The organism is Pseudomonas sp. NFX183, from assembly GCF_047943075.1.
In the GTDB taxonomy this organism is placed as follows: Bacteria; Pseudomonadota; Gammaproteobacteria; order Pseudomonadales; family Pseudomonadaceae; genus Aquipseudomonas.
This window is the reverse complement of the sequence record NZ_CP181333.1, coordinates 1,015,274-1,072,944: the sequence shown is the minus strand read 5'-3', so window position 1 is coordinate 1,072,944 and position 57,671 is coordinate 1,015,274. Positions and strand designations below refer to the sequence as shown.

Annotated in this window: 45 protein-coding genes, 1 other RNA gene, 1 pseudogene and 1 riboswitch; of the genes and pseudogenes, 29 read left to right on the top strand and 18 right to left on the bottom strand. The window is 61.1% G+C overall.

Annotated features, from left to right (window positions below; all coding sequences use genetic code 11):
- Positions 1-22: 22 nt before the first annotated feature.
- From ACM530_RS05065 to ACM530_RS05055, 3 genes are all read right to left on the bottom strand, one after another.
- On the bottom strand, positions 23-607 hold the full coding sequence (locus tag ACM530_RS05065; RefSeq protein ID WP_016974259.1) for a TMEM165/GDT1 family protein: 585 nt from the start codon (positions 605-607) through the stop codon (positions 23-25).
- A gap of 89 nt (positions 608-696) precedes the next feature.
- Positions 697-816, bottom strand: a riboswitch (yybP-ykoY riboswitch).
- Positions 817-867: 51 nt separating this feature from the next.
- Positions 868-1,866, bottom strand: coding sequence for a methyltransferase (locus tag ACM530_RS05060; protein WP_416364381.1), 999 nt, complete (start codon positions 1,864-1,866; stop codon positions 868-870).
- A 30-nt stretch (positions 1,867-1,896) separates the two neighbouring features.
- The gene (locus ACM530_RS05055) at positions 1,897-2,862 is read right to left on the bottom strand and encodes a 2-hydroxyacid dehydrogenase (protein WP_416364380.1); all 966 of its coding nucleotides are present in this window, start codon (positions 2,860-2,862) and stop codon (positions 1,897-1,899) included.
- 84 nt (positions 2,863-2,946) lie between these two features.
- Between ACM530_RS05055 and ACM530_RS05050 the strand changes: the two genes are divergently transcribed.
- From ACM530_RS05050 to ACM530_RS05020, 7 genes are all read left to right on the top strand, one after another.
- Complete coding sequence (locus ACM530_RS05050) at positions 2,947-3,579, top strand: LysE family translocator (RefSeq protein WP_416364379.1); 633 nt, start codon at positions 2,947-2,949, stop codon at positions 3,577-3,579.
- A 1,180-nt stretch (positions 3,580-4,759) separates the two neighbouring features.
- Positions 4,760-6,442: a fatty acid--CoA ligase gene (locus tag ACM530_RS05045; RefSeq protein ID WP_145166207.1), complete on the top strand. Its 1,683-nt coding sequence runs from the start codon at positions 4,760-4,762 to the stop codon at positions 6,440-6,442.
- 333 nt (positions 6,443-6,775) lie between these two features.
- Positions 6,776-8,635 carry a DUF1302 domain-containing protein gene (locus ACM530_RS05040; RefSeq protein WP_106579576.1) on the top strand — a complete coding sequence of 620 codons (1,860 nt, stop codon included), beginning with the start codon at positions 6,776-6,778 and terminating at the stop codon, positions 8,633-8,635.
- Positions 8,636-8,678: 43 nt separating this feature from the next.
- Positions 8,679-10,043, top strand: a complete 1,365-nt coding sequence (locus tag ACM530_RS05035) for a DUF1329 domain-containing protein (RefSeq protein WP_242194667.1) — start codon at positions 8,679-8,681, stop codon at positions 10,041-10,043.
- 284 nt (positions 10,044-10,327) lie between these two features.
- Positions 10,328-13,057 carry a LuxR C-terminal-related transcriptional regulator gene (locus ACM530_RS05030; protein WP_416364378.1) on the top strand — a complete coding sequence of 910 codons (2,730 nt, stop codon included), beginning with the start codon at positions 10,328-10,330 and terminating at the stop codon, positions 13,055-13,057.
- Between the two features lie 55 nt (positions 13,058-13,112).
- Entirely contained in the window at positions 13,113-13,754 is a 642-nt protein-coding gene (locus ACM530_RS05025; protein ID WP_106579585.1) for an MBL fold metallo-hydrolase, read from the top strand.
- 222 nt (positions 13,755-13,976) lie between these two features.
- The gene (locus ACM530_RS05020) at positions 13,977-14,759 is read left to right on the top strand and encodes an OmpA family protein (protein WP_106579573.1); all 783 of its coding nucleotides are present in this window, start codon (positions 13,977-13,979) and stop codon (positions 14,757-14,759) included.
- A 68-nt stretch (positions 14,760-14,827) separates the two neighbouring features.
- Here the strand turns inward: ACM530_RS05020 and ACM530_RS05015 are convergent, their stop codons facing one another.
- From ACM530_RS05015 to ACM530_RS05000, 4 genes are all read right to left on the bottom strand, one after another.
- Positions 14,828-15,409 carry a BON domain-containing protein gene (locus ACM530_RS05015; protein ID WP_106579572.1) on the bottom strand — a complete coding sequence of 194 codons (582 nt, stop codon included), beginning with the start codon at positions 15,407-15,409 and terminating at the stop codon, positions 14,828-14,830.
- A complete protein-coding gene (locus ACM530_RS05010; RefSeq protein ID WP_003216190.1) occupies positions 15,406-15,999 on the bottom strand; it encodes a phosphoheptose isomerase in 594 nt (197 codons plus the stop codon). The genes ACM530_RS05015 and ACM530_RS05010 overlap by 4 nt, the downstream gene beginning before the upstream one ends.
- 92 nt (positions 16,000-16,091) lie before the next feature.
- Complete coding sequence (locus ACM530_RS05005) at positions 16,092-16,463, bottom strand: YraN family protein (protein ID WP_145166209.1); 372 nt, start codon at positions 16,461-16,463, stop codon at positions 16,092-16,094.
- Positions 16,463-18,274 carry a penicillin-binding protein activator gene (locus ACM530_RS05000; RefSeq protein WP_416364377.1) on the bottom strand — a complete coding sequence of 604 codons (1,812 nt, stop codon included), beginning with the start codon at positions 18,272-18,274 and terminating at the stop codon, positions 16,463-16,465. Before ACM530_RS05000 ends, ACM530_RS05005 begins: the two co-directional genes overlap by 1 nt.
- A 165-nt stretch (positions 18,275-18,439) precedes the next feature.
- Between ACM530_RS05000 and rsmI the strand changes: the two genes are divergently transcribed.
- The 19 genes from rsmI to ACM530_RS04905 all read left to right on the top strand — a co-directional run bounded on the left by rsmI (position 18,440) and on the right by ACM530_RS04905 (position 39,218).
- Positions 18,440-19,345: a 16S rRNA (cytidine(1402)-2'-O)-methyltransferase gene (rsmI, locus tag ACM530_RS04995; RefSeq protein WP_416364376.1), complete on the top strand. Its 906-nt coding sequence runs from the start codon at positions 18,440-18,442 to the stop codon at positions 19,343-19,345.
- Between the two features lie 96 nt (positions 19,346-19,441).
- An RNA gene (rnpB, locus tag ACM530_RS04990) (RNase P RNA component class A) lies at positions 19,442-19,795 on the top strand.
- Positions 19,796-20,150: 355 nt separating this feature from the next.
- Positions 20,151-20,606: a division/cell wall cluster transcriptional repressor MraZ gene (mraZ, locus tag ACM530_RS04985; protein ID WP_003171868.1), complete on the top strand. Its 456-nt coding sequence runs from the start codon at positions 20,151-20,153 to the stop codon at positions 20,604-20,606.
- Positions 20,603-21,550: a 16S rRNA (cytosine(1402)-N(4))-methyltransferase RsmH gene (gene rsmH / locus ACM530_RS04980; protein WP_416364375.1), complete on the top strand. Its 948-nt coding sequence runs from the start codon at positions 20,603-20,605 to the stop codon at positions 21,548-21,550. Before mraZ ends, rsmH begins: the two co-directional genes overlap by 4 nt.
- Positions 21,547-21,840 (top strand): cell division protein FtsL, encoded by a 294-nt coding sequence (ftsL, locus tag ACM530_RS04975; RefSeq protein WP_016974244.1) that lies wholly within the window; start codon positions 21,547-21,549, stop codon positions 21,838-21,840. Before rsmH ends, ftsL begins: the two co-directional genes overlap by 4 nt.
- Positions 21,840-23,582: a peptidoglycan D,D-transpeptidase FtsI family protein gene (locus ACM530_RS04970; protein WP_164487968.1), complete on the top strand. Its 1,743-nt coding sequence runs from the start codon at positions 21,840-21,842 to the stop codon at positions 23,580-23,582. Before ftsL ends, ACM530_RS04970 begins: the two co-directional genes overlap by 1 nt.
- Entirely contained in the window at positions 23,582-25,045 is a 1,464-nt protein-coding gene (locus ACM530_RS04965; protein ID WP_416364374.1) for a UDP-N-acetylmuramoyl-L-alanyl-D-glutamate--2,6-diaminopimelate ligase, read from the top strand. Before ACM530_RS04970 ends, ACM530_RS04965 begins: the two co-directional genes overlap by 1 nt.
- Positions 25,038-26,408: a UDP-N-acetylmuramoyl-tripeptide--D-alanyl-D-alanine ligase gene (locus ACM530_RS04960; RefSeq protein WP_145166177.1), complete on the top strand. Its 1,371-nt coding sequence runs from the start codon at positions 25,038-25,040 to the stop codon at positions 26,406-26,408. Before ACM530_RS04965 ends, ACM530_RS04960 begins: the two co-directional genes overlap by 8 nt.
- Positions 26,408-27,490 carry a phospho-N-acetylmuramoyl-pentapeptide-transferase gene (gene mraY, locus ACM530_RS04955; protein ID WP_003171875.1) on the top strand — a complete coding sequence of 361 codons (1,083 nt, stop codon included), beginning with the start codon at positions 26,408-26,410 and terminating at the stop codon, positions 27,488-27,490. The genes ACM530_RS04960 and mraY overlap by 1 nt, the downstream gene beginning before the upstream one ends.
- 6 nt (positions 27,491-27,496) lie before the next feature.
- Positions 27,497-28,843, top strand: coding sequence for a UDP-N-acetylmuramoyl-L-alanine--D-glutamate ligase (gene murD, locus ACM530_RS04950; RefSeq protein ID WP_416364373.1), 1,347 nt, complete (start codon positions 27,497-27,499; stop codon positions 28,841-28,843).
- Positions 28,840-30,057, top strand: coding sequence for a putative lipid II flippase FtsW (gene ftsW / locus ACM530_RS04945; RefSeq protein ID WP_106579565.1), 1,218 nt, complete (start codon positions 28,840-28,842; stop codon positions 30,055-30,057). The genes murD and ftsW overlap by 4 nt, the downstream gene beginning before the upstream one ends.
- A complete protein-coding gene (gene murG, locus ACM530_RS04940) occupies positions 30,047-31,117 on the top strand; it encodes an undecaprenyldiphospho-muramoylpentapeptide beta-N-acetylglucosaminyltransferase (RefSeq protein WP_145166179.1) in 1,071 nt (356 codons plus the stop codon). Before ftsW ends, murG begins: the two co-directional genes overlap by 11 nt.
- Positions 31,110-32,555: a UDP-N-acetylmuramate--L-alanine ligase gene (gene murC, locus ACM530_RS04935; protein WP_242194648.1), complete on the top strand. Its 1,446-nt coding sequence runs from the start codon at positions 31,110-31,112 to the stop codon at positions 32,553-32,555. The genes murG and murC overlap by 8 nt, the downstream gene beginning before the upstream one ends.
- Positions 32,552-33,508 (top strand): D-alanine--D-alanine ligase, encoded by a 957-nt coding sequence (locus tag ACM530_RS04930; protein WP_369303432.1) that lies wholly within the window; start codon positions 32,552-32,554, stop codon positions 33,506-33,508. The genes murC and ACM530_RS04930 overlap by 4 nt, the downstream gene beginning before the upstream one ends.
- A 4-nt stretch (positions 33,509-33,512) precedes the next feature.
- Positions 33,513-34,382, top strand: coding sequence for a cell division protein FtsQ/DivIB (locus tag ACM530_RS04925; RefSeq protein WP_106579561.1), 870 nt, complete (start codon positions 33,513-33,515; stop codon positions 34,380-34,382).
- A gap of 15 nt (positions 34,383-34,397) precedes the next feature.
- A complete protein-coding gene (gene ftsA, locus ACM530_RS04920; protein WP_017138181.1) occupies positions 34,398-35,663 on the top strand; it encodes a cell division protein FtsA in 1,266 nt (421 codons plus the stop codon).
- 66 nt (positions 35,664-35,729) lie between these two features.
- Complete coding sequence (gene ftsZ / locus ACM530_RS04915) at positions 35,730-36,935, top strand: cell division protein FtsZ (RefSeq protein ID WP_017138180.1); 1,206 nt, start codon at positions 35,730-35,732, stop codon at positions 36,933-36,935.
- A gap of 112 nt (positions 36,936-37,047) precedes the next feature.
- Positions 37,048-37,959 (top strand): UDP-3-O-acyl-N-acetylglucosamine deacetylase, encoded by a 912-nt coding sequence (gene lpxC, locus ACM530_RS04910; protein ID WP_003216227.1) that lies wholly within the window; start codon positions 37,048-37,050, stop codon positions 37,957-37,959.
- 260 nt (positions 37,960-38,219) lie between these two features.
- On the top strand, positions 38,220-39,218 hold the full coding sequence (locus ACM530_RS04905; RefSeq protein ID WP_416364372.1) for a hypothetical protein: 999 nt from the start codon (positions 38,220-38,222) through the stop codon (positions 39,216-39,218).
- A gap of 145 nt (positions 39,219-39,363) precedes the next feature.
- Here ACM530_RS04905 and ACM530_RS04900 read toward each other — a convergent pair whose 3' ends face one another.
- The 7 genes from ACM530_RS04900 to ACM530_RS04870 form a co-directional block, all read right to left on the bottom strand.
- Positions 39,364-40,857 carry a diguanylate cyclase gene (locus ACM530_RS04900; RefSeq protein ID WP_416364371.1) on the bottom strand — a complete coding sequence of 498 codons (1,494 nt, stop codon included), beginning with the start codon at positions 40,855-40,857 and terminating at the stop codon, positions 39,364-39,366.
- Between the two features lie 60 nt (positions 40,858-40,917).
- A complete protein-coding gene (locus tag ACM530_RS04895) occupies positions 40,918-42,411 on the bottom strand; it encodes a sensor domain-containing diguanylate cyclase (RefSeq protein ID WP_242194640.1) in 1,494 nt (497 codons plus the stop codon).
- A gap of 87 nt (positions 42,412-42,498) precedes the next feature.
- On the bottom strand, positions 42,499-43,821 hold the full coding sequence (locus tag ACM530_RS04890; protein WP_416364370.1) for an OprD family porin: 1,323 nt from the start codon (positions 43,819-43,821) through the stop codon (positions 42,499-42,501).
- A gap of 1,190 nt (positions 43,822-45,011) precedes the next feature.
- A complete protein-coding gene (locus ACM530_RS04885; protein ID WP_145166232.1) occupies positions 45,012-46,376 on the bottom strand; it encodes a heavy metal sensor histidine kinase in 1,365 nt (454 codons plus the stop codon).
- Positions 46,366-47,043 carry a heavy metal response regulator transcription factor gene (locus ACM530_RS04880; protein WP_053254480.1) on the bottom strand — a complete coding sequence of 226 codons (678 nt, stop codon included), beginning with the start codon at positions 47,041-47,043 and terminating at the stop codon, positions 46,366-46,368. The genes ACM530_RS04885 and ACM530_RS04880 overlap by 11 nt, the downstream gene beginning before the upstream one ends.
- 10 nt (positions 47,044-47,053) lie before the next feature.
- Positions 47,054-50,149: a multidrug efflux RND transporter permease subunit gene (locus ACM530_RS04875; protein WP_416364369.1), complete on the bottom strand. Its 3,096-nt coding sequence runs from the start codon at positions 50,147-50,149 to the stop codon at positions 47,054-47,056.
- A complete protein-coding gene (locus ACM530_RS04870; RefSeq protein ID WP_145166229.1) occupies positions 50,146-51,312 on the bottom strand; it encodes an efflux RND transporter periplasmic adaptor subunit in 1,167 nt (388 codons plus the stop codon). Before ACM530_RS04870 ends, ACM530_RS04875 begins: the two co-directional genes overlap by 4 nt.
- Positions 51,313-51,531: 219 nt before the next feature.
- On the opposite strand from ACM530_RS04870, the gene ACM530_RS04865 reads away from it, so the two are divergent.
- The 3 genes from ACM530_RS04865 to ACM530_RS04855 all read left to right on the top strand — a co-directional run bounded on the left by ACM530_RS04865 (position 51,532) and on the right by ACM530_RS04855 (position 54,414).
- The gene (locus ACM530_RS04865; RefSeq protein WP_416364368.1) at positions 51,532-51,765 is read left to right on the top strand and encodes a hypothetical protein; all 234 of its coding nucleotides are present in this window, start codon (positions 51,532-51,534) and stop codon (positions 51,763-51,765) included.
- 164 nt (positions 51,766-51,929) lie between these two features.
- Positions 51,930-52,721: a transporter substrate-binding domain-containing protein gene (locus ACM530_RS04860; RefSeq protein ID WP_145166228.1), complete on the top strand. Its 792-nt coding sequence runs from the start codon at positions 51,930-51,932 to the stop codon at positions 52,719-52,721.
- Positions 52,722-53,250: 529 nt separating this feature from the next.
- Positions 53,251-54,414, top strand: a complete 1,164-nt coding sequence (locus ACM530_RS04855; protein WP_416364367.1) for a transporter substrate-binding domain-containing protein — start codon at positions 53,251-53,253, stop codon at positions 54,412-54,414.
- Between the two features lie 90 nt (positions 54,415-54,504).
- On the opposite strand, the pseudogene ACM530_RS04850 reads toward ACM530_RS04855, so the two are convergent.
- The 4 genes and pseudogenes from ACM530_RS04850 to ACM530_RS04835 all read right to left on the bottom strand — a co-directional run.
- A pseudogene (locus ACM530_RS04850) lies at positions 54,505-54,606 on the bottom strand (YkgJ family cysteine cluster protein); the annotation flags it as partial.
- Positions 54,607-54,646: 40 nt separating this feature from the next.
- Positions 54,647-55,111, bottom strand: a complete 465-nt coding sequence (locus ACM530_RS04845) for a GNAT family N-acetyltransferase (RefSeq protein ID WP_277933550.1) — start codon at positions 55,109-55,111, stop codon at positions 54,647-54,649.
- A gap of 21 nt (positions 55,112-55,132) precedes the next feature.
- Complete coding sequence (locus ACM530_RS04840) at positions 55,133-56,035, bottom strand: chemotaxis protein CheV (RefSeq protein ID WP_145166225.1); 903 nt, start codon at positions 56,033-56,035, stop codon at positions 55,133-55,135.
- 131 nt (positions 56,036-56,166) lie between these two features.
- Positions 56,167-57,141 carry a 2-hydroxyacid dehydrogenase gene (locus ACM530_RS04835; protein ID WP_416364366.1) on the bottom strand — a complete coding sequence of 325 codons (975 nt, stop codon included), beginning with the start codon at positions 57,139-57,141 and terminating at the stop codon, positions 56,167-56,169.
- Between the last annotated feature and the right edge of the window lie 530 nt (positions 57,142-57,671).

Below are 57,671 nucleotides of genomic sequence, written 5' to 3'. Positions count from 1 at the left end.
CATTGGATTGGGGTTTACAGGCCTAGATCCAGCCGCTGCTTTGCATGGCCTTGTACACCGCCACCACCGCCAGAACGAAGAACGCCGTGGCCGCCAGTCGACGAATCAAGGTCAACGGCAGTTTCTCCGCCGCAAAATTCCCCGCCAGAACCACCGGCACGTTGGCAATCAGCATGCCCAGGGTGGTGCCGATAATCACTAGCCACAGCTCAGGGTATTGCGCGGCCAGCATCACCGTGGCGATCTGCGTCTTGTCACCGATCTCGGCGAGGAAGAACGCAATCAGCGTGGTCAGGAACGGCCCGAATTTGCGCGTGGTACTGGCTTCGTCGTCGTCAAGTTTGTCCGGCACCAGGGTCCACAGCGCCGTGGCGCAGAAGCTCGCCGCGAGGATCCAGTGCAGCACCGCATCCGAGAAGAAGCTGCCGAACCAGGCCCCCACGGCACCGGCGGCCGCATGGTTGGCCAGGGTCGCGGCGACGATGCCGGCGATGATGGGCCAGGGCTTGCGGAAGCGAGCAGCAAGGATGAGCGCGAGCAGTTGCGTCTTGTCGCCGATTTCGGCCAGGGCAACGATTGCGGTAGGAACGAGTAATGAATCCAGCATCAGGTAAGTTTCCAGGGGCGGGTCGACACGGCTATGACACGTACAGCCTTCCCGCCCCGGGTAAGGTGTGCGTGTCATAGGTCTTGTCAAACCCCGGTCCGTCTGTGCGGACTCCTGGGTCGCATACGCCATGGTCTGCTGACCAAGTATGTTGACGTATGCCGGACGAGCATGGCGCTCGTGGGAGACTACTCCCCTAGGACGGAGCGGATTCTGCCTAGGCAAAACCCATTCGGCAAGCCTTCTTTTTCAAAAAGCCATCAGCCGCGTTTGGCACGATAAATGCGAAAACCATTGCCTTCGGCCTTGATTGCACACACGCCCAAGTGCTCTTCGATCAGCGGTTGGTACTTGAGGAAACTGTTGGCCACCAAGCGCAGTTCGCCGCCTTTTGCCAGGTGTTTCGCCGCTTTTCGCAGCAAGTTTTCCGTGGCGAAATAGTCGGTGTGCACGCCGACATGGAACGGCGGGTTGCTCAAAATCGCGTTTAAGCCCATCGGCGCGGCGTCGATGCCGTCACCGGTCAACACCTCGGCTTCCAGGCCATTGGCCGCCAAGGTCAGGCGGCTGCTGGCGGCGGCGAACGCATCCACGTCAAGCATCGTCACCGTGTTGTGCGGGTAGCGACGCTTGACCGCAGCACCCAGCACGCCCGCGCCGCAGCCAAAGTCGAGCAAGTGCCCGCTGGGCAACTTGTCCAGGTGTGCAAGCAACAGCTCGGTGCCGCGATCCAGGCGACCGTGGCTGAACACGCCCGGCAGGCTCACAACCTTGAGCGGTCCTTCGGCCAGCGGCACGTCAAACACCTGCTCCAGGCTTTCCAGTTCGACCGCTTGCGGGGCATTGGTCACGGTGACCTGCCACAGCTGGCAGTGTCGCGCGTTGTCGAGCTTGCGGGGCTTGCCGAACGGAATCATCTGCTTGGCGGCGCTTTCGATACCGCCTTTTTTCTCGCCGACCAGAAACAGCTCGGCGCTGGGCAGGCGGGCGGCCACGGCGTTGAGCAGGTAGTCGGTGAGGTCCTTGGACTTGGGCAGGAAAATCACCGCCGCATCAAAATTGCGCTCGGGCGCGTTCACGCCGAAATGGCTGCGCTCGGGGAAGCGCGCATCGAGCGCCGCCTGGTCGCCGGCATGCCAGCTCCAGCCGTGGGCATTGGGCAGGCGGCCGAGCAAATCGTCGGCGGGCAAACCTACCAGCAGCAGGTTGCCTTGAAAAAGTTCGGCCTGACGAAGCAGTACTTCACTGCGCGGATCCATGGTCTGCTCCTTGAAAAGGGGCGCAGTTTATCAACTGACGACGCGCAGCGGGGTGCCGTTGAAAAAGCCGCGGGCGTTTTCCGCCAGTTGGCCAACGATGCGCTGCCGCGCTTCGCGACTGCCCCAGGCGTTGTGGGGTGTCACGATCAAGCGAGGAATATCGCCGGCCAGCAGCGGGTTGCCATTGACCGGTGGCTCCACGCTCAGCACATCGGTGGCCGCACCGCCCAGATGGCCGCTGCGCAACGCGTCTGCCAGGGCTTGTTCGTTGATCAAGCCACCGCGCGCGGTGTTGACGATAAACGCGCCGGGCTTGAGCAGTGCCAGTTCGCGGGCGCCGATAAAGTCGCGGGTGTGTTCATTGAGCGGGCAGTGCAGGGTCAGCGCGTCGACTTGCGCGAGCAGTTCATCCAGGGGCACGCGGTCAGCGCGGGCAGGGCGGCCCGGAATCGCGCCGAGCACCACGCGCATGCCGAAGGCTTCGGCCAGGCGCGCGACGGCGCTGCCCAGTTCGCCATGGCCGAGTAGGCCGAGGGTTTTGCCCTCCAGCTCGACAATCGGGTAGTCCAGCAGGCAGAACTGCTTGGCTTGTTGCCATTTGCCTGCGTCGACATCGCGTTGGTAGTCGTTCAGGCGCGTCGCCAGATTCAGCAACAGCATGATCGTGTGCTGCGCCACCGACGGCGTGCCGTAACCCTGGCAGTTGCTCACCGTAATGCCATGGGCGCGGGCGGCGGCGAGGTCGACGTTGTTGGTGCCGGTGGCCGAGACCAGGATCAGCTTGAGTTCGGGGCAGGCTTGCAGCGTTTCGGTATTCAGCGCGATCTTGTTGCTGATGACCACTTGGGCGCCTTGCAGGCGCTCGACCACATTCTGCGGCGTGGTGTGCGCGTAAAGTTGCAGGTCGCTGAAGCTGTTGCGCAATTCGCTGAGGTCCAGGTCCCCAAGGTCCAGGGACGGGTGATCAAGGAAGACGGCGCGGCGATTGTTCGTCATCAACTGTACCTTTTGCGACAGGGTTCGAAGGCGTAATCTGCCGAGCCTATCAGATGAAATAATCAGTTACTTAATGGAGTGAGTATGTACGCCGCCGAGTTTTTGACCGTAGCCTTGATTCACTTATTGGCGGTGGCCAGCCCCGGCCCGGATTTCGCTGTTGTGGTGCGCGAGAGTGTGACCCATGGCCGTCGCGCCGGCACCTGGACCGCGCTGGGGGTGGGCTCGGCGATTTTCCTGCACGTGGGCTACTCGCTGCTGGGGATTGGTTTGATCGTGTCGCAGTCCATCGTGCTGTTTAACGCGCTGAAGTGGGCGGCGGCGGCGTACTTGCTGTACATCGGTTTCAAAGCGTTGCGCGCGCAGCCGGCCAAGCCGGTTGCCGAGGGTGAGTTGCAGCTCGAAGTGGGCGAGCGCACCCCGCGTGCGGCGTTTACTGCGGGGTTTGTGACCAATGGTTTGAACCCCAAGGCCACGCTGTTTTTTCTGTCGCTGTTTACGGTGGTGATCAATCCGCACACGCCGCTGGCGATCCAGGCTGGATACGGTGTGTACCTGGCGGTGGCGACGGCGTTGTGGTTTTGCCTGGTGGCTATGTTGTTCAGTCAGCAGCGGGTGCGTGCAGGGTTTGCGCGGATGGGGCATTGGTTTGATCGGACCATGGGGGCGGTTTTGATTGCGATTGGTGTGAAGCTTGCGTTTACGAGTATGAAGTGAGGGGTGGGGTTTGGTTTGTGCTGTGGGAGGGGGGCATATATCCGTTGCTGCGGTAACGGCTTCGTATGGTTCCGCTCTTACAGCGGGTCACTTTTGGCAAACGCCCCAAAAGTAACCAAAAGGTCTCTGCCCCACCACTCGGCACCTCGCCCAGGCTCGGTGTGCCCTCACTCCGGCTTGAATCCGTGGGCCGCCGCGACGGGCCATCCATGGCCCAACGCGGCTAACCCGGCGTCCTGCCGGGTTACCCACGGATTCAAACCTGCGTTCGGCCAGCGTGGTTGACGGGGCCTGTCAGATCAAAAGCAAGATCAAGAGCAGAGCACGGCGGCCTGAAAGCCGACCTGAGTGGTAGAAGCAAAAGCAGGGCAACAGCACAGCAACACACCTCTATCTGATGCACTGAGCTCCAAATGTGGGAGCGGGCTTGCCCGCGAATGCGGTGGATCAGTCAGCTCATGTGTCACTGGCACACCGCCTTCGCGAGCAAGCCCGCTCCACAATTTGACCGAGTTCAGCCTCCACCACCGCACCGCACTGCTTTGCTTTTCTGTGGGAGCTGGCTTGCCTGCGATGCAGACACCTCGGTGTGTCAGGCATAACCAGTTGATGCCATCGCAGGCAAGCCAGCTCCCACATTTGATTGAGTTCAGGTTCCAGAATCAGGTCGGCTGTCAGGCCGCCTCGCTTTTGCTTTTGATCTAACCACTCAGGTCGGCTACTAGGCCGCCGTGCTCTGCTTTTGATCTTGATCTGCTTTTGATTTTGATCTTAGGCGCCCCGTTAAACCACGCTGGCCTCATGCAGGTTTTGGAGCGTGGGTAAACCGGCAGGACGCCGGTTTAGCCGTGTTGGGCCATGGATGGCCCATCGCGGCGGCCCACGCTCCAAAGCCTGCGTGAGGGCACACCGAGCCTAAGCGAGGTGCCGAGTGGTGGGGCAAGAGCCTTTTGGTTACTTTTGGGCTCTTTTCAAAAGTGACCCGCCGTAAGGGCGGAACCCCAAGCGGCCATCACCCAAATAACGGATATGCCCCCAGCCCGGTAGCACCTGGATGATGGCTCAAAGCTAGCATTCATCGGCCTCTGCAAATCATTCCTTTGGCTGATTTAGCTGACACATAAGCTCTCTAAAGTGCAGGTCTTCAAGCCAAGACCGTGCAGTCAGATAAGGGATTCGTATGTTGCAGACCCGTGTTATCCCACCCGCCGAAGGCGCTTACCAATACCCACTGTTGATCAAACGCCTGCTGATGTCCGGGACCCGCTACGAAAAAACCCGGGAAATCATCTACCGCGACAAACTGCGTTACACCTACCCCACCCTCATCGAGCGCGTCGCGCGCCTGGCCAACGTGCTGACCGAGGCCGGCGTCAAGGCCGGTGACACCGTCGCCGTGATGGACTGGGACAGCCACCGTTACCTGGAATGCATGTTCGCCATCCCGATGATCGGCGCGGTAATCCACACCATCAACGTGCGCCTGTCGCCCGAACAGATTCTCTACACCATGAACCACGCCGAGGACCGCTTCGTGCTGGTCAACAGCGAGTTCGTGGGGCTTTACCAGGCCATCGCCGGCCACCTGACCACGGTCGACAAAACGCTGCTGCTCACCGACGGCGACGAAAAGACCGCCGAGCTGCCCAACCTGGTCGGCGAGTACGAAACCCTGCTGGCGGCCGCCAGCTCCACGTACGACTTCCAGGACTTCGACGAAAACTCCGTCGCCACCACCTTCTACACCACCGGTACCACCGGCAACCCCAAAGGCGTGTACTTCACCCACCGCCAACTGGTGCTGCACACCATGGGCGTTGCGACGATCATGGGCAGCGTCGACAGCGTGCGCCTGCTGGGCACCAACGACGTGTACATGCCGATCACGCCGATGTTCCACGTGCACGCCTGGGGCCTGCCGTACGTGGCAACCATGCTCGGTTTGAAGCAGGTCTATCCGGGCCGCTACGACCCGGAATACCTGGTGGAGTTGTGGCGCAAGGAAAAGGTCACCTTCTCCCACTGCGTGCCGACCATCCTGCAAATGGTGCTCAACGCCAAGGCGGCGCAAGGCGTGGATTTTGGCGGCTGGAAAATCGTCATCGGCGGCAGCGCGCTTAATCGCACGCTGTATGAAGCCGCCAAGGCGCGCGGTATTCAACTGACTGCCGCGTACGGCATGTCCGAGACCGGGCCGCTGGTGTCGTGTGCCCACCTCAACGAAGAACTGATGGCCGGCACCGAGGACGAGCGCACCACCTACCGCATCAAGGCCGGCGTGCCCGGGCCGTTGGTGGAAGCGGCGATTGTCGACAGCGAAGGCAACTTCCTGCCCGCTGACGGCGAGTCCCAGGGTGAGCTGGTGCTGCGCGCACCGTGGCTGACCGAGGGCTATTACAACGAGCCGCAAAAGGGCGCCGAGCTGTGGGAGGGCGGTTGGATGCACACCGGCGATGTGGCCACGCTGGACGCATTTGGCGTGATCGACATTCGCGACCGCATCAAGGATGTGATCAAGACCGGCGGCGAGTGGATCTCCTCCCTGGCCCTCGAAGACCTGGTCAGCCGTCACCCGGCGGTACGCGAAGTAGCGGTGGTGGGCATCGCCGACCCGCAGTGGGGCGAGCGCCCGTTTGCGTTGCTGGTGGTCCGTGATGGCCATGTGATAGGTGCTCGCGAGCTCAAGGAACACCTCAAGCCTTTTGTCGAACTGGGCCATTTGAGCAAGTGGGCGATTCCAAGCCAGATTGCCGTTGTTACGGAAATTCCCAAGACCAGTGTCGGCAAGCTCGACAAAAAACGTATCCGTATCGACATCATTGAATGGCAGGCCAATAACAGCACGTTCCTGTCCACCCTCTGATGCCCCTCGCCGCGCCCGATCGGGCGCGGCAATGCTCTATCTCAAGCCTTCACTTGTGATTTGCCAATTTTCAGCCATCCTTGCCGCGCCGGCCTTCGTCGGCGTGGCGAAAGGACTGTGGCAGACGGGTTGGTGATGCAAATCACACTTTAGAGGGATCAAGCGGTACCCCCTGCTGGCTATAGTCCATCTCAGAGTTTTTCAAGGATGTTGCGCTTCGGGCCATGGGGGCTCGGTTGCCGTTCGGCATTGGAATCGTTGTATTCCGGCCGTTACACGCATCCAGAAGAAAGAACTCACTGCCATAACAATAATGCACATGGAGTAGCGTCGATGACCTCAGTAAACCAGTTCTGGCGCCGGGCAAGACTGCCCCTGGCCGTCAGTCTCGCTTCTACGCTCGCCGGGCCCGCATTCGGCGTCAGTTTCAACATCGGTGAAATCGAAGGCAGCTTTGACTCATCCCTGTCGGTGGGGGCGAGCTGGTCGACTGCGGGTCGCAATAAAGACCTGATTGGTGTCAACAACGGCGGCAAGGGGCTTTCACAGACCTCCGATGACGGCCACCTGAACTTCAACAAGGGTGATTCCTTCTCGAAGATCTTCAAGGGTATCCATGACCTTGAATTGAAATACGGCGACACCGGCATCTTTGTACGTGGCAAGTACTGGTACGACTTCGCGCTGCAAAACGAAGACCTGGACTTCAAGAACGTCAGCAACAACAACCGCAAAGAGGGCGCCAAGTCCTCGGGCGGGCAGATTCTCGATGCGTTCATTTATCACAACTACACCGTTGCCGATGAGCCAGGCAGCGTGCGCTTCGGCAAGCAGGTAGTGAGCTGGGGCGAAAGTACGTTCATTGGTGGCGGTATCAACTCGATCAACCCGATCGACGTGTCTGCATTCCGTCGTCCGGGCGCCGAGATCAAGGAAGGCTTGATTCCGGTCAATATGTTTTACGTGTCCCAGACCCTCACCGACAACCTCTCCGCAGAGGCGTTCTACCAGTTGGAGTGGGACCAGACCGTGGTGGATAACTGCGGCACGTTTTTCTCCCAGCCAGACGTGATTGCCGACGGTTGCAGCAATAACCTGCGGGTCTTGAACAAGCGCTCCACCATCCCTGGCGCGGCCTTGCCGACATTGAATGCTCTGGGTGTGGACGTTAACAATGAGGGCGTGCTGGTAAAACGTGGCGGTGACCGTGATGCACGGGACAGCGGCCAGTTCGGCGTGGCCATGCACTACAACTTCGAACCGCTGGACACCGAATTCGGCGCGTACTTCATGAACTACCACAGCCGTGCGCCGATCTTCAGCGCGACAGGTGCGCCTAACTCGGCCTACACCCGTCCGCTGGGGCAACTGGCGGCTTTGCGTCCGTTGATCGTGGCCGGCAGTTCCCAGTACTTTGTCGAGTACCCGGAAGATATCCGCCTCTACGGCCTGAGCTTCTCCACCACGCTGCCTACCGGCACCGCCTGGAGTGGTGAATTGAGCTACCGGCCAAACGCGCCGGTACAACTGAGCACCACCGATATTCTGTATGCGGGCGTTACGCCGATTCGGGGCTATGAAAATGCATCGGTGCTCAAGGGCACACCGGGCCAGGACCTGCACGGCTACAACCGCAAGGAAGTGACCCAGTTCCAGACCACCTTCACGCACTTCTTCGACCAGGTGATGGGCGCGACCCGCCTGACCACCGTGGGCGAAATCGGCGTAACCCATGTGGGCGGCTTGGAAAGCAAAAACACTGCGCGTTATGGCCGTGATCCAGTGTTCGGCCCTGGCACGCTGCCGGGTGGTTTCTGCAACGCGCTGAACAATTCGACCGCCCAAGGTGCGGGCCTGCCGAATGCATCCGGCTTGAACACCAACTGCAACAACGACGGCTACACCACCGCGACGTCCTGGGGTTATCGCGCCCGGGCGATCTGGGAATACCCGGATGTGTTTGCCGGTGTGAACCTCAAGCCCAACGTGGCCTGGTCTCATGACGTCAAAGGGTATTCGCCAGGCCCTGGCGGCAACTTTGAAGAGGGTCGCAAGGCCGTCAGCCTGGGCGTCGATGCCGAGTACCAGAACACCTACACCGTCGGCCTGAACTACACCAACTTCTTTGGTGGGCGGTTCACCACGGTGGACGATCGCGACTTTATCGCCTTGAGCGCCGGCGTGAACTTCTAAGACTTTCTTTTTCAGATGCATGCATTTCAGGAAGAGCCAGAACATGAAAATAACTAAAAGTCTGTTGCACGTGGGTGTGCTTGGGCTGTCGATCATGGCGGGTAGCGTCATGGCGGCAGTCTCGGCCGATGAAGCCGCCAAGCTGGGCACGACCCTGACCCCGATGGGCGCCGAAATGGCGGGCAACGCGGCCGGCACCATCCCCAAATGGTCGCCGCTGCCCACCAATGCCGGCGCCGTGGATGCCCGTGGCTTCCTCGCCAACCCGTATGCCAGCGAGCAGCCGCAATTCACGATCACTGCGCAGAACGTCGAGCAGTACAAAGACAAGCTGGCGCCGGGGCAGTACGCGATGTTCAAGCGTTACCCGGACACCTTCAAGATGCCGGTTTACCCGACCCATCGCGGCGCCACCGTGCCGGCTGATGTGTTCGCGGCCATCAAGAAGAACGCCACCAACACCAACCTCGTGTCTGGCGGCAACGGCCTGGAAAATTTCGAAACCGCGGTGCCGTTTCCGATCCCGAAAAGCGGCGTGGAAGTGATCTGGAACCACATCACCCGCTATCGCGGCGGCAGCGTGACGCGTCTGGTCACTCAGGCCACGCCGCAAACCAACGGCTCGTTCAGCCTGGTGTACTTTCGCGATCAGTTTGTGTTCCGCGACAAGATGAAGGACTACGACCCGAAAAACCCGGGCAACGTGCTGTTCTACTTCAAGCAGCAAGTGACCGCGCCGGCACGTCTGGCCGGTGGTGTGCTGCTGGTGCACGAAACTCTCGACCAGGTGAAGGAGCCGCGTTCGGCGTGGGTCTACAACGCCGGCCAACGCCGTGTTCGCCGGGCGCCGCAAGTGTCCTATGACGGGCCGGGCACCGCTGCCGATGGTCTGCGTACCTCCGACAACCTCGACATGTACAACGGCGCACCGGACCGCTACGACTGGAAGCTGGAAGGCAAAAAAGAAATGTACATTGCCTCCAACAGCTACAAGATCGACGATCCGAAGCTCAAGTACGTCGACATCATCAAGGCCGGCCACATCAACCAGGACCTGGCACGTTATGAGCTGCGCCGCGTCTGGCACGTGGTCGCAACCTTGAAGGAAGGCCAGCGCCACATCTACGCCAAGCGTGACTTCTTCATCGACGAAGACACCTGGCAAGCCGCGGTGATCGACCACTACGACGGCCGTGGCCAACTGTGGCGCGTGGCTGAAGCTCACGCCGAGAACTACTACGACAAACAAGTGCCGTGGTATGCCCTCGAAACCCTCTACGACCTGCAGTCCGGCCGCTACCTGGCCCTGGGCATGAAGAACGAAGAGAAGCAGGCGTATGACTTCGGCTTCACCGCCACCACCAGCGACTTCACCCCGGCGGCCCTGCGCCAGGATGGCGTGCGCTAAGCAACACTCACTCGACGATGTGGGAGCTGGCTTGTGTAAAGCTGGCTTGTGTGGGAGTCGGGCTCGCCCGCGATGCAGGCGCCTCGGTGTATCAGTTACACCAAGTTGATGCTATCGCAGGCAAGCCACTCCCACACAAGCCAGCCTTGCACTAGGCAGCTCCCACATTTTTTGTCGTAGTTCTTTTTCAGGTAAATGTTGCAAAGATCTACAAACCCGCCGCTTTTACCGCTAGTCTGCGGACATCTGCAATGCCGACAACAGCCTTCTACAAGAGCCCGGCGATGACTGATCTGTCCCGAATCCAAGGGCCTCCAAGCGCAGTAATTCCGACGCTGGAAGCGCGCTTCTACAGGCCACCTTTGCCTGACGGCTATGTGCTGCGCCCGCGCCTGTGCGAGCGGCTGAGTGCTGGTCTGGAGGGGCGACTGCTACTGGTCAGCGCTCCGGCGGGGTTCGGCAAGAGTTCGCTGGCGGTGGAGTTCTGCCAGGGGTTGCCGGCGCATTGGCAAAGCCTGTGGCTGGGCCTGAGCCCACGCGATAACGACCCGGGCCGTTTCCTCGAGCGCCTGCTCGACGGTTTGCAACAGTACTTCCCGCAACTCGGCGCCCAATCCCTGGGCCTGCTGAAAATGCGCCAGCGTCACCAACCCTTTGCCTTTGAAGAATGGCTCGACGGCCTGCTCGATGAGCTGACGTTACACTTGTCCACGCGCGCGCCCTTGTTGCTGGTATTGGATGACTACCATCTGGCCCAGGGCCCGGTGCTGGATCGTTGCCTGCAGTTTTTCCTGAATCATTTACCTGATGGGCTGGTGGTCATGGTCACCAGCCGCCAACGTCCCGACTGGCACCTGGCGCGCCTGCGGCTGTCCCGGCACCTGCTGGAGCTGCATGAACAAGACCTGCGCCTGACCCACGACGAGTCGCTGGCCGTGCTGGATCGGCACAGCAGCTCGTTGCGCGGCGAGGCGCTGGACAACTTGATCCGGCGCAGTGAAGGGTGGGTCGCCGGCCTGCGTTTCTGGCTGTTGGCCATCGCCGAAGCGGGCAATGAAAGCGCGTTGCCGCACAGCTTGCACGGTGGCGAAGGGCTGATTCGCGATTACCTGCTCGAAGAGGTCATCGACTGCCTGCCGGTTGAAGTGCAGGCGTTCCTGTACGACACCGCGCCTCAGGATCGTTTCTGCAGCGAGCTGTGCGACGCCGTGCGCGAGGCCCATGACAGCGCGGAAATCCTGCGCTATCTGCAGGCCCATCAGGTGTTTCTGGTGCCGCTGGACGAACAGGGCCACTGGTACCGTTACCACCATTTGTTTTCCGATTTGCTGCGCACGCGCCGCGCGAGCAATGCCACCTTGCCGATTGCCAGCCTGCACTTGCGGGCCTGTCGTTGGTTCAACGCCCAGGGTTTTATCGACGAAGCCGTGGAGCAGGCGTTGCGCGCCGGGCACCTCGATGTGGCGGCAAACCTGGTGCAGAACCTGTCAGAGGAGCAACTGCTGGCCGAGCAGAATGTGGGCATGCTGCTGCGCTGGAAGATGGACTTGCCCGACAGCCTGCTGATCAGCACGCCGCGCTTGATCGTGCTCTACAGTTGGGCGCTGGGGTTGGCGTGCCAGTTGGATGCGGCGGAAGAATTGTCAGGCTACCTCAGTCGCTTCCTGCCGGCGCCGTCGGCCACTGCGCAAAAGTCGATGCTGGCCCAATGGTTGGCGCTGAGCGGGATCATCGCCCGTGGGCGAGGTGATCGTGAGTTGACCCAGCGTTACTGCAGCGAGGCGTTGGAAAGCCTGCCGCACAAACGCTATGGCCAGCGCCTGATGTGCCTGTCGACCCTGTCCAACTTGGCTATTGTGGATGCCGACCTGTGGCGCGCGCGTGGCCTGAATCGCGAATCCCTGGAGCTGGCGCAGCGCGTTGGCAACCCGCTGTTCGAGGCCCTGGCCCATTACGACCGCGCGCGCGTGTTGCAGGCGCGCGGCGAAATTCTGCGTTCTCTGGACGAAGTGCGCCAGGGGTTGCAACGCCTGCAGGGCCTTGCGCCCCAACGGCTGTACGCCGTACGTGCGCGGTTATCGCTCTACGAAGGTTATTTGCTGCTGGTGCGTTATCAGTCTGACGCTGGCCTTGCCCGTTTGCGTGCCGGCCTGAGCGAAGCCCGTGCCTGCCGCGATATCAGCGTACTCATCGGGCATTGTGTGATTGCCAATTTCGAAGGGCGGCGCGGTGATTTCGCCAAGGCCTTCGCCGAACTCGCCGAAGCCGAGCGCCTGATGCATATCTGGGACGTGCCGCCGATCTATTACCTGGCGATGATCACCCTGATCAAATGCGAATTATGGCTGGCCCAAGGCCGCACCGACCTTGCCGACGCCTGGCTGACCCGCCTGGGGCAGACCTATAACGGTGAGCACGCCGCCGCCGCACCGGAGTTTCATCCACACCTGGCGCAACACATCGGGCTGCAGCAGGCCGCACTCGATGCGATCCGCCATCAACCGGCTGCGGCCTTGCAGCGCCTCGAAGAGCTGGCACAGCAGGCGCAAAGCAGCGGGCGCCAGATGATTGCCCTGATGGCCCTGACCCAGCAGGCGCATGTATTGCTGGAGTGCGGCCAGGAAGCCAAGGCGCGGCCAATCGTGGCCCAGGCGCTTGAGACGGGCGCTGGTGGCGCACTGCAACCGTTCCAGCGGCTGCTGGAGCGTTACCCTGACTGGATGCGCGAACAACTCGGCAAGACCCCGCATGCGTTATTGAACCAAAACCTGTTGGCGCTGCTGCCGGTGGTTGCCGCCGCCGAGGCCTTGCCCACCCACGAAACCCTCAGCACCCGCGAACTGGCAGTGCTGCAACTGATCGCCCAAGGCTGCTCAAACCAGGAGATCAGCAACCAGTTGTTTATCTCCCTGCACACGGTGAAAACCCACGCCAGCCATATCAACAGCAAGCTGGGCGTGGAGCGCCGAACCCAGGCGGTAGCGCGGGCGCAGGAGATGGGGTTGTTGGGGTAGGGAGCAACGCATTTGTGCCAAAATCGCTGACTTACAAATGATCGAGTTCGCTCTGATGTCTCAGCTACCAGCCCTGATTCGCGAAACCTTCCCCGTCGGCCCGTTGCAGTGCAACTGCACCATCATCGGTGACCCGATCACCAAAAAAGCCATTGTGGTCGACCCCGGCGGCAATCATGAGCTGATCCTGGCTCGCCTGGAGGCGTTGGGCCTCAAAGTGGTGAGCATCATCCATACCCATGCGCACCTCGATCACTTCCTGGCCTCCGGCCAATTGAAAGAGAAAACGGGCGCCACCTTGCATCTGCACAAGGACGATAAATTCCTGTGGGATAACCTGGAAATGCAATGCCAGATGTTTCGCGTGCCTTATACGCCGGTGCCGTCGCCGGATCGCTGGCTGGAAGATGATGAGGCGTTGGCCTGCGGTTGCGGCGTGGCCTTGCACACGCCAGGGCATACACCGGGTTCGATGAGCTTCTGGTTTGCCGATGCCAAGTTGTTGATTGCCGGCGACACGTTGTTCAAGCGCGGCGTGGGGCGGACCGACCTGTGGGGCGGGGACCAGGCGACCATCGTGCGTTCGATCAAGCAGCGTTTGTACACCCTGGATGAGGGCGCGACGGTGGTTACCGGGCACGGGCCGGACACCCGGTTGGGCGATGAGATGCGTGAGAATCCCTTTGTGCGGGCGTAGGGAATAACCACGGGGCTGGGGCTGTTCTATACAAGGAATCGTCGTCGCAGCTTGCGTTCAGCCTGGGTCTGCTACGGTTTGCTTAGCGGTGAAACTGGCCCGCCTTTGTCACAGCAGGGACGAAGGCCACGGAATTTTTACCGTTTGTCGCGTTCAAAACCCGGCACAGGTCCATTGCCAATGTCCTTTGCACCACAGAATGCAAAAGTAGGAGCTCCCTTCATGTTTACTCCGCGTCGTCTTCTTGTTGTTGCCACCGCCGTAGCCCTGTTGTCCGGTTGCGCCTCGCCTAATCCTTACGACGGCAGCCAGGGGCAGGCAAATGATGGTTCGCAAGGCGGTATCAGCAAAACCGCCAAGTACGGCGGCCTGGGCGCGCTGGCTGGCGCATTGGCCGGTGCTGCCATCGACCATAACAACCGTGGCAAGGGTGCACTGATCGGTGGTGCTATCGCCGGTATCGGCGCCGCCGGTTACGGTTATTACGCCGACCAGCAGGAAAAGAAACTGCGTGAAAGCATGGCCAACACCGGTGTTGAAGTGCAGCGCCAGGGCGACCAGATCAAGCTGATCATGCCGGGTAACATTACCTTTGCCACCAACTCGGACGCGATCGCCAGCAGCTTCTATACGCCGCTGAACAACCTGGCGAACTCGCTGAAGCAGTTCAACCAGAACACCATCCAGATTGTTGGCTACACCGACAGTACCGGCAGCCGCCAGTTGAACATGGACCTGTCTCAGCGTCGTGCGCAGAGCGTAGCCAACTACCTGACCTCCCAAGGCGTGAGCCCGACCAACCTGAGTGCACGCGGTGCCGGCCCGGATAATCCGATTGCCAGCAACGCCGACGTGAATGGCCGTGCGCAGAACCGTCGCGTAGAGGTCAACCTCGGCCCGATCCCTGGCCAGCAATACGGCCAACCAGGTCAGCAGCAACAACAGCAACAGGCGCCGCAGCAGAACAACCAGTTCCAGGGCAACCCGTACCAGCAGTACCAATAAACGCAGGCCACTAAAAAGGGCGCCGTGCAGTCAATGCACGGCGCCCTTTTTTGTGGCTGCGAATCACATCAGTCGATGTATTCGAACACCTTTACGATCTTCTGTACGCCGGACACACCCTGAACCAGGTTGGACGCGCGGGTGGCTTCCGCCTGGGTCAGCAGGCCCATCAGGTAAACGATGCCGTTATCGGTGACGACTTTGATGCGCGAGCCCGGGACGGCGCTGTCGGTTAGCATCTGCGCCTTGATTTTGGTGGTCAGCAACGCATCGTTACTGATGGCCAGCAGGGTAATAGGGTCCATGACCTGCAGTTCATTGTGGACCTTCTTGACCCGCTGAACCGACGAGGCGGCTTGTTCTGCCTGGGCCTTGAGCTCCGCACGCGGCGTCTGGCCGGCCAGCAGTACCACGCCGTTGAAGCTGGTTACCACAATGCGCGAGGCGCCATTGCCCAAGTCTGTAGCGGCCTTGGCGACGTTCACCTTGACCTTGGTTTCGATGAGCGAGTCGTCGATTGTGCTGCCGAAAGTACGCGTGCCCCGGTCATCCTGAATCGGTGTGTCACGTGTCGCGGTGATTGCCGTGCTGCAGCCGCTGATGGCAAGGCACAGCGTGATGGCCAAAAGGCTGAGGCGGTTAACGGTCATTCTTCACTCCCGAACAGTTGGCTGTCGATCAGATCGCACAGGCAGTGGATCGCCAGCAGGTGGACTTCTTGAATGCGTGCAGTGACATTGGCCGGGACGCGAATTTCAACGTCCTCCGGCAACAGCAGCGAGGCCATGCCGCCGCCGTCACGGCCGGTCAATGCTACGACAATCATTTCGCGATCATGTGCGGCCTGGATCGCTTGAATAATGTTCGCCGAGTTGCCGCTGGTGGAGATCGCCAGCAGCACGTCGCCGGGTTGGCCCAGGGCGCGAATCTGTTTGGAGAAGATTTCGTTGTAGCTGTAGTCGTTGGCGATCGAGGTGATCGTCGACGTGTCGGTGGTCAAGGCAATGGCCGGCAGGCTCGGGCGCTCGCGCTCGAAGCGGTTGAGCAGCTCGGAGGAAAAGTGCTGGGCATCACCGGCCGAACCGCCGTTGCCGCACGAAAGCATTTTGCCCTCGTTGAGCAAGGCATTGACCATGACCTGACTGGCTTGCTCGATGTGCGGTGCAAGTACGTCCATCGCCTGTTGCTTGGTGTCGATGCTGGCCTGGAAAAGCTGGCGAATTCGGGATTGCATGTCCATCTGTGTGACCTTAAGTAGCGCGGCTGTTTGGCACAGGAATGTGCAGCCCGCAAAGCAAAGAGCAAAAGTGTGTGGTGAAGATGTCCGGTGAATCAGCTGTCGAAGGCATTTTTAAGCCAATTCAGATCAGCGGGGCCAGACGGTGTGCTTTCTATGGCAACCACATCGAAACGGCAGGGGGAGTCAGCCCAGCGATGCTCTTTTTGCAGGAAAAACTGCGCGGCGAGTATCAGCTTCTGACGCTTGCGCCCGTCGATACTGGCGAGCGCGCCACCCCATTGTGCGTGTTTTCTGTAGCGGACTTCGACGAATACTACTGTATCGCCGTCAAGCATGACCAGATCAAGCTCACCGCGTTTACACAACCAGTTCTGCGCCAGAAGGCGCAGACCCTGTTGTTGCAGATACTGGAGGGCTTGAAGTTCGGCATCCTTGCCGCTTTGTGCGCTGGACCGCTCGGGCATCAGCGCGAGGTGTCCGGCAGGCGCTGGATGTCGCCGCCAACGAATTTCGCCCACGGCATCTGGCGGTCAACACGTTGGTTGGCGCTGATGCCCAAGCTGCCGGAGAGACCGTCGACACGCGTATCCGGCAGCGCCTTGAGCTGGCCCAGGCGCGGAGCCAGACGGTAGGCGTCGGCGCCCATCGCGTACAGGCGGCCCAGGCTGCCATTGGCTTGTGGCCATTGCGCGGCAACCTGGTTGCGCAGCGGGTCGGTGGTGTTGAGCAGCCAAGGGGTTTCACAGAACATGACGTTGGTCATGTCCAGGTACTGGTTCTTGTCGCCGCTGGCGCTGAACACGTGGGACGTCGCATACACAGGCACGTCGCCGGCGTACTGGAAGTTCAGGGTTGGCTTGATCTGCTGGGCCAATTGCGGCGTCACAGCCAGGAAGATGAACTCGATGTCCTGGCGGCGCGACGGTTGTGCCGCTACATCAGTGCCAACGGCGCTTTGCAGGCTCTTGGCGCGACCTTCGCTTTTGCGCAGCTGGAACAGGTCGGCAATCTGCTGGGCGAGGGCGACCGGCTGGTCAACGTACTCGACGCCGACGACGGTGCCGCCATTGGCTTCCCAATCCTGGCGGAAGGCTTTGTAGACACGCTCACCCCATTCGCCACGCGGCACCATGGCGGCGGCGCGGTGCAGGCCGTCGGCGCGGGCACGGCGCGAGACTTCGCGGGCTTCGTCTTCAGCGGCCAGGCCGAACTGGAACAGTTGCGGCGGGTTTTCATTCAGTTCGCTGTAGTTCAGCGCCAGCGTCGTGATCGGCAGTTGCGGGCGAGCAGCGAGTTGTTTGACCAGCGGTTTTTCCAGCGGGCCGACAACCAGTTGTACGCCGGCGGCCTGGGCCTTGGCATAGAAGTCGTCGAGGGAGGTCAGGCGCGAGCTGTCATAAAACTCGATGACCGGCGGTTTCTGCCCGGCTTGTTCGGCCTGGTAGTGAGCCGCCATGAAGCCCTCGCGCAGCGCCTTGCCGACCGCAGCCAGCGGACCGTCCTGCGGCAGTAGCAGGGCGATCTTGTTCAGCGGCTGGCTGGCCAGTTCCTTGAGCTTGGTCAGCGGCGCCGGCAGTTGCACTGCGGCCGGGTGCCCAGGGTTCTGTGCGCGCCAGGTGTCGATCGCGGCTTGTTGTTGCTCCAGAGTGCCGGCGCCTTTGACGGCTTTGGCCAGGCTGATCCAGCCATCAAGCGTCGGGTTGCCGCTGGCTTGCAACTGGTCAGCCGGCAGCGCGGCAATCAGCGCCCAGATGGCTTCGTGGTTGCTGTTGGCAGCGTCGCCCGTCAGCAGCGGAGCCATGGCGACACGCTCACGCGCGGCGGCCAGGGTCTGGCCATCGGCTTCATAGGCGCGGGCATGCACAGTGCCGGTGCGGATCTGCTGGTCTGTCGGCAGCTCCTTCAGGCTTTGCAGGCTGGGATGGTTCAGGGCTGCCAATGCAGCTTTGGGCTGATTGCGCGCCATGGCCAGTTCGGCGGCCAGGGTGCTGGCAAAAACTTGCGCGGCTGGCTTCAGGACATCCAGGGGCACCTGCGCGAGAATCTGCGACGAACGCCCAGGGTTGTTCTGGTGGTAGGCCAGGTCAGCCGCACTCAGGCGCAGCATCGCGGCCTTTTCTGGCGTGTTGGCGGAGGTAGCCTGTTCGAGCAGTTGCTCGATACTGGCATCCGGGGTCCGGGGGAGGTCGCCAAGGCTGGACGAGGGCGAGCTGGCACAGGCAGCCAATAAGGCAGCGAGGCAGAGGGCGGAGAGCAGCCGCAGGCAAGCGATCATGTAAGTGTTCCTGATACCGATCAAATTAGCGTGGAAGTGTACCCAAGCACTGGCCCAGGCGCGATGTTACTGGCGTGAAACCGTCGATTTAGGTCGTGCAAATGCTGCCAACAGCCATCGACGGCCGACCTTGAGGGCATATTATCGAGGCGCCTACGCGCTACAATGCGACTTTTCCCAACCATCGAGGTGTGCGTTTTGACTGCTCCAGGTCCTTTGAATTCCACTGCAGGCTCGCTTTTTATCGTGGCGACGCCCATTGGCAACCTGGACGACATCAGTGCCCGGGCGCTGAAAGTGTTGCGCGACGTAAAATTGATCGCGGCGGAAGACACGCGGCATTCCCAGCGGTTGATGCAGCATTTTGGTATCAGCACGCCCCTGGCTGCCTGCCACGAACATAACGAACGCGAAGAAGGCAGCCGTTTTATCACGCGCCTGCTGGCCGGTGACGATGTGGCGCTGATCTCCGATGCCGGTACGCCGTTGATTTCCGATCCCGGCTACCACTTGGTCCGCCAGGCGCGAGCCGCTGGTATCAATGTAGTGCCTGTTCCGGGAGCGTGCGCGCTGATTGCTGCATTATCGGCTGCCGGGTTGCCGTCGGATCGTTTTATCTTTGAGGGCTTCCTGCCAGCCAAGACCGTTGGGCGCCGCGCGCGTCTTCAGGCGCTCAAGGAAGAACCGCGTACGTTGATCTTCTATGAAGCCCCGCACCGCATCCTTGAATGCCTGCAAGACATGGAGCTGGTGTTTGGCGGCGAGCGCCTCGCGCTGCTGGCGCGCGAGCTGACCAAGACGTTCGAAACCCTCAAGGGCCTGCCGTTGGAAGCGTTGCGTGCCTTCGTCGAAGGCGACAGCAATCAACAGCGTGGCGAGTGTGTGGTGCTGGTGGCCGGTTGGGCAGCGCCGGAGGATGAGGATGCTGTGGGCAGTGAGGCCATGCGCGTACTCGATCTGCTGCTCAAGGAAATGCCCCTCAAGCGGGCTGCGGCGCTGGCCGCTGAAATTACCGGCGTGCGCAAGAATGTGCTGTATCAGGTTGCGCTGGATAAACAGAAAGCCGAATAGTTCCGGGGGCGAACCGGCATTCCGTCCGAACGTGATGGCATTGCTGCACTTTTAATACTTGTCCTCAGCCCGCCGTGCCGTTAACCTGCGCGGCGGAGAGTCGATTGGACAGTCGCTGCCTTCTATGAAAATTAGGGGGGGGAGGAAAGTCCGGGCTCCATAGGGCGAAGTGCCAGGTAATGCCTGGGAGGCGTGAGCCTACGGAAAGTGCCACAGAAAATAACCGCCTAAGCACTTCGGTGCCGGTAAGGGTGAAAAGGTGCGGTAAGAGCGCACCGCACGACTGGCAACAGTTCGTGGCTAGGTAAACCCCACTTGGAGCAAGACCAAATAGGGTCCCAAGGCGTGGCCCGCGCTGGGACCGGGTAGGTTGCTAAAGATGTCCAGTGATGGCCATCGTAGACGAATGACTGTTCAAGACAGAACCCGGCTTACAGATCGACTCTCCACCTTTTTTCCTTCTGTCCGAATCTCGTGCAGAAACCCGGTAGTAACGCAAGAATCCCTCCCTGCCAAATCATTGGCAGATGCATCTTCGTAATACCAAAAAAATCTTACTCTTAATAAATCACTTTAACTTTAAGCCATAGCTCCATGAGCTATTTGCGGTTGTTGAGTCAAAAACATCGCCGAACTCGCGTTTCTCCTCCTTTTACACTCCTAAATCTCCGTTCTGTAAGGCTTTTCCTTGAATCCGCGCCTTGACGGTGTGGTGGGCGCATTCCTATAGTGTGCGCAAGTGGCGGAAAGTGGCACAAAGTGGGTTTTTTGAACGTAAAACGCTAAAATTTGGAGAAACGCATCTGTGTTTCGCGGAGCTAACGCTATCAGTCTCGATGCAAAAGGCCGTCTCGCCATGCCGAGCCGGTATCGTGACGAGCTCATTTCGCGAAGTTCAGGCCAGTTAATCATCACGATTGATGCCGTTGACCCTTGTTTGTGTGTTTACCCGCTCGATGAGTGGGAGTTGATCGAAACCAAGTTGCGCGCTCTGCCTTCATTGCGTGAAGAAAACCGCCGCCTGCAGCGTTTGCTGATTGGTAATGCCGTCGACCTCGAACTCGATGGCAGTGGGCGTTTTCTGGTGCCGCCGCGTTTGCGCGAGTACGCCAAGCTGGATAAGCGCGCAATGCTGGTGGGCCAACTGAACAAGTTCCAATTGTGGGACGAAGATGCCTGGGATGCTGTTTCTGCAGCGGACCTGGCTGCTATTCAACAACCGGGCGCGATGCCTGATGAACTGCGTGATTTGATCCTGTGACTATTGATAGCGGCTTTAACCACATCACCGTACTGCTTGACGAAGCCGTTGAGGCTCTCGCCGTACGCGCGGATGGCTGCTATTTGGATGGCACCTTCGGCCGGGGCGGGCACAGTCGGTTGATACTCAGCCAGCTCGGGTCCGACGGTAAGCTCCTCGGGTTCGACAAAGACCCTCAAGCGATTGCCACCGGGCAAGCGCTAGCGGCCGAAGACGGCCGCTTTGTCGTTGTACAGCGCAGCTTTGCCGAGCTGGGTGCCGAAGTCGCCGAGCGTGGCATGGCAGGCAAGGTGGCCGGGGTTTTGCTCGATCTGGGCGTGTCTTCGCCGCAGCTCGATGACCCGGAACGTGGCTTCAGTTTCATGAACGACGGCCCGCTCGACATGCGCATGGACCCTACCCGTGGTGTCAGTGCCGCACAGTTCATCGCCACCGCGCCGGTGGAAGAAATTGCCCGCGTGTTCAAGGAATACGGTGAAGAACGCTTCGCCGGCCGCATGGCCCGTGCCGTGGTCGAACGCCGTGAAATCCAGCCGTTCGAACGCACCGCTGACCTGGCCGAAGTGCTGAAAGTCGCCAACCCTGCCTGGGAAAAGGGCAAGAACCCTGCGACCCGTGCGTTCCAGGGCCTGCGCATTCACGTCAACAACGAATTGGGCGATCTGGAAGCCGGCCTCGAAGCCGCACTGGAAGCCCTGGAAGTGGGCGGTCGCCTGGTGGTGATCAGCTTCCACTCCCTGGAAGACCGCATCGTCAAACTGTTCATGCGTCGTCTGGTCATGGGCGAGTCCGATAACCTGCCGCGCAACCTGCCGGTGCGTTTCGAAGCCTTTGTGCCGAAAATCAAAATCCATGGCAAAGCGCAGTTCGCTTCCGAAGCCGAACTCAAGGCCAACCCACGTTCCCGTAGCGCCGTCATGCGCGTTGCGGAGAAGTTGCGGTGAGCAAGCTTTTCGCCAAGCCCCTTCCGGGCGGCAGCTTCTTTATGTTGCTGCTCTTTATCGGCGTGCTGGTGTCCGCGATTGCGGTGTCCTACAGCGCCCACTACAACCGCCAATTGCTCAATACCCTGTACGGGGAATTGAGCGTGCGTGATAAAGCGCAGGCGGAGTGGGGCCGGTTGATCCTCGAGCAAAGCACCTGGACCGCCCATAGCCGCATCGAAGTGCTGGCGACCGAGCAGTTGAAGATGCACATTCCGGGCGCGGCCGAAGTTCGGATGGTGGCGCCATGATGAAACTTGAAGGCGCACTCTACCCTTGGCGTTTCCGCCTGATGCTGGGTTTGCTGGCATTGATGGTGGGCGCGATTGCCTGGCGGATCATCGACCTGCAAGTGGTTGACCGTGACTTCCTGATCGGCCAGGGCGACGCCCGGAGCCTGCGGCATATCCCGATTCCTGCGCACCGCGGTCTGATCACCGACCGTAATGGCGAGCCTCTGGCCGTCAGTACCCCGGTAACCACCCTGTGGGCCAACGCCAAGGAATTGCAGGTCGCCAAGGACAAGTGGCCGGAACTGGCCGCCGCCCTGGGCCAGGACCCAAAAGCCTTGTCCGAGCGCCTGGAAGCCCAGGCCAATAAAGAATTCATCTACCTGGTTCGCGGCCTGACTCCTGAACAGGGCCAACAGGTGCTCGACCTTAAAGTCCCCGGTGTCTATGGCATCGAGGAGTTTCGTCGTTTCTACCCGGCCGGTGAAACCACCGCGCACATGGTTGGCTTTACCGACATCGATGACCACGGCCGTGAAGGTGTGGAACTGGCCTACGACGAATGGCTGGCCGGGGTTCCCGGCAAACGGCAGGTCATCAAGGATCGACGCGGCAGACTGATCAAGGATGTCCAGGTCACCAAAAACGCCAAGGCCGGTAAGCCCTTGGCGTTGTCGATTGACCTGCGCCTGCAATACCTGGCCAACCGCGAGCTGCGTAACGCGATCATCGAGAACGGCGCCAAGGCCGGCAGCCTGGTGATCATGGACGTGAAGACCGGCGAGATCCTCGCCATGGTCAACCAGCCGACCTACAACCCGAACAACCGTCGCAACCTGCAACCGGCGATGATGCGTAACCGCGCAATGATCGACGTGTTCGAGCCGGGTTCGACCATGAAAGCCATCTCCATGAGTGCTGCCCTGGAAACCGGGCGCTGGAAACCGAGCGACAAAGTCGAGGTTTACCCAGGCACCTTGCAGCTGGGCAAATACACCATTCGTGACGTGTCCCGCACTGAAGGTCCGGTGCTGGATTTGACAGGTATTCTGATCAACTCCAGTAACGTCGGCATGAGTAAAGTTGCCTTCGATATCGGCGGCGAAACCATCTATCACCTGGCGCAGAAAATCGGCTTGGGCCAACCCACCGGTCTGGACTTCCCAGGCGAGCGCGTGGGCAACCTGCCGAACTACCGCGACTGGAAAAAGGCCGAGACAGCCACGCTTTCCTACGGCTATGGCCTGTCGGTGACCGCGATCCAGCTGGCTCACGCATTCTCTGTATTAGCCAACAATGGCCGCATGGTTCCACTGAGCCTGATCCACGTCGACGAAGCGCCGAAAGCCACCCAGGTGATCCCGGAAAACGTCGCCAAGACCATGCAAGGCATGCTGCAACAAGTGATCGAAGCGCCGCGTGGTGTGTTCCGTGCCCAGGTGCCGGCGTATCACGTGGCAGGCAAGTCCGGTACCGCACGTAAAACGTCGGTCGGCACCAAAGGCTACGCCGAGAACTCGTACCGCTCGCTGTTCGCCGGCTTCGGCCCGATGAGCGATCCGCGCTACGCCATCGTTGTTGTGATCGATGAGCCAAGCAAGGCCGGCTACTTCGGTGGCCTGGTATCGGCACCGGTGTTCAGCAAAGTGATGTCCGGCACCCTGCGCCTGATGAACATTACGCCGGACAACCTGCCGCCGACTCAACAAGCGAACGCCGGTCCACCGGCCGCTGCTGCCAAAGCCAATGGAGGGCGCGGCTGATGTCTCTTAGCTTGAACAAGATTTTTGCTCACGCCGGACGCGATCTGCTGATCCGCGAATTGAGCCTGGACAGCCGTAACGTACGCGCCGGTGACCTGTTCCTGGCCGTGCCTGGTGGCAAGTTCGATGGTCGTGCGCACATCGCCGATGCCCTGCAACGTGGTGCGGCAGCCGTGGCGTACGAAGTGGACGGTGCCACCGTGCTGCCGATCACCGACGTGCCATTGATTCCGGTCAAAGGCCTGGCTGCGCAGCTCTCGGACATCGCCGGGCGCTTTTATGGCGACCCAAGCCGTCAACTGAACCTGATCGGCGTGACCGGCACCAACGGCAAGACCAGCGTGACCCAGTTGGTCGCCCAGGCGCTTGACCTGCTGGGTCAGCACTGCGGCATTGTCGGCACGTTGGGCACCGGTTTTTATGGCGCGCTGCAAAGCGGCCTGCACACCACGCCAAACCCGATTGCTGTGCAAGCGACCCTGGCCGACCTGAAAAAGGCGGGTGCCAAGGCGGTTGCCATGGAAGTCTCCTCACACGGTCTGGACCAGGGCCGTGTTACCGCGCTGGCCTTCGACGTGGCGGTGATGACCAACCTGTCCCGCGATCACCTTGATTACCACGGCACCATGGAGGCGTACGCCGCCGCCAAGGCCAAGCTGTTCGCCTGGAATGATCTGAAATGCCGCGTGGTGAATCTCGATGACGCTTTTGGCCGCCAGCTGGCTGCCGAGGACAGCGAATCGCGCCTGATCACCTACAGCCTGGAAGATTCCAGCGCCTACCTGTATTGCCGCGAAGCCCAATTCAATGATGAAGGCATGCTCGCCACGTTGGTCACGCCGCAGGGCGAGCACCACTTGCGCAGCACCTTGCTCGGCCGTTTCAACCTGAGCAACGTGCTGGCTGCCATCGGCGCGCTGCTTGGCCTGGATTACGCACTCGATGAAATCCTGCGCGTGCTGCCCAAGCTCGAAGGCCCGGCCGGCCGCATGCAGCGTTTGGGCGGCGGTTCGCAGCCGCTGGTAGTGGTCGATTACGCCCACACCCCGGACGCGTTGGAAAAAGTCCTCGAAGCCCTGCGCCCACATGCCAAGGGCAAGTTGCTGTGCCTGTTCGGCTGCGGCGGTGACCGTGACCGCGGCAAACGTCCGTTGATGGCCGAGATCGTCGAGCGTCTCGCCGATGGCGTGCTCGTCACCGACGACAACCCGCGCAGCGAAGACCCAAGCCAGATTTTCGACGACATCCGTGTCGGCTTTAAAGACGCGTCCAAGGCTACTTTCGTGGCCGGTCGCGGTGCCGCCATTGCCCAATTGATCGCCAGCGCCAGCGCTGACGACGTGGTAGTGCTGGCTGGCAAAGGTCACGAGGACTACCAGGAAATCAACGGCGAACGCCATGCCTTCTCCGATCTGGTCGAGGCCGACCATGCCTTGACCGCCTGGGAGGTTGCCCATGCTTAAAGCGATGACGTTCAGCGAACTGACCCAGGCCCTGTCGGCCCGCGTAGTGTCGAGCGATTGCAGCTTCGACGGCGTCAGTATCGACAGCCGTAACATCAAGCCTGGGCAATTGTTTGTGGCCTTGGCCGGCCCGCGTTTTGATGGTCACGACTACCTGAACGACGTCGCTGCCAAAGGTGCCGTGGGTGCATTGGTGCAGCGTGAAGTGACCGATTCCACCTTGGCGCAACTGCTGGTTGCAGATACCCGTTTGGCCTTGGGCCAGTTGGGTGCATTGAACCGCGCCGCCTTCGATAAGCCGGTTGCAGCCATCACCGGCTCCAGCGGCAAAACCACGGTCAAGGAATTGCTCGCCGGTGTCCTGCGCACGCGCGGGCCGGTGCTCGCCACCCGTGGCAACCTGAACAATGATTTCGGCGCGCCGCTGACTCTGCTCGAGCTGGCCCCGGAACACACGGCGGCAGTGATCGAGCTGGGTGCTTCGCGCATCGGCGAAATCGCCTACACCGTGGCGCTGACCAAGCCTCACGTGGCGATTATCAACAACGCCGGCACCGCCCACGTTGGCGAGTTCGGTGGCCCGGAAAAAATCGTCGAAGCCAAGGGCGAAATCCTTGAAGGCCTCGATGCATCCGGCACCGCTGTATTGAACCTCGACGACAAGGCCTTCGAGACCTGGCGTGTACGTGCCGCCGGTCGCAAGGTGCTGACGTTTGCCGTGGCCAATGCCGCCGCTGATTTTCACGCCTCCAACATTACCGTTGACGCCCGAGGCTGCCCGTCCTTCACCTTGCACACGCCGCAAGGCGACGAGCACGTGCAATTGAATCTGCTCGGCAACCACAACGTTGCCAACGCTTTGGCCGCCGCCGCCGCCGCGCATGCCCTGGGTGTGTCGCTGTTCGGTATCGCTACCGGCCTGGGCGCAGTGCAGCCGGTCAAGGGCCGCACCGTCGCGCAGCTGGCGACCAACGGCATGCGCGTGATCGACGACACCTACAACGCCAACCCGTCCTCCATTAATGCCGCTGTTGACCTGTTGAAGGGCTTTGCCGGGCGCAAGGTTCTGGTGCTGGGTGATATCGGCGAATTGGGCGACTGGGCAGAGCAAGGCCACCGCGAAGTCGGTGCCTACGCCAGCGGAAAAGTCGACGCGCTCTACGCCGTCGGCCCGAACATGGCGCACGCCGTCGATGCCTTTGGCCTCGGCGCGCGGCATTTCGCAACCCAGGCCGAGCTGATCCAGGCGCTGGGCGTGGCTGAACAAGACAAACACACAACCATTTTGATCAAGGGATCGCGCAGCGCGGTGATGGAAAACGTCGTCGCGGCCTTGTGTGGCTCAAGTACGGAGAAACATTAATGCTGCTGCTGCTGGCTGAGTATCTGCAACAGTTCCACAAAGGCTTCGCGGTCTTTCAGTACCTGACCCTGCGCGGGATTCTGGGTGTGCTGACCGCGCTGTCTCTGTCGCTGTTCCTGGGGCCGTGGATGATCCGCACCCTGCAGAACCTGCAAATTGGTCAATCGGTTCGCAATGACGGCCCGCAGTCGCACCTGTCCAAATCCGGCACCCCGACCATGGGCGGTGCGCTGATCCTCTCGTCCATCGGCATCAGCACCTTGCTCTGGGCCGACCTGCATAACCGCTACGTGTGGGTGGTGCTGCTGGTGACCCTGTTGTTCGGCGCCATCGGCTGGGTCGATGACTACCGCAAAGTGATCGAGAAAAACTCCAAGGGGCTGCCAAGCCGCTGGAAGTATTTCTGGCAGTCGGTATTCGGTCTTGCCGCCGCGATCTTCCTGTACACCACTGCGCCAAGCGCGGTGGAAACCACCTTGATCATTCCGATGCTCAAGGACGCCAGCATTCCACTGGGCATCGGCTTCGTGGTGCTGACCTACTTTGTGATCGTCGGCTCCAGCAACGCGGTGAACCTGACCGACGGCCTCGACGGCCTGGCGATCATGCCGACGGTGATGGTCGGCGGTGCGCTCGGCATTTTCTGCTACCTGTCGGGTAACGTGAAATTCGCTGAATACCTGCTGATCCCGTACGTACCGGGCGCGGGCGAGCTGATCGTATTCTGCGGCGCGCTGATCGGCGCCGGCCTGGGCTTCTTGTGGTTCAACACCTATCCCGCACAAGTCTTCATGGGCGACGTCGGCGCACTGGCGCTGGGCGCAGCCCTGGGCACCATCGCGGTGATCGTTCGCCAGGAAATCGTGCTGTTCATCATGGGCGGTGTGTTCGTGATGGAAACCCTGTCGGTGGTCATCCAGGTGGCTTCCTTCAAATTGACCGGGCGCCGCGTGTTCCGCATGGCGCCGATTCACCACCACTTTGAACTCAAGGGCTGGCCCGAGCCACGCGTGATTGTCCGTTTCTGGATCATCACCGTGATTCTGGTACTGGTCGGCCTTGCCACCCTGAAACTGAGGTAGAAACGAGTGTCCCTGATCGCTTCAGACCACTTCCGCATCGTTGTCGGCCTCGGCAAGAGCGGCATGTCCCTGGTTCGCTTCCTGGCGAACCGGGGCACGTCGTTTGCCGTCGCCGATACGCGGGAAAATCCACCGGAGCTGGTCACGCTGCGCCGTGACTACCCGCACGTGGAAGTGCGTTGTGGCGAGTTGGATGTCGAGTTTCTGTGCCGCGCCGATGAGCTGTACGTGAGCCCCGGCCTGGCCCTGGCGACACCGGCTTTGCAAGCCGCCGCCGCACGTGGCGTGAAGCTCTCCGGCGATATCGACCTGTTCGCGCGTAACGCGAAAGCGCCGATTGTGGCCATCAGCGGTTCCAACGCGAAAAGCACCGTGACCACCCTGGTCGGCGAGATGGCGGTTGCGGCCGGCAAGCGCGTGGCCGTGGGCGGTAACCTCGGCACGCCGGCGTTGGACCTGCTCAGCGACGACGTCGAGCTGTACGTGATGGAACTGTCGAGCTTCCAGCTCGAAACCACCCACGACCTTGGCGCAGAAGTCGCCACCGTGTTGAATGTGAGTGAAGACCACATGGACCGCTACAGCGGCCTGCCGGCCTATCACCTGGCCAAGCACCGGATCTTCCGCGATGCCCGGCAAGTGGTGGTCAACCGCCAGGACGCCCTGAGCCGTCCGCTGATGGGCGAAGGCCTGCCGTGCTGGACCTTCGGCCTCGGCAAGCCCGACTTCAAAGCCTTCGGCATCCGCGAAGAGAACGGCGAGAAATACCTGGCCTTCGAATTCCAGAACCTGATGCCGGTGCGCGAGCTGAAAATCCGTGGCGCGCATAACCAGTCCAATGCCCTGGCGGCGCTGGCACTCGGTCACGCTGTTGGCCTGCCGTTCGATGCCATGCTCGCAAGCCTGCGCACATTCGCCGGGCTTGAGCACCGCTGCCAGTGGGTCCGCGACCTCAACGGCGTCAGCTATTACAACGATTCCAAGGCCACCAACGTCGGTGCCGCCTTGGCTGCCATCGAAGGCCTTGGCGCCGATATCGAAGGCAAGCTGGTGCTGATCGCCGGTGGCGATGGCAAAGGTGCCGACTTCAAAGACCTTAAAGGCCCGGTGGCTGCCCATTGCCGCGCCGTGGTGCTGATGGGCCGTGATGCTGACTTGATCGCCGCTGCCCTCGGTGACGCGGTGCCGCAAGTGCGCGCGACGTCCCTGGACGACGCCATCGCTCAGTGCAAAGCCCTGGCCCAGCCGGGTGATGCCGTGCTGCTGTCGCCAGCGTGCGCCAGTTTCGACATGTTCAAGAACTACGAAGAGCGCGGCCAGCTGTTCGCTCGCGCCGTGGAGGCCTTGGCATGAATTTCAGAAATATCATCAAACCGTACCCGTCGCCGATCATTACCGGGCGTGGCGTCGACCTTGATTTCCCGATGCTCGCCGGGTGTCTGGCGCTGCTGGGCCTGGGCCTGGTGATGATCACCTCGGCGTCCTCCGAAGTGGCCGCCGTGCAGTCGGGCAACACTCTTTACATGATGATTCGGCACTTGGTGTACCTGGTGATCGGCCTTGGCGCGTGCATCGTCACCATGATGATCCCGATCGCCACCTGGCAGCGCCTGGGCTGGATGATGCTGATCGGTGCGTTCGGCTTGCTGATCATGGTGATCCTGCCCGGCATCGGCCGCGAGGTGAACGGTTCGATGCGCTGGATCGGCTTCGGTGCGTTCAACGTGCAGCCGTCGGAAATCGCCAAGGTGTTCGTGGTGATCTACCTGGCCGGTTACCTGGTACGCCGTCAGAAGGAAGTGCGCGAAAGCTGGATGGGCTTCTTCAAGCCATTCATCGTGCTGCTGCCAATGGCCGGCCTGTTGCTGATGGAGCCCGACTTCGGTGCCACCGTCGTGATGATGGGCGCGGCCGCCGCGATGCTGTTCCTCGGTGGCGTCGGCCTGTTCCGCTTCACCTTGATGGTGGTGCTGGCCGTGGCCGCCGTGACGGTGCTGGTGCAGGCGCAACCCTACCGGATGGCCCGTCTGATTACCTTTACCGACCCGTGGTCCGACCAGTTCGGTTCCGGCTACCAGCTGACTCAGGCGTTGATCGCCTTTGGTCGCGGCGAGTGGCTGGGCGTGGGCCTGGGCAACAGCGTGCAGAAGCAGTTCTACCTGCCCGAAGCGCACACCGACTTCGTGTTCTCGGTACTTGCCGAAGAGCTTGGCGTGGTGGGTTCGCTGTGCACCGTCGCGCTGTTCGTGTTCGTGTGTGTACGCGGCATGTACATCGGCTTGTGGGCCGAGAAGGCCAAACAGTATTTCGCCGCGTATGTGGCGTACGGCTTGTCGTTCCTGTGGATCGGCCAGTTCCTGATCAATATCGGTGTGAACGTCGGCCTGCTGCCGACCAAGGGCCTGACCTTGCCGTTCCTCAGTTACGGCGGCAGTTCGTTGGTGATTTGCTGCGCGTGCCTGGGGTTGCTGCTGCGCATCGAGTGGGAGAGTCGAACCCACTTGGGCAGCGAAGAGATGGAATTCAGCGAAAGCGATTTTGCCGAGGAGCCGAACCATGGGCGCTAACGTGCTGATCATGGCGGGCGGCACCGGGGGCCACGTGTTCCCGGCCCTGGCGTGCGCGCGTGAGTTCCAGAACCGCGGCTACACCGTGCATTGGCTCGGCACGCCGCGCGGCATCGAAAATGAATTGGTGCCGAACGCCGGCTTGCCACTGCATTTGATCAACGTCGCCGGCTTGCGCGGCAAGAGCAAGTTGTCCCTGCTCAAGGCGCCGTTCGTGTTGCTCAAGGCGGTGTGGCAGGCACGCAAAGTCATGCGTGCAGTGAAGCCGGTATGCGTGCTGGGTTTTGGCGGTTATGTGACCGGCCCTGGCGGCGTTGCCGCCAAGCTGGCTGGCGTGCCGGTGATCGTGCACGAGCAGAACGCCGTCGCCGGTACCGCGAACCGCCTGCTGGTGCCGTTGGCCTCGCGTGTGTGTGAAGCGTTCCCGAAAACCTTTGCAGCCTCGGACAAGTTGCGCACCACCGGCAACCCGGTGCGCACCGAACTGTTCATGGCCATTGCCCGTGAGGCGCTGGCCGGGCGCAAGGCGCATCTGCTGATCCTCGGCGGAAGCCTGGGTGCCGAGCCACTGAACAAATTGCTGCCCGAAGCGTTGGCTCAACTCCCCGTGGAGTTGCGCCCGGAGATCTTCCATCAGGCCGGCAAGAATCACGATGAAATCACCGCTGCCCGCTACCGCGAGGCCGGTGTCGAGGCGAATGTGCAGCCCTTCATCAAAGACATGGCCCACGCCTATGGCTGGGCCGACCTGGTGGTTTGTCGCGCTGGTGCGCTGACCGTCAGTGAACTGGCCGCCGCCGGTCTGCCGTCCTTGCTGGTGCCTTTGCCCCACGCGATTGACGATCACCAGACCCGCAACGCCGAATATTTGGCCGGGGAGGGCGCTGCCTTCCTGCTGCCGCAAAGAACGACTGGCGCCGCCGATTTGGCCGCACGCCTGACCGAGGTTTTGATGCAACCGGAACGACTCAACAGCATGGCGAGCACCGCAAGCCGCCTGGCCAAACCTGACGCAACCCGCACCGTGGTCGACATCTGCCTGGAGGTGGCCCATGGTTGAGAATCAGAAAGCCATGCCACAACCCGAGATGCGCCGCATCCGTCGCATCCACTTCGTCGGCATCGGCGGCGTGGGCATGTGCGGGATTGCCGAAGTGCTGCTGAACCTGGGCTACCAAGTGTCCGGCTCTGACTTGAAAGAGTCGCCGGTCACCGAGCGCCTGAAGTCGTTCGGTGCGCAGATCTTTATCGGCCACCGCGCCGAAAACGCTGCCGAGGCTGACGTACTGGTGGTTTCCAGTGCCGTGAACACCTCCAACCCGGAAGTGGCCACCGCCCTTGAGCGCCGTATTCCGGTGGTGCCGCGCGCCGAGATGCTCGCCGAACTGATGCGCTACCGCCACGGCATTGCCGTTGCCGGTACGCACGGCAAAACCACCACCACCAGCCTGATCGCTTCGGTGTTCGCGGCCGGTGGCCTGGACCCGACGTTCGTGATCGGTGGCCGTCTGAATGCAGCTGGCACCAATGCCCAGCTCGGCACCAGCCGCTACCTGATCGCCGAAGCCGATGAAAGTGACGCGAGCTTCCTGCACCTGCAGCCGCTGGTCGCGGTGGTTACCAACATCGACGAAGACCACATGGCAACCTACGACGGTGACTTCAACAAGTTGAAGAAAACCTTCGTCGAGTTCCTGCACAACCTGCCGTTCTACGGTCTGGCGGTGGTGTGCCTGGACGATCCGGTGGTGCGTGAAATCCTGCCGCAGGTCAAGCGTCCGACCGTGACCTACGGCTTCAGCGAAGACGCTGACGTGCGCGCGATCAATGTGCGCCAGGAAGGCATGCAAACTTTCTTCACCGTGCTGCGCCCTGACCGCGAACCGCTGGATGTCTCGGTGAACATGCCGGGCAACCACAACGTGCTCAACTCCCTGGCGACCATCTGCATCGCCTCCGACGAGGGCGTCAGCGATGAAGCCATCGTTGAAGGCCTGTCGCGTTTTGCCGGTGTTGGTCGTCGCTTCCAGGTCTACGGCCAACTGCCGGTAGACGGCGGCGACGTGATGCTGGTCGACGACTACGGTCATCACCCGACCGAAGTGGCCGCCGTGATCAAAGCCGTGCGCGGTGGCTGGCCGGAGCGCCGCCTGGTGATGGTGTACCAGCCGCACCGCTACAGCCGTACCCGCGATCTGTACGACGATTTCGTCAATGTATTGGCCGATGCCAACGTGCTGCTGCTGATGGAAGTCTACCCGGCCGGTGAAGAGCCGATCCCGGGCGCCGACAGCCGCAAGCTGTGCAACAGCATCCGCCAGCGTGGCCAGTTGGACCCGATCTACATCGAGCGCGGTGTGGACCTGGCGCCCATCGTCAAGCCGCTGCTGCGTGCCGGCGACATCCTGCTGTGCCAGGGCGCCGGTGATATCGGTGGCCTCGCGCCTAAATTGCTCGCGAGCCCCTTGTTCGCAGCCGTGCAGGGGAAGTCGAAATGACCACGAACTACGACGCCCTGTTTTCCACGATCACGCCTGCCGACTTCGGCCGCGTAGCGGTGCTGTTCGGCGGCAAGAGTGCAGAGCGTGAAGTCTCGCTCAAGTCCGGCAATGCCGTGCTTGAGGCACTGCAAAGCGCCGGCGTGAATGCGTTCGGTATCGACGTGGGCGATGATTTCCTCGCCCGCCTGCAGGCCGAGAAGATCGACCGTGCCTTTATCATCCTGCACGGCCGCGGCGGTGAAGACGGCAGCATGCAAGGCTTGCTCGAGTGCGCTGGCATCCCTTACACCGGCAGCGGCATTCTTGCCTCGGCACTGGCGATGGACAAGTTGCGCACCAAGCAGGTGTGGCACAGCCTGGGTATTCCAACCCCACGTCACAGCGTGCTGTGCAGCGAAGACGATTGTATTTCTGCAGCCAAGGAACTGGGCCTGCCTTTGATCGTCAAACCAGCCCATGAAGGCTCCAGTATCGGCATGGCCAAAGTGAACTCGGCCGCCGAATTGATCGACGCATGGAAAGCGGCAAGTACCTACGATTCGCAAGTGTTGGTGGAACAGTGGATTTCCGGTCCCGAGTACACCATCGCCACCCTGCGTGGCCAGGTATTGCCGCCTATCGCATTGGGCACGCCCCACACCTTTTACGATTACGACGCCAAGTACGTGGCTTCCGATACTCAGTACCGGATCCCGTGTGGCCTTGACGCAACCAAGGAACAGGAATTGATGGACCTCACGGCGAAAGCCTGTGAGGCGCTGGGTATCGCCGGTTGGGCGCGGGCAGACGTGATGCAGGATGACCAGGGGAATTTCTGGTTCCTTGAAGTCAACACTGCGCCGGGTATGACCGATCACAGCCTGGTACCTATGGCAGCCCGTGCAGCCGGTCTGGATTTCCAGCAGTTGGTGCTGGCGATCCTCGCTGACAGCATTGAGCCAAGAGGCTAAACACATGAACGGCGCATCGCTTCGTCATCAGCCCCCACCAGCACCCGGCCGCAAGCCGGTGCCACGGGGTGCCAGCCGAATGGTGGCTAAAGAGCCGATGTCGGCGCGCCTGCCGAAAGCCAACTTTGGTTTCCTCAAGGCGCTGTTCTGGCCGGTGCTGCTGGTGGCGTTGGGCTTTGGCACATACGAGGGTGCGCAGCGCCTGTTGCCGTATGCCGACCGGCCGATCACCAAGATCAGTGTGCAGGGCGACTTGAGCTACATCAGCCAGCAAGCGGTACAGCAGCGCATCGGTCCGTACCTGGCGGCGAGCTTCTTTACCATCGACCTGGCCGGTATGCGCTCGGAGCTGGAGCAGATGCCGTGGATCGCCCATGCCGAAGTGCGCCGCGTGTGGCCGGACCAGGTGACGATCCGCCTGGAAGAACAACTGCCCGTGGCCCGTTGGGGCGATGAAGCGCTGTTGAACAACCAGGGCCAGGCGTTCACCCCGCGTGAGCTGGCCAACTATGAGCACCTGCCGCAGCTGTTCGGGCCGCAGCGGGCGCAACAGCAAGTGATGCAGCAGTACCAGGCCTTGAGCCAGATGCTGCGGCCACTGGGCTTCTCCATCGCACGCCTGGAATTGCGTGAGCGGGGCAGCTGGTTTTTGACCACCGGGGCAGGCAGTTCCGGCCCGGGCATCGAGTTGTTGCTGGGACGCGACCGCTTGGTGGAAAAGATGCGCCGCTTTATTGCCATCTATGACAAGACCTTGAAAGAACAGATTACGAACATTGCGAGCGTCGACCTGCGTTACGCCAACGGCCTGGCCGTCGGCTGGCGTGAACCAGCTGCGCCGACGACAGCCAAACCCGCTGTCGCGAAGAATTAAGAAGAGGCAGGACCCATGGCAAACGTGCAAAGCGGAAAAATGATCGTCGGTCTCGATATCGGCACCTCCAAGGTGGTGGCGCTGGTCGGCGAGGTCGGGGAAGACGGTGTTATCGAAATCGTCGGTATCGGCACGCATCCGTCCCGGGGCCTGAAGAAGGGCGTGGTGGTGAACATCGAGTCCACCGTGCAATCGATCCAGCGCGCCATTGAAGAAGCGCAACTGATGGCCGGCTGCCGGATTCACTCGGCGTTTGTCGGCGTGGCCGGCAACCATATCCGCAGCCTGAATTCCCACGGCATCGTGGCCATCCGCGACCGTGAAGTCAGCTCGGCGGACCTTGAGCGTGTACTCGACGCGGCCCAGGCCGTGGCGATCCCGGCTGACCAGCGCGTGCTGCACACCCTGCCGCAGGACTACGTGATCGACAACCAGGAAGGCGTTCGCGAGCCGCTGGGCATGTCGGGCGTACGTCTGGAAGCCAAGGTTCACGTGGTGACCTGCGCCGTCAACGCTGCACAGAACATTGAAAAATGCGTGCGCCGCTGCGGTCTGGAAATCGACGACATCATTCTCGAGCAGCTGGCTTCGGCCTATTCGGTACTGACCGACGACGAAAAAGAGCTGGGCGTGTGCCTGGTCGACATCGGCGGCGGCACCACCGACATCGCGATCTTCACCGAGGGTGCGATCCGTCACACCGCCGTGATTCCGATTGCCGGCGACCAGGTCACCAACGACATCGCCATGGCGCTGCGTACACCGACCCAGTACGCCGAAGAAATCAAGATTCGCTATGCCTGCGCCCTGGCCAAACTGGCCGGTGCCGGTGAAACCATCAAGGTGCCAAGTGTCGGCGACCGCCCACCGCGTGAGCTGTCGCGCCAGGCCCTGGCCGAGGTGGTCGAGCCACGCTACGACGAGCTGTTCACCCTGATCCAGGCCGAGCTGCGCCGCAGCGGTTACGAAGATTTGATCCCGGCCGGCATCGTGCTGACCGGTGGCACCTCGAAGATGGAAGGCGCGGTGGAACTGGCCGAGGAAATCTTCCACATGCCCGTCCGCCTGGGCGTGCCCCATGGCGTCAAAGGCCTGGGCGACGTAGTGCGCAACCCGATTTATTCCACCGGTGTGGGCTTGCTGTTGTACGGGCTGCAAAAGCAGACCGACGGCATTTCCCTGTCGGGCCCGAGCATCCGTGACAGCTACCGCGGTGGCGACGACGAAGCCAAAGCGCCGTTGTTCGAGCGCTTGCAGGCTTGGGTGAAAGGCAATTTCTAAAGATTTACCGCAACACCGTAATAAGCAGTAGGCGAAAAAACTAGAGAAAACGAAAGGAGAGGGAACATGTTCGAACTCGTAGACAACATCCCCGCAAGCCCGGTTATCAAAGTAATCGGTGTCGGCGGTGGCGGCGGCAACGCTGTCAACCACATGGTCAAGAGCAACATTGAAGGCGTTGAATTCATCTGCGCCAACACTGATGCCCAGGCGCTGAAAAGCATCGGCGCGCGGACCATCCTGCAATTGGGCACAGCTGTGACCAAGGGCCTCGGCGCTGGCGCCAACCCGGAAGTCGGCCGTCAAGCCGCGCTGGAAGACCGCGAGCGTATTGCTGAAGTGCTGCAAGGCACCAACATGGTGTTCATCACCACAGGCATGGGCGGCGGTACCGGTACCGGTGCGGCCCCGATCATTGCCGAAGTGGCCAAGGAAATGGGGATTCTGACCGTTGCTGTCGTAACGCGTCCGTTCCCGTTCGAAGGTCGCAAGCGCATGCAGATCGCCGACGAAGGTATCCGTCTGCTGTCTGAAAGCGTTGACTCGTTGATCACCATTCCCAACGAAAAACTGCTGACCATCCTGGGCAAGGACGCAAGCCTGCTGTCCGCATTTGCCAAGGCTGACGATGTTCTGGCCGGTGCCGTTCGCGGTATCTCCGACATCATCAAGCGCCCAGGCATGATCAACGTCGACTTTGCCGACGTACGTACCGTGATGAGCGAAATGGGCATGGCGATGATGGGCACTGGCTGCGCCAGCGGTCCGAACCGTGCACGTGAAGCCACTGAAGCGGCGATCCGCAACCCATTGCTCGAAGACGTGAACCTGCAAGGCGCACGCGGCATCCTGGTGAACATCACCGCCGGTCCTGACCTGTCCCTGGGTGAGTACTCCGACGTGGGTAGCATCATCGAAGCCTTCGCTTCCGAGCACGCGATGGTCAAAGTCGGTACCGTTATCGATCCGGACATGCGTGATGAACTGCACGTGACCGTGGTTGCTACCGGCCTGGGCGCAAAAATCGAGAAGCCTGTAAAGGTCATCGACAATACCGTTCACACCGGCCACAACAGTCACGCCAGCCAGCAAGCTGCCGCTCCAGCGCCTGCGCGCCAGGAACTGCCGTCGGTGAACTACCGTGATCTGGACCGTCCGACCGTGATGCGCAACCAGGCTCAGGCCGGTGCTGCGGCGTCCCGTAGCCCGAATCCGCAAGACGATCTGGACTACCTGGACATCCCGGCATTCCTGCGTCGTCAGGCCGATTAATGGAATGTATCAGGGCTATGAAGGTGATTGGTGTTCAGCAAAGGTCTGGTCTGTTATTATCGCCAGCCTTTGTTGATACCAGTTCGCAATTTGCGCTGAAGCGGTCCAAGCCATGATTAAACAACGCACCCTGAAGAATATTATCCGTGCCACAGGTGTAGGTCTGCACTCCGGGGAGAAGGTATACCTGACCCTCAAGCCCGCACCTGTCGACACCGGCATCGTGTTTGTTCGTGCCGACCTGGACCCTGTGGTGCAGATTCCTGCTCGCGCGGAAAACGTTGGCGAAACCACTATGTCGACCACACTGGTCAACGGTGACGTCAAAGTGGACACGGTGGAGCACTTGCTCTCGGCCATGGCTGGCCTGGGCATCGATAACGCCTACGTCGAGCTCTCCGCGTCCGAAGTCCCTATCATGGATGGCAGCGCTGGACCCTTCGTATTCTTGATTCAATCTGCCGGCCTGGAAGAACAGGACGCAGCCAAGAAGTTCATACGCATTCTGCGGGAAGTGACAGTAGAAGACGGCGACAAGCGCGCCACCTTCGTCCCGTTCGAAGGCTTTAAAGTGAGCTTTGAGATCGATTTCGATCACCCGGTATTCCGTGACCGCACACAAAGTGCAAGCGTGGATTTTTCCAGCACTTCGTTCGTAAAAGAAGTCAGCCGCGCCCGTACCTTTGGTTTCATGAGTGACATCGAGTACCTGCGCAAGCACAACCTCGCACTCGGCGGCAGCGTTGAAAACGCCATCGTGGTCGACGCGGATGGTGTACTGAACGAAGACGGCCTTCGCTATGAAGACGAATTCGTGAAGCACAAGATCCTCGATGCAATCGGTGACCTCTACCTGCTGGGCAATAGCCTGATAGGCGAGTTCAAAGGCTTCAAGTCGGGCCACGCCCTTAACAACCAGCTGCTGCGCAAGTTGATTGCACAGACAGATGCTTGGGAAGTCGTGACCTTCGAAGATGCCAGCACCGCACCGATCTCTTACATGCGTCCCGTTGCGGCGGTGTAAGTAACAACTCTCTTCTTTAGTTTTGAAAGGCCACCTTCGGGTGGCCTTTTTTTATGCTTAAAAAATAGCAAGTTGCGCGGTAATGACATTGTCGTGAAACGTGTTGCAACTTTCGACGGTGTTTTTGTAGGAACTGATACTTTTTCGTGTACCACACAGTCTTCGTGAGGCCGTTGAATAAAGTACCAACAGCTAAACGAGTTTTGAATTAACGCGAGATCAGTGAATACATACCTATTACTGTTGAAGGAATACCGATCATGAACGCTATCGCTCCAGCCGCTGTATATCGCAGCCCTGACCCTCAGCAACAAAACGTCAACAATAACCCACCCGAGCGCTCTTTTGCCGCGCCCTATACCGCGAATGTGTTCGGCGGTGAAGCGAAGTTTCAGCCGATCCCCACGGTGTCTTTTTTTCCGCGAACCTATGCCACCATCGCCGCCAGGGTCACCCCGATTGCTGGCGGCCCGAGCGCGGGTGTGAGCGCAACGGCTCGGTTTGATCCCGTCATCAGCTTACGGCCCAATGACAGCGGCGGCCTCACCGTCAGCTTCGCACCCAAGATGCAGCTGGAAGTCGGCGGCAGTTTGAGGGCCGGCATTCCCAATATTTTAGGCACGGGTGTGGGTTTTAATGTCGGGGGCAGCGTTTCACAGCGATTTACGTTTGGCGCACCGGAATTCAGCGCCACTGTCCATCCAAGTGGTGAATTAAACTTTAACGCTAATTTGAAGCCTTCAATTGTCAGCCAGCAATCACTGAGTGTGAATGGCGGTCTTGAGGGCAGCCTTGCCAGTTCTGGCGTTAGTGTGGGCGGTGGCGTGAACCAAAGTGTTACGCATATGACTGGGCAACATATAAACGTCGGCGGGGCGGGTCTTCAATTCACACTGTCTCCCACTGGTAAACCGACTATTACGCAAAACGCTGACAACACATTATCCATCGCCAATAGTTATACCTTTTTCCCCCGGACAAGTATTAACGCGAATATTCGAGCAGGGCAGGTGGGCGCCAATGGCGGAGCAGGCGTGTCACCGTCATTTACCCTTCAACACAAAGTTACTTTCAGTACCGACCTGACCAGCAAGTCCCCGCCAAAACACGAGTTTTCCGCAACATCGGGCGTTTCGGTCGATGGCTCCTTCGGTTTAAGCGTGTCTCTGTTGCCACCGCAGTTTCCATTGAGTGTTACAGCGCAAGTGGGCGCTGACCCGAGAGTCTCGGTGTCAGGAGGTGGCAGCTACACGCTGTAAAGGCCGCCCCTGTGAAAAATGTACTGACTCACTGTCATCAGCAGGAGGCACCTTCAGCGTCGGGATCCAAACCCACGCTGACGGTGCGGCGAGCGGCCTTGCTCCAACCGCACTGATTGACCGATTGGCCCAGGTAGCAAGCTTTTCAGGGAAGGGCTGCGGCATCCACGATGCGGTTGCGCCCGCTGTGTTTGGCCTCATACAGCGCCTGATCCGCGCTCAGCAACAATGCCTCCAGCGATACGCGGCTGCGTTTGTCCCAGGTACTCATGCCGATACTCACCGTAATCGGCCGTTCGGCGCCGGCACACCGTGGCAAGTGCTCGACGCTGCTGCGGATATGCTCGGCGATCACCCAGGCGCCTTTGGCGTCGGTGTGCGGCAGCACCACGGCAAACTCCTCCCCGCCATAACGCGCCGCCAGATCAGCCGGGCGGCGGATGTTGTCTTCGATGACCCTGGCCACCGTGCGCAGAGCCTCGTCACCGCCGTGGTGACCATGGCGGTCGTTGAAGGCCTTGAAGTGATCCACGTCGATCATCAGCAGCGTCAGCGGTTCGGTTGAGCGTTGCGCGCGGTCCCATTCCAGGCGCAGGCGCTGATCGAGGATGCGACGGTTTGCCAGGCCGGTCAGCGCATCGGTGGCTGCCAGTTCTGACAGCACTTGCTCGGCGCGGTGGCGGCGGCGCAGCTCGTTGCTGAGCATCCAACTCAGCCACAGCAGACCGATGCACAGCACGCCCGTCGCCAGGCTGATCAGCAAGGCTGCGCGTTTCCATTGGGCAAATACCTCATCGGTGGACAGTGCCACCGCGACGATCAGCGGCAAATTGCCCACCGTGGAAAAGCTGTAGAGCCGCTCTCGGTGGTCAACACTGGAAACGCCGCGAAAGCTGCCATCGCGCTCCTTGAGCATGCGCCCGACATTTGGCTGCTGGCTCAGGTCCTTGTCGATCATGTCCAGTTCGAGCATGGGATGCTGCGCCAGCAGAATGCCCTGCTGGTTGATCAGGTTGATGGTGCTGTTGCTGCCGATATTCAGGCTGCTGAACAGCTGGTGAAAATAAGACAAGCGCATGGAGGCCACCGCCACCCCCTGAAAGCGCCCGTCCGGCCCGGAAACGCGGCGGCTGAACGCAATGCGCCATTGGTCGTCGCACACGCAGCGCGACATGAACGGGCGGCTGATGTACAGCCCGATTTCCGGGGCTTTGCGCTGCACCTGGAAATAATCGCGATCAGCGAAGTTGCCGGACTTGGGCGTGAGCAAGGACGAGTCGGCGATCACCTCGCCATTGGCGTCCAGCAGCAGGATGTCGCCCTTGTAGGGCGCGGCCGCGGAGCGGTCGAACTGCACCAGATGGCGGATATCGGCGGAGACGCTTTGCAGGTCGTTGCGCTCGGTGGCGGCGATCAGGCCCTTGAGGGCCATGTCATAGAGCTCGACGTTGCGCAGTACATCGGCGTCAATCAGTTGGGTGATGTTGTTCGCGGTGCGCGTGGCGGTCTGCAGGGTATTGGCGTGTTCACGAATCAGCAGCACCGCCACGATCGCCACGATCAGCAGGGCCGTGAGGACACTGCCAAGGATCAGCAGGCGTTCCGGGCGACGTGTAGAGCGAGAAAGGCTCGGGCTCATCGGGCGTACTTTTGCGTCGAGGATGCCATTAGCGTAGTCCGTGTACGGCGTTGCAGCAGGTCAGGGCCCGGTGGCCTCCACAATCCGGTTTCGCCCACTGTGCTTGGCCTCATACAGTGCCTGATCCGCGTGCAACAGCAGCGTCTCGAGTGACAGGTGACTGCGTTTATCCCAGGTACTCATGCCGATACTCACGGTGATCGGCTGTTCAGCGCCGGCGACGCGCGGCAGGTGCTCGACGCCGCTGCGGATATGCTCGGCGATCACCCAGGCGCCCTTGGCGTCGGTGTCCGGCAGCACCACCGCAAACTCTTCCCCGCCATACCGCGCAGCCAGGTCCGCGGGACGACGGATGTTGTTGGCGATCACCTGGGCGACCGTGCGCAGTGCCTCATCACCGCCGTGGTGGCCGTGGCGGTCGTTGAAAGCCTTGAAGTGGTCCACGTCGATCATCAACAGCGTCAGCGGCTCGGTGGAGCGCTGCGCGCGGTCCCATTCCAGGCGCAGGCGCTGGTCCAGGGTGCGACGGTTGGCCAGACCGGTCAGGTCATCGGTGGCGGCCAGCTCCGACAGCACTTGCTCGGCGCGATAGCGACGGCGCAGTTCGCGGCGCAGCATCCAGGTCAGCCATAACAGGCCAATGCAGAGCACGCCGGTGGCGCCGCTGGTGAGCAGCGCGGCGCGTTTCCACGGGGCGAACACGTCTTCGCTGGCCAGCGCCACCACCACAATCAGCGGTAATTCACCGACATTGGTGAAGGTGTACAAACGCTCGGTGCCAGTGATGGCCGAGATCGCCCGAAAGCTGCCTTCGCCTTCGCGCAGTATGCGTTTGAAGTTGGGCCGATCGCTGAGGTCCTTGTCGATCATGTCGCGCTCCAGCAGCGGCTGCTGGGCGAGAAGAATCCCCTGGTTGTTCAGCAGGTTCACCGAACTGCCATTGCCGATGGTGAGGCGGTTGAATAGTTGATCGAAATACGCCAGGCGCATCGTTGCCACCGCGACACCGGCAAACTCGCCGTCCGGCCCCGTGACGCGACGACTGAATGCGATGCGCCAGACTTGATCGCAGTTGCAGCGAATCCTGAATGGGCGGCTGATAAACAGGCCGGCCTGGGCATTCTGTCGATGCGCCTGGAAGTAATCGCGGTTAGCGAAATTGCGTGGCGTTGGCCACAGCGTCGAGGAGTCAGCAATCACTGCACCGTTGGCATCCAGCAACAGCACTTCGCCTTTGAAGGGCGCTGCGGTGGACTGGTCAAACTGCACCATGTGCCGGATGTCCGGTGACGCCTGCGCCAGGTCCTTGCGGGTGGTGGCCTTGATCAGACCCTCCAGCGCCAGGTCATAGAGCTCGACGTTACGCAGCACATCGGCATTGATCAGTTGGGTGATGTTGGTGGTCGCGCGCTGGGCGGCCTGGACGGTGCTGGCGTGTTCGCGGTTCAGCAGCGCCGCGACGATAATCACAATCAGGGTGACGGTCAGGCTACTGCCCAGAATCAGCAAAAGCTCCGAGCGTGCAGGTAAAGAAGGAGGGCGGAGTTGACTCATCGCGCAGACTTCAACAGATAAGATACTGGCAGTTTAGTTCTACGCGATGAAAATTAGGGCATGGGCTAAAAAAGAAAGATTGGCGGGTTAGAACACGTTGATCGGGTAGTCCACGATCACCCGGTATTCGTCCACATCCCGATCCACTGCCGCGTAGCCATTTCCGCCGCGGTTGGTCGCCCATTGCAGGCGCACGGCCAGGTCCTTGGCTTTGCCGCCTTGCACCACGTACTTCAAATCGATGTCGCGCTCCCAGTGTTTGGCGTCCTTGCCATCGGCGCTGTACCAGGCGCTGTAGCCACGGCTGTTGGGGTCGACCTTGGTCAGGTCGGTCTTGCCGCTGATGTAGGAAACGGCAGACGTCAGCCCTGGCATGCCCAGGCCTGCGAAGTCATAGGCGTACTTGAGTTTCCACGAGCGCTCGTTGGGGCCGTTGAAGTCCGAGTATTGCTGGGAGTTGTCCAGGTAGACGCTGTCGCCCTGGCTGATGTAGTCGAACGGCGTATTGCCGTTGACCCGCTGGTAGGCGGCGGTGAGGCTGTGGTTGCCCACGCCCACGGTGAAATGCAGGCTGTAGGTGTTGTTGTCGATGCTGCCCAGCAGCGACCGGCCGGTGTCCTGGGTGTGGTAGTAGTGCAGGCCGGGGTTGAGGCTGACCAGGTCGTTCAGCGCGTAGGTGTAATCCAGGTCGTAGTAGTACTGGTGCCACACGTCCTTGAGTTCGGAAGCGTACAGGTTGCTGGTGACGCCCGGGATGGCGCTGAACGACACACCGGCCCAGTTCAGGTGCTGGCTGTCGGCGTGGTCTGGCAGCGCGCCGTAGCTGGTGCCGATGCGCCGGTGGCCGCTCTGGTTGTAGAGCTTGGTGAAGCTGGCCTGGCCGCCTTCAAGCATCCAGCCGTCGAAGCTGTGGTTGGTCAGGCTTACGCCGCGGAAATCCTGCGGCAGCATGCGGGTCATGCCGCCGGCGATTACCGGGTTGTTGAGGAACAGGTCGCCGGCTTTCAGCTCGGTGTCGAAGGCGCGCATTTTCAAGGTGCCGCCTGCGGTGGAGAACGAGCCGGGCGCTTTGCCGTTGCCGCTGCCATACGGCAGGATGCTGGAGCCGTCGGTGCCGCCACCGCCGTCGAGCTTGAGGCCGAGCATGGCGTTGAGGTCCAGGCCGAAGCCGACGGTGCCCTGGGTGTAGCCGGATTCGAAGGTGCCGATGAAGCCTTGGCCCCATTCCTTGCTGTCATCGGTGTGGATGTCGCGACGGTCGCGGTTCATGTAGTAATTGCGGGTGTTGATCTTGAGGCTTGCGCCGTCGACGAAACCGTCGGCGGGGGTGGTGTCTGCCGCTTGGGCCAGGGGGGCGATCGTTGTTGCAATCGCTAGGAATAGCGGGGTGAACGTCAGCGAGTTCTTCACCGGTGGAGCTCCTTTGGTCAATCGTAAGCGGCCAATGTCGTGGGGGGGTGCCTGGCCTTTTTTTACCGCAAAAAAAAGCCGCTGAAGTCAGCGGCTTTGAACAGATTCCCAGTGTAGAGCCCTGGAAATAAGTCGAGGGAAATTTGGGTGAGCGGGAAGCTGTGGTTGCCGTCGCGCTCATCGGTGCGTCAAATTAGCGCAGGTGAGCGGTGCGGTACAGAGTGTAACAAGATAATGACTGTTGCCCAAATTGCAACAGTCGCGGGGGCTTTTGTAGGGGGAGTGAGTACATATCCGTTGCTGCGGTCACGGCGGCTGGCGGTTCCGCTCTTACAGCGGGTCACTTTTGGCAAACGCCCCAAAAGTAACCAAAAGGTCTTTGCCCCACCACTCGGCACCTCGCTTAGGCTCGGTGTTCCCTCACTCCGGCTTGAATCCGTGGGCCGCCGCGACGGGCCATCCATGGCCCAACGCGGCTAACCCGGCGTCCTGCCGGGTTACCCACGGATTCAAGCCTGCGTTCGGCCAGCGTGGTTGACGGGGCCTGTCAGATCACAAGCAAGATCAAAAGCAAAAGCACGGCGGCCTGGTAGCCGACCTGAGTGGTAGAAGCAAAAGCGGATCAAAAGCACAGCAACACATTTCTATCTGATGCACAGAGCTCCAAATGTGGGAGCGAGTGCAGTCGCCAGCACCGCACTGCTGTGCTTTTCTGTGGGAGCTGGCTTGCCTGCGATGCAGGCACCGCGGTCCATCAGGTACACCGGGTTGATGCCATCGCAGGCAAGCCAGCTCCCACATTTGATTGAGTTCAGCTTCCAAAATCAGGTCGGCTGTCAGGCCGCCTCGGTTTTGCTTCTACCACTCAGGTCGGCTACTAGGCCGCCGTGCTGTAGATCTTGATCTTGATCTTAGGCGCCCCGTTAAACCACGCTGGCCTCACGCAGGCTTGAATCCGTGGGTAACCCGGCAGGACGCCGGGTTAGCCGTGTTGGGCCATGGATGGCCCGTCGCGGCGGCCCACGGATTCAAGCCGGAGTGAGGGCACACCGAGCCGAAGCGAGGTGCCGAGTGGTGGGGCAAGAGCCTTTTGGTTACTTTTGGGCTCTTTTCAAAAGTGACCCGCCGTAAGGGCGGAACCCCAAAGCGGCCATCACCCAAATAACGGATATACCCCCAGCAAACCACCCCTACACCGGCAGGGTTATGCCAAACGTATTTCCCCCACCCTCACTGCGCACAAACACATCCCCGCCGTGCATCAAAGCGATCGCCTTCACAATCGCCAACCCCAGCCCATGATTCGCCCCGCTGTTGCTGCGCGACGCATCCACCCGATAAAACCGCTCGAACAGCCGTGGCAAATGCTCACTGGCAATCGCATCCCCAGGGTTGGTCACCCCAATCGCCACCTGATGTTCCTGCACCTGAATATCCACCTCAATAACCTGCCCCGCCGCGGTGTGCTGCACGGCATTACTGAGCAGATTAATCAACGCGCGGCGCAAGTGAGCTTTCTCGATCTGCACCAACGCATCGCCACGCACCCGCACTTGAACCTGGGCGTCTTCGAGGATGAAATCCAGGTAGTCGAGCGTGGTCGCCACCTCATCCGCCAGGGAGCTTTCGATCAGCTTGGTGGCCTTGCTGCCCTGGTCAGCACTGGCGAGAAACAGCATGTCATTGATGATCGAACGCAGCCGCTCCAACTCTTCAAGATTGGATTGCAGCACCTCGAAATAATGCTCGGCCGAACGCCCGCGCGTCAGCGCCACCTGCGTCTGGCCGATCAGGTTGGTCAGCGGCGAGCGCAGCTCATGGGCCACATCGGCATTAAACGATTCCAGGCGCGAATAAGCCTGTTCCACCCGATCCAGCGTGGAGTTGAATGAATTGACGAACTGGCTCAGCTCCGGCGGCAACGGCGACAGTTGCAAGCGCCCCGAGAGCTTGGGCGGCGCAAGCTTCTGCGCTTCATCCGAGAGTTTGCCCAACGGCTTGAGGCCGATGCGCGACACCCAGAACCCCAACAGCGCCGCCAGCACCACGCCGACAAACGCCAGGCCGATCAACGCCACCAGCAACTGGTGCTGAGTCGCGCGGAAGTTTTCAGTGTCGATGGCGATCATAAAGCGCAGCGGCGGGCGCTGTTCTTTCGCCGCGAACTGGCTCACCAACACCTTGAACGGGTACTCGCGCCCCGGCAGGCGCAAGTCGCGCTTACCGGTCGGCCCTGCGGCGAACGCGCGGATCTGCGCATCCGGGTTGCCGTACTCGTAGTTCGGATCGCTGCTCACCACCCAGAAGCGGATGCGCTTGTCTTCCTCACCGAGCAATTTCAGTTTGGCGGTGATTTTCGCCCAATGGTCCGGCGTGCCAAAGCGGTTCACCGAGGATTCGAGCACGCTGTAGCGCGCATCCAGCTCGGCGCCCGGCAACAACCCAAGGCCGCGGTCCACTTGCTGGTACAGCGCGCCGCCGATCAACACGAAGATCAGCAGCGCCACCAGCGTGAACATGCCGCTCAGGCGCAGGGCGATGGAGTTAGCCGACACTGCGGTTCTCCAGCACATACCCCATGCCGCGAATGGTGTGCAGCAGTTTGTGCTCGAACGGCCCGTCGAGCTTGGCGCGCAGGCGCTTGATCGCCACTTCGACGACGTTGGCATCGCTGTCGAAATTGATGTCCCAGACCATCTCGGCAATTGCCGTTTTCGAGAGGATTTCACCCTGGCGCCGCGCCAATACGCTGAGCAGCGAAAACTCCTTGGCGGTCAAGTCCAGGCGCAGGCCGTTGCGGCTGGCCTTGCGGCTGATCAAATCGATCCACAAGTCAGCGACGGTGACCTGCACCGGCTCATGCCCGCCGCTGCGGCGGGTCAGGGCTTGCAGGCGCGCCACCAGTTCGAGGAACGAAAACGGTTTGCCCAAGTAATCGTCGGCGCCTTCGCGCAAGCCGCGAATGCGGTCTTCCACGCGCTCGCGTGCGGTGAGCATGATCACCGGTGTTTGCTTGCGCGCCCGCAGCGCGCGCAACACGCCGAAGCCGTCGAGGCCGGGCAGCATCACGTCGAGCACGATCACCGCGTAATCGTTTTCCAGCGCCAGGTGCAAGCCTTCGACACCTTCACGCGCCACATCGACGGTGTAGCCTTGTTCCGTCAGGCCGCGGTGCAAGTAGTCCGCGGTTTTTTCTTCATCTTCAATAATCAGGACGCGCATGACCCCGCCTTTAGTGTGTGGTCGCCAGCGCCAGCGCTGGTTTGGGCCTGTGGAAAAACTTCTCAAGGTACAAGTATATGACCGGCGTGGTGAACAGCGTCAGCGCCTGGCTCACCAGCAAGCCGCCGACCACCGCAATCCCCAGCGGCTGGCGCAACTCCGCGCCCGGGCCGGAGCCGAGCATCAGCGGCACCGCGCCGAGCAAGGCGGCGAGGGTAGTCATGATGATCGGCCGGAACCGCGTGACGCAGGCTTCATAAATCGCCTCCTCGGGCGGCAGCCCGCGCACGCGCTGGGCGTCCAGGGCAAAGTCGATCATCAGGATGCCATTCTTCTTCACGATACCGATCAGCAGCACCAGGCCGATCAGGGCCATGATCGAAAAGTCCTGGCCCAGCAGCCACAGCATGATCAGCGCGCCCAAGCCCGCTGAAGGCAAGGTCGAGATGATCGTCAGCGGGTGCACGAAACTCTCGTACAACACACCCAGAATAATGTAGACCGCCACCAGCGCCGCGAGGATCAGCCAGGGCTGGCTGGCCAGCGAACTCTGGAACGCCTGGGCCGCGCCCTGGAATGTGCCGATCATGGTGGACGGCATGCCGATTTCGTTCTTGGCCTGGTTAAGCATGATCACCGCATCGCCCAACGCCACGCCAGGCGCCAGGTTGAACGACAGGTTGGCGGCCGGGAACATGCCGTCATGGCTGATCGACAAGGGCCCCACGGTGGGCGGGTCGACCTTGGCCAGCGCCGACAGTGGCACCATCTCGTTGGTAAGCGGCGAACGCAGGTAGAAGTAGTTCAGGCTCTCGGCCTTGCCGCGTTGCTGGGTGTCGAGTTCCAGCACCACCTGGTACTGGTTGATTTCGGTCTGGAACTCGTTGATCTGGCGCTGACCGAAGGCGTCATACAGCGCCTGGTCGACATCGGTGGCGGTCAGGCCGAAGCGCGCGGCGGCCTGGCGGTCGATGCTGATGTGGGTGATGCTGCCGCCCAGTTGCAGGTCGTTGGACAGGTCGCGAAAGGCCGGGTTGGCGCGCAGTTTTTCAGTCAGGCGCTGGGTCCAGGTGTTCAGCGTCGGGCCGTCGTTGCTCTTGAGCACGTATTGGTACTGGGCCCGGCTCGGGCCGGAGCTTAAGTTGATGTCCTGGCCGGCGCGCAGGTACAGCACGATGCCCGGCACCTTGGCCAGTTTGGGGCGGATGCGGTCGATGAACTGGCTGGCGGACACATCGCGATCACCGCGATCTTTCAAGGCGATCCAGAAGCGGCCATTGGCGATGGTCTGGTTGCTGCCGGTCACGCCCACCGAGTGGGAAAACGCTTCCACCGCCGGGTCGGCCTTGACGATCTCGGCCAGGGCTTTGTGCTTGGCGACCATGTCCGGGTACGACACGTCGGCCGCGGCCTCGCTGGTGCCGAGCACGAAGCCGGTGTCCTGCACCGGGAAGAAACCCTTGGGGATAAAGATGTAGCCGACCACGGCCAGGGCCAGGGTCACCATGAAGATCGCCGCCATCGTGCGTTGATGGGCCAGCGCGCGACGCAGGTTGCGCGCGTAGCCGGCCAGCAGGCGTTCGCTGAAACCGGGCTTGTCGTGGGCGTGATGGGTGGGCGCGCGCATGAACAGCGCGGCCAGCGTCGGCGCCAGCGTCAGTGACACCACCACCGAAATCAGGATGGTCGAGGTGGCCGTCAGCGCAAACTCCTTGAACAGCCGTCCGACCACGCCGCCCATGAACAGCAGCGGAATAAACGCCGCCACCAGCGAGAAGCTGATGGACACCACCGTAAAGCCAATCTCGCCGGAACCCTTGATCGCCGCTTCGCGTTTATCGAGGCCCGCCTCCAGGTGGCGGTGAATGTTCTCCACCACCACGATGGCGTCGTCCACCACAAAGCCCACGGCGATTACGATCGCCACCAGCGTGAGGTTGTTCAGGCTGAAACCCAGTACATACATCAGCGCAAAACTGGCGATCAGCGACACGCCGAGCACGCTGGACACAATCATCGTCGCCGACAATTGACGCAGGAACAGCGCCATCACCGCCACCACCAGCAAGATGGCAATCAGCAACGTCACTTCCACTTCATGCAACGAGGCGCGAATCGTCTTGGTGCGGTCGGTCAACACGCTGACCTGCACCGAGGCCGGCAACATGTCTTCCAGGCGCGGCAGCTCGGCTTGAATGCGGTCCACGGTTTCGACAATGTTGGCGCCGGGCTGGCGCGAAATCACCAGGTTCACGCCGGGCGTGTCGCCCGACCAGGCCTGTACGTAGGCGTTTTCCGAACCGTTGATGACTTTGGCGATATCACGCAGTTGAACCGGTGCGCCGTTCTTGTAGGAAACAATCAACTGGCCGTATTCATCCGGGTGAAACAGCTGGTCGTTGGTCGATAGGGTCGACACGCTGTTCTCACCGTAAATCGCGCCCTTGGCCAGGTTCAAGCTCGATTGCTGAACAGCCAGACGCACATCGGCGAGGGTCAGGCCAATCGCCGCGAGTTTGTCGGGCGAAGCCTGTACGCGAATCGCCGGGCGCTGCTGGCCGGTGATGTTGATCTGGCCGACGCCGTCGATCTGGCTGATCTGACGGGCCAGCAAGGTCTCTACGTAGTCGCTGAGTTCGGTGCTGGGCATGCTGTCGGAACTGACGCTGAGAATCAGCACCGGGCTGTCCGCCGGGTTGACCTTCTTCCAGGTCGGCAGGCTTGGCATATCGCTGGGCAGCTTGCCGGAGGCGGTGTTGATCGCCGCTTGCACTTCCTGCGCAGCGGTATCGATGCTTTTGTTCAGGGTGAATTGCAGCGTCAGCAGGCTGGAGCCCAAGGCGCTGCTGGAGGTCATTTGCGTCATGCCGGGGATGGCACTGAATTGCACCTCCAGCGGGGTGGCCACCGACGATGCCATGGTGTCCGGGCTGGCGCCGGGCAGCTGCGCGGTGACCTGGATCGTCGGAAATTCCGCTTCTGGCAGTGGGGCGACGGCCAAGCGCGGGAAGGCAATCAACCCCAGCAGCACCAAGGCGAAGGTCAGCAGCAGGGTGGCGACCGGGTGGTCGACGCACCAGGCCGACGGCGAACGGCTGCCGCTCATGGCTGCACCTTGGCGTCTACCGTCTGGATGGCTTGTGGTGGCTCCTTGAGCACCTCGACCTGGGCGCCGGCCTTGAGCCGCGACTGGCCGTCGCTGACCAATACATCCCCGGCCTGCACGCCCTTGATGATGTTCACGTCGCTGTCCTGATAGGCGATTTGCACCGGCACAATCTCGACCTTGTCACCGTTGACCCGGTACACGAAATGCGCATCCAGGCCGCGCTGCACCACGGTCGGCGGCACCACCAGGGCGTTCTTGTCGAGGGCGGTCTGGATCTTGATGGTCACCAGTTGCCCCGGCCACAGGCGCTGCGAAGCATTCTTGAACTCGGCCTTGGCGCGCAGCGTGCCGGTGGTGGAGCTGATCTGGTTGTCGATCAGGCTCAGGTGGCCTTCACCGAGCAAGTCGCCGGTCTGCCCGTCGGTGTCGGCGCCCATGTAGGCATCGACGCTGGCTTGAGTCGGCGATGCGATCAGGCCTTGCAGGGTCGGCAGCATTTGTTGCGGCAGTGAGAATTCCACCGCAATCGGGTCGATTTGCGTCACGGAGAACAAGCCCTGGGTATCGCTCATGCGCAGGAAGTTGCCTTCATCCACCGTGCGAATGCCGACGCGACCTGTCACCGGAGAGCGAATCTGGGTGTAGGAAAGCTGTACCTGAGCGGAGTCGATGGCAGCCTGGTTGCCTTGCGCCGTGGCTTTGAGCTGGTTGACCAAGGCTTGTTGCTGGTCGTAGGTCTGTTTTGACACGCCGTCGTCGATGCTCAATTCCTTGTAGCGCTTGAGGTTGACCAGCGCGACTTGCAGTTGCGCCTGGCTTTCCCCCAGTTGCGCCTTGGCCTGGTCGAGGCTCGCGCGGATCGAGCGGTCATCGATGGTGGCGAGCAGGTCGCCGGTTTTGACCAGTTGGCCTTCCTTGACCAGCAACTTGGTGAGGATGCCGTCGATTTGCGGGCGGATCACCACGCTGTGCAACGACAGCACCGAGCCGATGCCGCTGACAAAGCGGGGAATGTCCTGTTGCACCACGCTCACCACCCGCACCGGGATTGCGCTCGGCGCCGCCAGTTTGGTCTTGGCGGGCCGGGTCACGGCCCAGGCTGCAATCGCCACTACCACGAGGACACCCACGGTCAGGGCGGTTTTTCGTTGAATGTGCATGGGGTGAGGCGCCGGGGCAAAGGGGTGGGAAAATTAAGATGCTTTCTTTATAGCCCGCCGACCCGGTCAGCACGGTGACTGCTAACTGACAGCGCTGTCAGTAAAGGCAGACCATTCGTACAGGCGGTGGTTAAAGATCCGGGGCGCGCAGGTATACTGCGCGCCAGCGCGGCCCGCAAACCGGCCGCCGCCTCATTTTCTGCATGCCCCGGAGCTTCCATGACTTCCCCGATACAATCCCCTGTTGAAGCGGCCGACCTCGTCGATCCGGCCAGCGCTGAAGGCGTTGAAAAAGCCGAGATCCCGGCGTTCAAGTTTCCGTTCAAGCCGGGTGAACTGGCCGGGGCCAAGAATGCGGCCCAGCCTTGGTACAAAAATGGCGCCAAAAACGGCCATACCAAGTCGCCAGGTATGGCACCGCCGGGCACTCGTCGTTCGATGGGTAAACGCTGAGAGTAATCGGTCACGTATTTGTCGGCATTGCCTTACATCGCTCGCTGACGTTTCTGATTGCAGGTGCACGACCGTTTCTTGAAAGCTTGCACAGCATTTGCTTCGCCCAGGTGGATGGCGCCGGGGCGTGGTGAGGCTGGACTTTCCGGAAAAGGACGTACCTTGTGGTTTCGATACGTGTCTGTGTTGCGCCTGCCTTATCCCTGCTGGTCGCTGTTTTCTGCACACCTGCAACAGCTGACGAACCACGGCGCGAGATCCGTTTCGCGGTCGCCGCGCAATTCCCGCCGTTCCAAAGCCGCAACCAGCACGATCAACTGGTGGGGCTCAATATCGACCTGGGAAACGCGTTGTGCCAGCAACTCGGTGTGCGTTGTACCTGGGTTGATCAGGTGCTGATGGAGAGTTTTCCTGCGCTTGAGGGTCGACGGTTCGACGCGATCATGGGCATGGCGCCCACCTCCAGGCGGCGCCAATGGGTGAACTTCACGGATACGCTGTACCCGTTCACCACCCGGCTGGTAGGGCGCAAGACCTCCGGCCTGATGCCGACGCTGCAGTCGCTCAGGGGCAAGCGGGTCGGCGTGCTGCTGGGGAGCAACCGCGAAGCCTTTGCTCGAATCAAGTGGGCGCCGGCGGGCGTCATCATCAAGAGTTTCTGGCTCAATGACGAATTGACGCGCAGCCTGGTGGCCGGCCATATCGATGCGACGCTGCAAGGCACGGTGGAAATCCGCACGGCACTGCTCGACACCGCGCAGGGTCAGGATTTCGACTTCCTGGGTCCTGTTGTGTCGGCTGAACTGCTGGGTGACGGCGCGGCCATCGCGGTGCGCAAACCGGACACCGCCTTGCGCCAGGACCTCAACCGTGCGCTTGAACAACTGCGCCAGAGCGGTGAATACCAGCGCATCGTGCAGCCCTACAATCTGAACGAGCCGCCTTCCGACCAGTGATGGCTGATTAATTGCGCGGAACATGAGCGGGATCAGTGTTCGCCCCATGGGCGCGCTTAGCGTCGACGACCTGCCGACTCCTCCAATAATTACGAGCGCGCTTATGCCACGCAGGTGACCCGGGAAGGGGCGACGGTGGAGTATCAGTCAGTGCGCACCAAGCCGGACCCGCGCGCGATTGATCGCTGATACAGCGCACCCAGCAATCGACCAATGAAGTCCAGCGCGTGATCAACACCCTGCAAGGCGCAGCCCGCGATGCGGTGCAAGCCGTGGCACACAGCAGAGCCAGTGCAGCTCAGGCGACGTGGCGGCGCTGGCGCAAGATTTACGTCTGCTTGCGCAGGCGTTCTGGGGCCAACGGCGCTGACGCCAAAAAGCGTCTAGGCTGAATTTGGGAATTCTCCTATGAAACAAACAGGCGTGTCGTAGTTAAAGACCAGTCAGTGCTTGTTAGAACGTCGGGTGCGTTCGGGCCGTGAGTGATAGAGCACGGACGTCTCACACCACTTTTGAACAGGACAGGTCTATGACTACGGCAAAAAGAATATTGGCGCTGGCGCTGATAATGTTGGCCGGGAGCGGATGCGCGGTGGCTCCCCCTCCCGTAAACCCGTGGAGCGAAATCCGCTTCGGGGTCGAGGCGGATGTACCGCCGTTTGAATATCGCAATGAGCAGGGCGAACTCCTCGGATTGGATATCGAGCTGGGCAACGCCTTGTGTGCTGAACTCAACGCGCGCTGCGTGTGGGTCGATCAGCCTTATGCAACCAACCTTGCCGCGCTTCAGGCCGGGCGTTTTGACGCCATCATGCCGATGACCGCGACGCCGCCACGGCGCGAAACAGTCGACTTCACCCATCCGCTCTATGCCCTCGAAAGCAGATTGGTCGCGCCCACAGGTTCCAGCCTTTTGCCAACGCCCGGTTCGCTCAGAGGCAAACGCGTGGGCGTACTGACGGGCACCAGTCGAGCCGCTTTTGCGCTGGCACGGTGGGCGCCTCAAGGCGTGCAGGTACGTCAATTCAACCTCAATGCCGAGCTGATCAAGGCCTTGAAGGCCGGTGAGTTGGACGCGACCTTGCAAGACACGGTTGAAATCACCCAGGCGTTGCTGAACACCCCTCAAGGCAAAGCGTTTGCCTTCGCGGGGCCGGTGATCAATGACGAGTTGTTGGGCAGCGGCCCGGCCATAGCGGTGCGCAAAACCGACCCGCAATTGACCGCGGCGTTGAACACGGCGCTGCAGCGCTTGAAGGACAGTGGCAAATACGCGGCCATTACCCAGCCTTATCTGGCACCGGCTCCGGCTGAATCCGCAGCGGCCCGGATGATTTACACACCGGCGCAAGGTGGTTTTCCTTACTCGGAGGTGGTGCAGGTTGGGCACACCCTGTATCTCGCCGGCGTGTTGGGCCTGGATGAAAAGGGCAAGCTGGTGCGCGGAGGCATTCGCGCAGAAACCGCCCAGGCCCTGGAAAACTTGCGTGGCACGCTCAAGACAAAAGGCTTGGCGATGGACAGGGTAGCCAAATGCACGGTGATTCTTGCCGATGTCAAAGATTTCGCGGCAATGAACGAGGTGTACGCCAGTTATTTCCCCGCAGGCCGGCTTCCTGCCCGAACCACCTTTGCGGCAGGCAAGCTGTTGTTGAATGCGCGGATCGAAATCGAGTGTATCGCCAGCCTGTAAGCCCTCGCAGGCTGCGGGCCTGAGACGCCCGCAAGGAAATAAACGCGTAGTTGGCCGGCACCTGGGTGGCGATCCTGGTGCCGGCATCCAGTAGATGTTGCAGCGGTTGTCTTCGGCAAGATTCCGGCAGCGCCCGGCGTTGTAGGCGGCAAAGGTGATCGCCACAAACGCCTCGGTATTGCCTCTATGCACTGTTCTGGCTCTTGCGAAGCAAGTCATGCGCCAGTGCCTGTCAGTCCTCGGGCACCCGGTCGCGCAGCACAAAAACCATGCCCGCGCTTTCATACAGTTGACGGGCGCGCAGGTTGCTTTCGCGCACCTTGAGGTCGACGTAGGGTTCGCCGCGTTGCTTGAACACCTGAAAGCTGTGCAGCAATAACGCGCGGCCCAGCCCCTGGCCTTGGGCGCAGGGATGCACGGAAAGGTTCTTGATAAACGCGCTGGTCCAGCACTGGGCTACACCGAGGATGCCCTCGGCGTTGCTGGCCACCAGGCACAGCGTCGGGTCGAACTCGGCATCGGTGACGAACTGCTGGCGCCATTGCTCCAGGCCGGCGACACGGCCGCCGCCCTGGTCCTGGGTCATGCGCAGCACCGCATGAATCGCCGGGGCCAGTTCATCACGGTAATGGCCCAGCCGAGTATCGGCCGGCCACTGCGGGGCGGGCAGGCTGCCGGTCAGGTCGCGGCGCAACATGTGGAAGTATTGCGTCACCGGTTACAAGCCCTTTTGCGCCACGGTCTGGGCGGCAACCACCAGGCACTTGGTCAGTTCGGGCGAAGAGAACTTGGTCAGCACCGCGTCGGCACCGGCCAGGCGGGCCTTTTCGCTGTTCATCGCGCTGTCCAAAGACGTGTGCAGCAGCACGTAAAGCTCCTGGAAATCCGGGGTTTCGCGCAGCGTACGGGTGAGGGCGTAACCGTCCATTTCGGACATTTCGATGTCCGAGACCACCACGTTGATCTGCTCGGCCGTGCCTTGCAGCTCCAGCAGCACGTCGATGGCCTCCTTGGCGCTGCGTGCGGTGTGGCAGGTCAACCCGAGATTGCGCAGGGTGTGCACCGATTGCTGCAGGGCGACCTGGCTGTCGTCCACCACCAGAATCCGCGCATTGCCGAGTACTTCGGCCTCTTCCATGGTCAGGTCGGTGGGCGCCGCTTCAACCGGTGCCGGGGCGATGCCGTGGATGACCTTTTCGATATCCAGCACCTGCACCAGCCCGCCTTCGACCTGGGTGACCCCGGTGATAAACGAGCGGTTGCCACCGGAGCCATACGGCGGCGGACGAATGTCGGTGGTCAGGCAATGCACGATCTTGCTCACCGCCTGCACATGCAAGCCCTGCTTGGAACGGCTGACGTCAGTGACGATCAGGCAGCCGCCGTTCGGGTCTTGCAGGGGCATTTCGCCCAGCGCGCGGCTCAGGTCGATCACCGACAGCGACGCACCGCGCAGCGTGGCGATGCCTTTGACGTGAGGGTGAGACTCCGGCAGCTTGGTCAGCGGCGGGCAGGGGATGATTTCGCTGACTTTCAGCAGGTTGATCGCCATCAGCTTGCCGCTGCGCAAGGTAAAGAGCAGAAGCGAGAGTGAATCTGCGCGGGCTTTGGTGGTGGACATAAAAACCTTCTGTGGATCAGGAATGACGATCTATAGAGGGTTATCGACTCGGGCGCGCCAGGCTTTAACCGGATTTATGCAGGGCTGGCGTGTGTGGGAGCGAGCAAGCCCGCTCACACAGGGGGGATGTGTCAGCCCTTCCAGACCTGTGGGTTCACCAGGTCCTGCGGGCGCTGGCCCAGCAGGGCGCTGCGCAGGTTGTCCAGGGCGCGGTTGGCCATGGCTTCGCGGGTTTCGTGGGTGGCCGAGCCGATGTGCGGCAGGGTTACGGCGTTGCTCAGTTGGAACAGCGGCGACTCGGCCAGCGGCTCCTGCTCATACACATCCAGGCCGGCACCCCGAATCTTCTGGGTTTGCAGGGCGTCGATCAGCGCCGGCTCGTCCACCACCGGGCCACGGGAAATATTGATCAGGATCGCGCTGGATTTCATCAGGCCCAACTCGCGGGTGCTGATCAGGTGGCGGGTCTTGTCGCTCAATGGCACCACCAGGCAGACGAAGTCCGACTCGGCCAGCAATTGGTCGAGGCTGCGGAACTGGGCGCCCAATTCCTGTTCCAGCGCGGTCTTGCGGCTGTTGCCGCTGTACAGGATCGGCATATTGAAGCCCAGGCGTCCACGCCGGGCCACGGCGGCGCCGATGTTGCCCATGCCGATGATGCCGAGGGTTTTGCCGTGTACATCGCAACCGAACAGTGGCGCGCCGACGCTGGCTTTCCACTGGCCGGCCTTGGTCCAGGCGTCCAGTTCGGCCACGCGGCGTGCGCTGCTCATCAGCAGGGCGAAGGCCAGGTCGGCGGTGCTTTCGGTGAGTACGTCGGGGGTGTTGGTGAGCATGATTCCGCGCTCGTTGAAATAGGGCACGTCGTAGTTGTCGTAGCCTACTGACACGCTGGAGACCACCTCCAGTTTGCTTGCGCCTTCGAGCTGTGCGCGGCCGAGCTTGCGGCCTACGCCGATCAAACCGTGGGCGTGGGGCAGGGCCTCGTTGAATTGAGCGTTGATGTCGCCCAGCTTGGGATTGGGGACGATGACCTCGAAATCCTGTTGCAGGCGTTCGATCATTTCCGGGGTAACACGGCTGAAGGCGAGGACGGTCTTTTTCATTGCAGGCGGGCTCATCGACTACGGAAGAATGCCAAGCACGCTAACATTCTTGGGGGGGATTGGGGGGAGCTTTTTGGTGTTGTTTGGTGGGTGAGTGTACATATCCGTTGCTGCGGTAACGGCGGCTGGCGGTTCCGCTCTTACAGCGGGTCACTTTTGGCAAACGCCCGGAATGCCGGCCCAGCCAAAAGTAACCAAAAGGTCTTTGCCCCACCACTCGGTGCCTCGCCTAGGCTCGGCATGCCCTCACTTCTGCCAGCGTGGTTGACGGGGCCTGTCAGATCAAGATCAAAAGCAGAGCACGGCGGCCTAGTAGCCGACCTGAGTGGTAGAAGCAAAAGCGGATCAAAAGCACAGCAACACCACATCTGTCTGATGCACAGAGATCCAAATGTGGGAGCGGGCTTGCCCGCGAATACGGTGGTTCAGTCAGCTCATGTGTCACTGGCACACCGCCTTCGCGAGCAAGCCCGCTCCCACAAGTTGACCGAGTTCAACCTCCACCACCGCAGTGCTTTGCTTTTCTGTGG

Coding starts and splice junctions, on each gene's coding strand:
- ACM530_RS05015 (WP_106579572.1), bottom strand. CDS start 15,409: ATGACCGTTAACCGCCTCAGCCTTTTGGCCATCACGCTGTGCCTTGCC.
- ACM530_RS04905 (WP_416364372.1), top strand. CDS start 38,220: ATGAACGCTATCGCTCCAGCCGCTGTATATCGCAGCCCTGACCCTCAG.
- ACM530_RS05025 (WP_106579585.1), top strand. CDS start 13,113: ATGTCTCAGCTACCAGCCCTGATTCGCGAAACCTTCCCCGTCGGCCCG.
- ACM530_RS04970 (WP_164487968.1), top strand. CDS start 21,840: ATGAAACTTGAAGGCGCACTCTACCCTTGGCGTTTCCGCCTGATGCTG.
- ACM530_RS05000 (WP_416364377.1), bottom strand. CDS start 18,274: ATGATCGCTTGCCTGCGGCTGCTCTCCGCCCTCTGCCTCGCTGCCTTA.
- murG (WP_145166179.1), top strand. CDS start 30,047: ATGGGCGCTAACGTGCTGATCATGGCGGGCGGCACCGGGGGCCACGTG.
- ftsZ (WP_017138180.1), top strand. CDS start 35,730: ATGTTCGAACTCGTAGACAACATCCCCGCAAGCCCGGTTATCAAAGTA.
- ACM530_RS04895 (WP_242194640.1), bottom strand. CDS start 42,411: ATGAGTCAACTCCGCCCTCCTTCTTTACCTGCACGCTCGGAGCTTTTG.
- ACM530_RS04855 (WP_416364367.1), top strand. CDS start 53,251: ATGACTACGGCAAAAAGAATATTGGCGCTGGCGCTGATAATGTTGGCC.
- ACM530_RS04965 (WP_416364374.1), top strand. CDS start 23,582: ATGTCTCTTAGCTTGAACAAGATTTTTGCTCACGCCGGACGCGATCTG.
- ACM530_RS05045 (WP_145166207.1), top strand. CDS start 4,760: ATGTTGCAGACCCGTGTTATCCCACCCGCCGAAGGCGCTTACCAATAC.
- ACM530_RS04930 (WP_369303432.1), top strand. CDS start 32,552: ATGACCACGAACTACGACGCCCTGTTTTCCACGATCACGCCTGCCGAC.
- ACM530_RS05050 (WP_416364379.1), top strand. CDS start 2,947: ATGTACGCCGCCGAGTTTTTGACCGTAGCCTTGATTCACTTATTGGCG.
- ACM530_RS04845 (WP_277933550.1), bottom strand. CDS start 55,111: ATGTTGCGCCGCGACCTGACCGGCAGCCTGCCCGCCCCGCAGTGGCCG.
- ACM530_RS04870 (WP_145166229.1), bottom strand. CDS start 51,312: ATGCACATTCAACGAAAAACCGCCCTGACCGTGGGTGTCCTCGTGGTA.
- ACM530_RS05060 (WP_416364381.1), bottom strand. CDS start 1,866: ATGGATCCGCGCAGTGAAGTACTGCTTCGTCAGGCCGAACTTTTTCAA.
- ACM530_RS05065 (WP_016974259.1), bottom strand. CDS start 607: ATGCTGGATTCATTACTCGTTCCTACCGCAATCGTTGCCCTGGCCGAA.
- ftsW (WP_106579565.1), top strand. CDS start 28,840: ATGAATTTCAGAAATATCATCAAACCGTACCCGTCGCCGATCATTACC.
- murC (WP_242194648.1), top strand. CDS start 31,110: ATGGTTGAGAATCAGAAAGCCATGCCACAACCCGAGATGCGCCGCATC.
- ACM530_RS05040 (WP_106579576.1), top strand. CDS start 6,776: ATGACCTCAGTAAACCAGTTCTGGCGCCGGGCAAGACTGCCCCTGGCC.
- mraY (WP_003171875.1), top strand. CDS start 26,408: ATGCTGCTGCTGCTGGCTGAGTATCTGCAACAGTTCCACAAAGGCTTC.
- rsmI (WP_416364376.1), top strand. CDS start 18,440: ATGCGACTTTTCCCAACCATCGAGGTGTGCGTTTTGACTGCTCCAGGT.
- ACM530_RS05030 (WP_416364378.1), top strand. CDS start 10,328: ATGACTGATCTGTCCCGAATCCAAGGGCCTCCAAGCGCAGTAATTCCG.
- ACM530_RS05010 (WP_003216190.1), bottom strand. CDS start 15,999: ATGGACATGCAATCCCGAATTCGCCAGCTTTTCCAGGCCAGCATCGAC.
- ACM530_RS04875 (WP_416364369.1), bottom strand. CDS start 50,149: ATGAGCGGCAGCCGTTCGCCGTCGGCCTGGTGCGTCGACCACCCGGTC.
- ACM530_RS04960 (WP_145166177.1), top strand. CDS start 25,038: ATGCTTAAAGCGATGACGTTCAGCGAACTGACCCAGGCCCTGTCGGCC.
- ACM530_RS04865 (WP_416364368.1), top strand. CDS start 51,532: ATGACTTCCCCGATACAATCCCCTGTTGAAGCGGCCGACCTCGTCGAT.
- ACM530_RS05020 (WP_106579573.1), top strand. CDS start 13,977: ATGTTTACTCCGCGTCGTCTTCTTGTTGTTGCCACCGCCGTAGCCCTG.
- ACM530_RS04840 (WP_145166225.1), bottom strand. CDS start 56,035: ATGTCCACCACCAAAGCCCGCGCAGATTCACTCTCGCTTCTGCTCTTT.
- ACM530_RS05005 (WP_145166209.1), bottom strand. CDS start 16,463: ATGCCCGAGCGGTCCAGCGCACAAAGCGGCAAGGATGCCGAACTTCAA.
- ACM530_RS04900 (WP_416364371.1), bottom strand. CDS start 40,857: ATGAGCCCGAGCCTTTCTCGCTCTACACGTCGCCCGGAACGCCTGCTG.
- ACM530_RS04880 (WP_053254480.1), bottom strand. CDS start 47,043: ATGCGCGTCCTGATTATTGAAGATGAAGAAAAAACCGCGGACTACTTG.
- ACM530_RS05035 (WP_242194667.1), top strand. CDS start 8,679: ATGAAAATAACTAAAAGTCTGTTGCACGTGGGTGTGCTTGGGCTGTCG.
- ftsA (WP_017138181.1), top strand. CDS start 34,398: ATGGCAAACGTGCAAAGCGGAAAAATGATCGTCGGTCTCGATATCGGC.
- ACM530_RS04925 (WP_106579561.1), top strand. CDS start 33,513: ATGAACGGCGCATCGCTTCGTCATCAGCCCCCACCAGCACCCGGCCGC.
- ACM530_RS05055 (WP_416364380.1), bottom strand. CDS start 2,862: ATGACGAACAATCGCCGCGCCGTCTTCCTTGATCACCCGTCCCTGGAC.
- lpxC (WP_003216227.1), top strand. CDS start 37,048: ATGATTAAACAACGCACCCTGAAGAATATTATCCGTGCCACAGGTGTA.
- ACM530_RS04835 (WP_416364366.1), bottom strand. CDS start 57,141: ATGAAAAAGACCGTCCTCGCCTTCAGCCGTGTTACCCCGGAAATGATC.